The organism is Guptibacillus spartinae (assembly GCF_028610625.1).
Classification (GTDB): Bacteria; Bacillota; Bacilli; order Bacillales; family Guptibacillaceae; genus Guptibacillus; species Guptibacillus spartinae.
Window position 1 is genome coordinate 1 of the sequence record NZ_JAQQWU010000008.1, and the last position, 57,671, is coordinate 57,671.

Sequence of the window (57,671 nt, forward strand, 5' to 3'; positions counted from 1 at the left end):
GACACCAATTACGTTAGAGGGACTTGGGGTGACTGGCAAGTCTTTTTTTTTATGCCCTTATTAAAATAAGTGCAGGACTCTGCATTTTTCTGTTGCAAAGGTCTGCACTTCTATTTTGCAATAAACATTTCTTCTAACAAACCAAAAAATCGTTCTATAAGGCCCCTTCGTTCTGGCATACTAACTGGTCCAGCATTTGTAAATGAACCAACGAATTCTTGCAGTTTTTCTTTAACTATTTGGGATAAATTCGCTTTTGCATTATCAAATAGTAATTCATCCCATACTGCCCAACGGCATTCAGGAAACTTTGTTGATGGAAATCCCCCAATCGAAGAATACTTTAGCCCGTGGATAGTAAACGTAGGCTCGGACATTCGGGGAGATATAGCATTTTTAATACACTGTAATACGTCTGTAGAGGAATAATTTTGATTGTAGCTTAAGTGATAACCTAATATTACTCTTGTAGCTTCATCGATAATCGTTAATAAGTTAATCCTGTTGATAGTTTTAGTTACTTCGTATCCTTCTACAGTGTTTGCAGTGATAGACATAATTAAATCAACTACATGAGCATCAAATTGAACACGTTGGTAAGGTCTAGTGATAATAGTGTTTTTGGATCCTTTACCAGTGCTCGCCATATACCGAGAGTATTTTTCACCATCTCGTTTAGAGGCTGCTATAAGGTTTTGTAAATGTAATTTTTCACAGTACCTTTCTACTGAACGTTTCCCCATGTCTTTAGTAATAAAAGGATATTGATTCAATTTGATACCGATTGATCGACATTCTCTAATAAACAACTTAAATATATTTTTTATTTTAATAACTGGTTCGTGAATTTGATTCTTATTCTGTTTTAAGTAAGCATTATCAATGGTGTTTTTAATTGATGGATAAGTTTCTAATAGTAGTTTGAAGGCGCCTGACATGCCTTTATTATTGTCAGAGTCGGTTGGTAAGGAGGACCTAGAATAATCCTTTATTCTCTTATTAGGAATTAATGCAGAATAACCATAAATTGTACCTGTTAATATGTTTTCTTCTAAGCACCTTTTTACAAAATAACGTACTTCTTTAGGTTGAATGCCTGTTATCTTGTATATATCTTTTCCAGTAGTTCTTCCATCAATATACAACTCCACGGCTTGTTTTCTCATATAAAAGGTTTTTCTTTTTTTACTAGAGAAACTGGTAGTATTGACCTTGGGCCACACTGACAAATCTAGATAAGAACTATATTTGGGATCTTCTAGGGTTCTTTGTCTAGTCATTAACCCACACCTCCGAAAATTTATTTAGAGGAACTTTGTCTATATTTAGCGAAATATAACCATGGTAATATAGAAAAAAAACAGTTAGCCAAATTTCATAAACAGAAGTAGTTGTATAGCTAGTTATAAAATCCTGAATATTAAGCTTTTCATTAACTGCGAGTGTTTTTAAAATCTCTTTATTTAGTGTCTTATTCACCTTCTCAAATGACCTTGTGTAAGGAATAATTTGGCGTTTGTTTTCTAATAATACTCTGTTGGATCTTATTTCTGTATCAGTAATAAGACGATGTTCTTTGGAATTTGTTAAGCACCAAGATTGTTGTGTTCTTATCTGTCTAATAGTTCTCTCATAGTTTCTACTAGAACTATGAAGATCTTTGAAATATTTTATTTCTCCAAAAAACTCTTCTCCATTGTTTTTTTTACACCAAATATCAAATATAGATTGATAACGCTTACGATTGCTCAAATACTCTATTTTCAATGGTTGTTCACAAAAGATCTTAATTTCAGGGTTGATTTCAGTTAATATCCAATTCTCATATTCTAAGTAACTATAAAAATGAACTTCCCTATTAATTTTATAACTTATTCCTGTCCAATAATTGCTACCGTATTTCATACTTCTTTTCATTGGAATAGGTTTATACATTTTACTACCCTCCATTAATTTTTAGTAAGAACTAAAACTATTTTGGGTATTACTAATCTAAAATTGTACAAATAATAAGGAGGATATTAATGGCTAAGGATAATAATTGGAATTATAAATTTGCTGCTAAGTTTATTCTGGAAACAGAAAATAAGACTAGAATATTGCACAAATTAGAGAGGAATCAGTTTGACTATAGGAAATTAACTGATTTAGAAATAATTTGGTGTTATATTAATAGAGAAATCAGCCTGAGTAAAATGAGACCTTTATCAAAGAAATCGAAAGTAGAATATTCAAGTGAGCTTTTGATGTTCAATAAATATATAATTGACAATTTTTTTAATATTCATTCTCCATCACCGAATATAAAGGTTTTATTAAGCATATCTGAAACAAAAATAACTAGTTATATAGGGTATCTAAATAGTGAGGATACTAAGACGGGCATTAAGAGGTTATCTATTAATACAATTGTTAAAAAAACAAATATTATAAGAGGGTTTTTAAAGTTTTTACATTACATTGGTTATATGAATGAAGAATTACATCATATTATATATTCCCCAAGTGTAGAGAGTAAAAAACGAGATATTATATTAAATGAAAAGAAACTTTTAAAAATATTAAAATATTACAAGGGTAATCCGATAGCGAGAGGATTAATTATATTCATTGCAACAACTGGTTTAAACAACAGTGAAATAATCTCGCTTAAAGTTAATGACCTTATTGAAAGAGATGGTAATTATTACATACGGGTAAGAAACACCAAAATACCTAGAGAGATACTTATTCCAAATAAGGTGTATGAGAAGATCATTGAGTACCGATTAAGAAGAAGGCTGAAAACGGTTCTTGATGGAAAAGACTCTTCCCCCTTGTTTACTACTCATAATGGAACAGGATTTGAGAGGAAATTCTTAACAGCATACTTAGTTAGAAAGCTAAATAATACTGATGTATTTTTTCCTCGACGTGTGACTGTTATGGATTTAAGATATTTTTTTGCTAATTTGGCTTATTCCCATGGTTCTAATCTGTTTGCGATACAAAAAAATCTCGGCCATAAAACAGTTCAATCTACTGTGAAATATATTGATAAGTTGCGTGATGAACTTTCATGAGAGGAATTTAAAAAATCACGCCATAGACTGTTCATAGAACTTTCCTAGGCATGATTTTATTAATTAAATATTAGGTCTACCCCAGTGTTCAAATGCTGCCCAATTTCCAGGGTGTTTAAATTCTGATTGAATTAATTCAGTCCTAGATTGATTTAATATTTGAGGTATCTCTTGGAAATTGTTTTTTATTAGGTCCTCTATTATTACCTTAGCACTCTTTGTGACAACATCCCACTTACAAAGTATGAATTTTGCATCAGTAGATAACATGGAGCTAAATATACTATCGCCTTCTATTTGCCCACTAGGGGTTCCACTTCTACATGTGATTAAAATAATATACTCTGCTTTCTTAGTCAAATCTTTAAGTTCATCACCCCACAATGATTCTTTACCCTCACCTTGAATAGTAATAGCTCCATTCCCTTTTACTAACGGGTCGGGTATTCCATGAGCAAAAAAGATAATAACCTTCACAGGATCTTCCATTAGTTTGAGGTCTTCAAACGAACAAATGTTATTAGGAAAATCCTCTTCCATGCTTTTTTTCACAGTAGTTAATGCGTCAAAGTTATTATCAGGTTTACCAAACACTATCTTAAAATCACTGGATTCTACTACTTGCCTCTCTGAATTTATTATTTCATTAATATTTACTACATTAAATATACTTCCTACTTCCTCAATTAACCATGTGTTAGACCAACGAACTAATGTAGGTGTAAAGAAAGTATTGTTGAAATCTGGACAAACTATTACCTTTTTAGTTGGATATTTGTCCAAGTAACTAATAAGTGAACCGTAGTAAACTTTCGACAATTCTTCATTAATTTCATTTATTCTAATTATATCTTTCTCTATTAATGGTTCTTTAGTCAGCAATGATCCTAACTCGTCTTCAAGATTGTTTACATCAGTTAAAATTACATTCTCCCAATTAATAGTGACTTTATTAATATCTACTATAACAGTTAATACTCCATATACAGTTTGAACATATTGATAAAATACAGTTTCCTCTTGGATACTATTTTGGACCGTTTGTATATCAGTTTTTTTATAAGTGGTTAAAGGACGATAATGGGGATGGTGTTCCTTAAGATATCCTTGTAACTTTAAAAATTTCAAACTCAATTCTGCATATTTATCTTTATTTTCTGGTTGAATCCTTATTAACTCTTCATATAATTTTTTATATTCGGTTTCAACTTTGCTTAATTCAGGAGTAATTTCCCCATATTCAGTCCGACTTTCAATAAGAGTCCGTGGAACTAAATAGTCTAACAATAAAAATATTTCCCCTGAACTTACATCTTGTATTCGTGTGGCTTTAACATCTAAAAGAAAGCGAACTATGTTTTGAATCTTAGTTGTCAAAGACGCACGGTCCGTTTTATGATATAAGTCATTTCTTCTCTCTTCTAAGTTGCCTATAGATGCTTCCAATAAAGATTCAACAAGATGTTTATGTTGATTCCACAGTTCCTTGTCTATTGAATAGTTGAAAATAATCTTTGACCATACGAACAAAATTTCTGACTTCATATCTTTTCTATAATTAAGTAGTGGTAATATATTATCAATATTACTAATTATAGTGTTAAAAGCTTCTTCATTTTTTCCGAGTCCTACACAAGCATTTATAAAATTCACAAAATCAACCAACTTATCACTATTACTAAAGTCATCATACATAACCGTTTTTAACATGGTATAGAGAGATTTCCAATCTTTTTGCAAAACAAGAGTTTGTATTTTAACTTTTATGTCTTCTGGATTAACTTGAATTGATATTTGGTTTGTGAATTCACCTATTTTTTTCACATCTAATTCATGTAATAATTCTCTATTTTCGTTAACAATTTTAAAGATGACTTGAGTTGCATCAGAAATTAATACCAATTCATTAATTGTTATTGCTAAGTCTATTCCAACTAGGGTGCAAGCAATTCCTTCAGCGTTATTTCCGATCCTGTATTGAGCATTCCCCCAAGCTATTAAACCCATTGCTTTAGCATAATTTTTTAATTCCATGTCTTCTTCAACCATTGATAACTCCAGTAAAGATAAGGCATGATTATTTGCGTTTTGTGACATTCCGAAATATGAATAGCTAAGTGATGCTTCATACCTTGCCCAATACCTTAATAAGCCATTGAAATTTGTTTCAGTATATTTTAAGTAATCTTGAATAACTTGGTCTAATGTATCTTCGGTAAAATGAGTATTAGTTCTAATTTTACGTATATAGGAAGTAATGTCAGTTTTATTTGAAAAAAGAGTTTTCCCTTCTGAATCTGAATGAAATTCATTATACAATTTAGAGCCTTCTATAGTACATTGGTGTTCTAACCAGTAATCAGACTTTATGGTAAGCTCTTTAAGTAAATAAATTAACCAAGTATCTTTGTTTTGAGTGTTGTTGATGTATGTACGCCACCGTTGATATCCTAATTTATCTTCTGTAAGAGCTAATATAGCTCTTAACAGTTCGAATGTTCTTTGTCTAGCTATTCTCTCAGCATCCTCAGCTTTTTTAAATGGTTTTCTTTTACCAAGTGCAGCACTAACTTTTTGGTAATCCTCCATAATATTCAATATTCTATAGATCATATTAAGCGATTCTTTAGAATAGATCGGCAATTTAGATTCGCTGAAACAGCTATAGGCTCTATACCAACTCATATAATAATCATTTAATAATAAACCTAATCTATATTTTGCTTCATCTCGTATTTCGGGATGTTCTAATATCAGTGCCTCGATATAATCCTCTGCTACTTTTTTATTTTGGGGAAGGTTATTCAATAAATCAGCAATTCTTGCTAGCAGTTCATAATATACGCTGTTGTGTAATGTACTCAGTTTCCTCCAGGCTAATGCTACTTTTTCATACTTTTCTTGGGTATTAAAGTAGTTGGCTGCTTCTTGAATCAAATAATCATAGTTTGGGAAAAGTTCCATCCCCTCTTCAATTAAACAGTCGATATTTAAAATCGATTTTTTTTCATTATTAATCTTAATAAAATTCGAATATAACCTCTTATGATAAGGGTTTATACTATGTAACTCCCTAAGGATTTCCTCTGCTTTTTTATATTCTTCATTTCTAATAAGCATATCTGATAATAACAACTTATTTGAATAATCCAACTCATCATATATCTCCAAGAATAATTTTATTGCACCTGATAGAAATCCTTTTTGTAAATAAGCATGTGCTGTTAAATAGTTTGCTGAGAAACGTGATAATACTCCCTCCATTAATCCATCCTCTATCATCTTAGTGATTTCAGACATAGATTTGGTTTGTAACTGTTCAATCACTTCTTTTTGATATGTAATACTCTCCTCATTATCACCTGGCATTTTGAAGAAAGCTAACTGTATATCTAAATCAATCTTTGAAAATTCTACTTGAATATTATCGAAGGATTCTTCATCAATAGTGCTTATTATGATAATTACCTTTTCATATTTATTGCTAGCAGCTTCAAACAATTTTCCAGCATTTTGAATGAGGTCATCCCACCGTAAGTCCTTATTTAACTTTGCACTAATAATTATATCTTCATATTTTCTTTGATGCTTAGCCTCACCATCATCTTTTAAGAGTACTTCAAAACCGTTGACAATTAATACTTTAGATTGACTGGGTTTAACGTTTTCAATTACTGTTGTTACGTAAGTCAAATCAACACTTTTTGGAATGAAGATATTTGTTTTTTTATTAATATCTGTGTCTTGTTTAGATTCTTCTTTAATATTATCTAATATACTGGATATTTCGCAGTCTTTACCTTTGTAATTAATGATATCTACTAGAAAGTCATTGTCGTACAGATCGATTAATAATTGACCTACAATAGGTTTAACATTAATAGTAGATTCTATTATACTAATAAACTTTTCTTCATTAATTAACTCTTTAAAGGACATATAGTTTTTTCTCCTTTTTCCCCATAAAAACTGAACAAAATTAGCAGTACTTTTGGGAGAAATATAATTGATATAACTACATAATAATATAATCTCTGATTTTACATAACAGTTTTTGTAAATTAGTGGCTTTAAATTTTTCATGGTAATTACTAAGAGGGTGAAATTGTGTGCTAAATATATTAAGAGGGTGTAATTTTGTCGGATTACTGACGACGAAATTACACCCTCTTTTAAAATGGGACTAGGTAACAAACAAGTTTTGTGGAGGGGACTATTATGTCGTTATACAACTCCTCTATTTGTTTCTTATTCATTGTTATTATATTTAGCTGCGGTTTCTTTTGCGATCTTGTAACTCATCAACCGATAACTTTTCCTGATCAAACGCTGCAAATTTACGTTTTAAGTACAGTGATTTGTCAGTATAAATCCAATCAGCGAATTGTTTAATTGATTTTCTACCGGTTATAAATACTCTTATATGTTTACCTGGCCATATAAGGATTAAATCCGTACTTAAGTAGCAATTGCTGGCAATGATTCCATAAATGCTATGGATCCACCTGCAATACTCTGTGTAGCCTTTGTAGTTTATATGGCCATCACCGTCAAGATAACCTCTTATAAAATGATAAATGTATTGCTTTGGTATGTTCGGGAACGTAATATTGTAACTTTTATCTGAAGTAATATGAAACAACGTTTCAGATCATTTTTCATAACTTTGCTGTGGAAAATCAAACTCTACACTCCAGTGTGTGTATTTCGATACAATAGTTGATTTGAACCGATGATAATTTTGATTTCTTCAAGTCTCCTTATAGTAAATAGAATGAGCTCAATTTCATTATGAGAACATATGTTCTTAAGGGCGATTTTGAGCACTTTTATCCAATAAATGTTTTATTAGGTGTAAAAAGCTCGTTTAAGAATGAAATTTTGTTTTAGAATTTAGTTCACCTTGGATTAAAGAAACATCCTGAAAAAACCGCTACCTCTCTTCTATCTCACCGTTTCTATCCTTTTTTCTACTCTTAATGAACCATTATTGTGTTCGCTTTATCCGATGAGTTTTCCAAAATTCTATGCTGTACACATACATAAACAAAACCAACCAAAGGGCTTTAGATCCTTTGGTTGGTTTTATCTATTCTTATAACGATTAATTATAAGATGGAATAAAGCGTTGTATTTGCTATTGTAATTAAAGTAATTAACAACGTATTTAGGAAGGCTCCTACATAGACATTACCTGTTTTTCGATAGAAGTATCGATTGAAAATTGAAGCGATCAACAGTGCTGGTACAAGAGCAATCATAATGATGGAAGATAGTGATTCTGAAGGATAACCAGCTGTGCCTGTGATAAACAACAATCCATAATGGTAAACCAGGTAAAGAATGAGGCCACCTACAAAATGTAGTGCGGCAATCACATATCCTTTGAGTCCCTCGTATTTAGCGCTAGCCGTATTCATATTGACAGAGAGACCGACGATAAAGTAATAGATGAAGAAAAGTGGTGCATATTTTAACGTTGCGATAACATGCTGACTTTCAAATGTTTTAACAGCGAATGTCCAGAGACGGAAATCGGTTTTGAACACCGCATCAACAAAATAAAGTACCCCATAGCCTATCGAAATGGCTATGACTGCTGTTAGAAGTGAAGCAATAATCGTTTTTACACTTACTTTAAGACCATAGTTTTCGATCGTTGCCCCTTCTGGCTTTTTCGAAACGAAGTGGGTACACACCACGATCATCAAGGTCACGATTGCTACATTAATGGCCCAGTAAGCGATTGGGTTTACTGTTGGTGCAGCAAAGTACTCTGTTGTGGTAAGAAAATCGCTTTGTTTTCTTAAATAGATATATTGAATAACACCTAATCCAAGCATTATGATCGAAATTGATTTAACACTACGCTCTGAGTTTTTAACAAATGAGTAAATGATCACGATAGCCGAAATGGCGATTACAACCATACTAAATTGTCTTAAAAGTCTCATTGCATCAACGTTCCCACTATATAATGCAGGGAAAAAGAGTGCTGGGAACAAACCGGCAATTATTACAATTACGAAACTTGTTAGTTTTGCACCAGTTGTTTTTGGTTCTGGTAGCGGAGATGGTACTTTCGAATAAATGCTGTTAAAGAAAGGTAATGTTGATAATAGTGAAATGACAGGACCAAAGAGCATAAAGAAACCAATTAAGGCTACAAACGAAAACCACTCTTTGTACATCCATGTCTGACCATCTTTCCCAATCGTGACTATGTTACTATAATCAGCAAAAGCTTCATCATAAAAGTCTACTGCGTTTTCTGTAGATTGTTTTGAAAAATGATTCCATGGGTGGGTTTCATTTGGTTGGTAAATGATTCGTTTTCCATCATTCACTTCATAAAATTTACCGGCTTGAGGATTGTCTGGATTCCCTAAGAAGCCTTCACCTTCTTCTGTGCCTACATAATTCTTCTTTACGACAGATTTACCAGCCGCAGTAGCTGCCGCATCAAAGAAGAACTCATCATATTGCGCAGCGATTTTACCTGATGTTCTTGGACCATAGGCATTGTTAATGTCTTCACTACTCATTTCAAGTGCCTGTATCCATTGATAATCAGAACCCATCGTAAGATCGGTATAAATTTTTCTAATGCCTGTTGTCTCAAAATCTTTCTCATCTAAAATGACCGCATTTGTTGTAGAAAATCCACCCATTGAGTGGCCAGAAGCTGCAATGATCCCGTTACCATTTTCATCTTTTAAAACAAATTTCTGATCATACATATACTGCACTGCATCATAAATCGCATTTGGCCAAAATGAGAAAAACGGGACCGGCTTTTCCATTGTGTTTGTTGAGTGTCCATGATCGTATTGATCTAAAGCTAAAACGACATATCCTCTCTTCGACATTTCAATTGATTGAGCATCTTGCATTTCCGCAGAGTTAAGATAGCCGTGTGTTGTGACGAGCGTTGGTCTTGGGGTTTGATCAGCACCATCAGGTTTGTACAATAGACCTGAAAGCTCTCCCCTCGGAGTATCAAAGTATATACGTGAAACCTCTACCTCTCCACTAGAATTGTTAAATAGAGAAGCTGCATAACTACCAATCAAAATGAACGACAAAGCAACCACGAACCAAATGAACGTTTTTTTGTTTTTCATCATATCCCCCTGTTGCTAAGTATTTTATAAGAATAATGTTAAGTAACGAATAATCTCTATAAAGACTCGAACCCACTAACAGTAAAAATGACACATCCGCTTATCTAAGTTAACTCTGTATCACCTCCATACTGGTTAGAATGTCGCATATTATTACTTACAATATGCTTTAAGAGTAAAAAAAGAAGACACATTATGGTTACTTTGAATAAACATTCAAAGAATGTAACGTCTCTTCTTCATCTCATGACAACTATTAACTTTATATAGGAGTATACCTTTTATTGAAAGCGCTGTCAAAAATGTGCAATTTATATTTACAGTTCTTTCTCAACTCTTAGGAACAAATGTTCCCAACCCCGTAAAAAGAGCATTTTTCACTTCAAATGACCTTCCTTATCCCTATTTAGTGCATTTATTCAAAAAATATTGAATTAATAATTCTGTTATTTTAGAATGATAGTAAGAATAATTGGTAGGAGGTATTCATAATGGAGCGTTTATATTCCACACAGCCTGTTGAAACGGTTTCTCTTAAAGTTGAATCTTCCCCTGTTTGGGAAGTAATCCTTGGCATTTCGGGTTTTACGCACGCAAAACTTCGACATACGTTTGAACTGAATGGGGACTGGATTGATCAAGAGAGTCGTATGCCTTCCTCACTTATAAAAAACTTAAAATGGATGGAAGAAAACAATACGTGGTATGGACTGATTATGCTACAAAACAAATTATCCGCTCAAACCATTTCAGATTTTTCGAAAGGGCTAAGTGAAATTTCTAAAGCTACTTTTTACGATGTGCTACTACCCTATTTAAATCGTCATACAGAGCCAATTCGTAAGGAAACAGCATTAAATTATGAAAATAGCGAAATATTTGCAGGATATGCAAATTATTTTAGAAATCATGAATTTTTGGAAAGCTATGTTCAGTCTCTTGGACGATATGAGTATAAAACGTTATGTCACTATTTGATTGATACGCTACAAGAATGGGATGCCTTTATTCGTGGAGAACCCGAATGGGATAAATGGTGTACTGCCCTTACCTATGAACAAAATCAACAGAAATCAATGGATCATACATCTCCCGCTCAAGAGATTGAACGCATAACAGGTGGCGTGAAATACACTCCAGAACCATCCATTTGGCACGTAAAGCTCATCCCTCATGTTTCTTATCGGCCTTGGGTTTTAGAGCAGCGAACTGCGGATACTAAGCTCTTTTTCTATCCGATTAGTGAAGCCTATTTCCTTGAGTTAGGGGTTCCTTCTTCTGAATTAGTTCGAGGTCATAAAGCGTTAGGAGAAGAATTACGACTAAAACTACTTTATCAGTTATTACAGCGTTCGATGTCGTTACAGGAGATGAGTGTTAATTTTCAAATTTCCAAGACGACCTTGCATCATCATCTTTCATTGTTAAAATCAGCAAAGTTTATCCGAGTGGAGAAAGGTGTCTATTCTGTACACATGGCCCACCTTAACCGTTTTTCAGAAAAATTATCGAGCTATTTAGAGATTGAGAAATGAAAAAGTATTCACGTGCTTTTCAAGCGCTTTGGATAGGCGAAATGATCTCCTCATTTGGAGGAGCTGCAGGAGGGATTCTTAATGGGTTGGTATTATATGAGGTTACAGGATCACGAGAATGGATGGGTGCTCTCTGGCTTGTTTATTTTATACCTTCTCTTCTACTACAGGGGATTAGTGCACCTTTCTTAAATTTTGTTAGAAAAGAAGTGCTCTTACGTCGCTCACAGCTCTTCCGGTCTAGTGCGTATTTACTCCCGCTCTCTGGTTATCTCATACATATTGAGTGGGCGGTTATTGCCTCTTTAATTGCTTTGCAATGTCTTTTAGGTCTCATCCAACCCATTTATGCGAGTTTATCGTTCGCTCTTTTACCCGATCTATGTGAAGATAAGGATCTTATAGATGCGAATGGACTGTTAGATGGGACTTTACGTCTAATGAGCTTTCTTGCACCAGGTGTCACGTCCCTCTTATTACTCTTTGCATCTATACCTGTTATTTATGGTGTTTCTTCCATACTGTTTCTCATGAGTTATTTATCACTTAGGAATCTTCCTAAGCTCTCAATCTCAAAGAACACTCCTATATGGTCAAAACGATTTTGGTGGAGTGAACTAAAAACGGGGTACCATGCTTTCTTTCGGTACCCCCAATTGATGAAACTTACTTTTCTAACCTCAACGGTGCAATTTGCGGTTGGTGCAACGATGGTGCTTAGTGTACCATTTATACGGGAAGAACTGCATGGTGACGATTGGGAGTATGCCATTTTTGCAGGAGCTTTTCCACTTGGTTATGTGCTAGGGATGATTCTATTAACCAAATTACCGAAATCGAATGTCATGATGTATATCGGTTTAATTGGCGGAGGAATTTCCTTTAGTTTGTTGTTTTTTGTAGATTCCATCCCGTTCGCCTGGAGTTGTGAACTATTTGGGGGAATCCTCTTTCCATTTTTTAATGCACAGAGTTCAGCTGTTTTTCAGCGTGAAGCACCTCGTGAACGTTTAAGTCAGTTAAGCGCTGTAAGACTTCTCTTCTTGAGACTGACGATGCCATTAGGAATACTGTTTGCTTCAATTTTGACTTTAGAACCAAGTGATATGTATGGCGTGTTAGGGCTGATGATTGTCTTACTCGGAGCACTGTTCTTAGTAATATCCATAACGACTTCAGAGGTTACTTTTAAGGATCATCAGTCTACCAATGATTTCAATAAATAACCCGTTATTAAAAGTCACTTCCTCTATTTAGGATAAGTGACTTTTTGCCCTTCTCTTTAATTTGTTTTATACCCTTCATGCCAATTCAGTTGATCCACCTCTAAAAGTAATTTTGTCAAAATTTTAGTTCCATGGATCAAAGCTTCTTTATTAAATTGCATCTTTGGATGATGTAATCCAGGGGTTAAATCACAGCCAAGACCAATCATCGTTGAGGCAATCGTAGGATATTTTTTTGAATAAAAGTGAAAATCCTCCGCGCCAGGTGTTGCACATTCTGTGACGACATTCTCTGCTCCTAAGGATGAACGGATCGCTTTCTTTGCAAGGTTTATTGCAAGCGGATGCTTAACAGCTGCAGGGGTGAATCCTGCTACATCGGAAGTAATCTTCGTATTTGTTAACGCTCCAACATTTTTTAGTACATGGTTTGTTTGCTCAACAAGCTGTGTCATTGTCTCATTGGACTTTGCTCTTAAGTCAAGAGTAAACCGTGCTTTAGATGGAATCGAGTTAGCAGTTTCCCCACCTTGAAGTTCTGTCATTTTCACAGTATAAGAATCAGTAACATCTAAGCGGATTTGTTGAATCGCTTGGATCAGTATCGCAGCAGCTTCTAGTGGATTATTTCCCTTTTCCGGACGAGCTGCATGAGAAGGTCGCCCTTCGATCCACCCCTTAAGACTAGTGGTCGATCCATGCGTAATAACAGGGGATGCTTTTCCAAATGGCATTTCCATCGCTGGACGTAAGTGAATACCTCCAAGAAAGACAACATCCTTCATCGTCTGCTCCTCGATCATTTTTAGCGCCCCTTCAGCCGTTTCTTCTGCTGGTTGAAAAATGAATCGAATTGTGTGTTTCATTGGCTGGTGAATAAGAGCAAGCGCTGCATAAAGAACCATCGTACTATGTGCGTCGTGTCCACAAGAGTGGTTCGGTCGCATATGACCATCTACTTCTTGAAGCAAGGCATCCATGTCTGCTCGTAGCGCAATAACATGAGAGCTTTTTCGATTGAATTCTGCCACAAAACCGTAGTGCTGCTCAAACGTCTGAATCTGATACCCTGCTTGTGATAATTTTTCTGTTAAATAGCAGGAGGTTTTTTCTTCGTGCCAGCTAACTTCAGCAAGTTGATGTAGTTCTTCGTAGGTTTTTAGGATTTTATTTGAATGTGGCTCAACAAGATCCATGGTATTTCTCCCTTCGAGTACAAAAACACCATCGAAAGACGATGGTGGGTTGAAAAACTAAATTAGTCTTTGTTTCTTTCCATTACCGCAAAATAATGTTCCTCAGGATCTGCAAAGTTAAAAACGCGGCCAGAAGGCATCGACACAATTTCCCCAACGGTTATTTTTTGACTCTTAAAACTTTCGTATAAATGGTCTAAATCGTTCGTATAAAACATGATGGAAGGGGTTCCGAGATTTAATTCAGGCTCCATCTTCGCGATAAACGTTTTATCATGAAGAACAAGGCTTGTTGCTCCTTCGAGATTCGGGGCTATCTCAATCCATCTCATTCCCCCGCTATTGTTTTCCTCTGCAATGTGATGAAACCCAACTTTTTCTGTCCAAAATGCTAATGCCTCATCCTGATTATCCACGTATAGCATAATTTGACCGATTTGATTGATCATTTCAACACTCCTTTTCATTTTCATATTCAATCTATCTATTCGACAAATCGATTTGCTGACCTCTTATAAAATGAAAAAAGGAACGGATTTCCGTCCCTTAAACCATTTACTTTGCTTTTTGAATGATTTCATCGATAATCCCATACTCTTTTGCCTCTTGAGCGGTCATGAAGTAATCCCGATCTGTATCTACTGCTACTTTAGCTAGTGATTGATTGGTTTTTTCTGCGATAATTTGATTGATATGCTCTCTTAGTTTAAGAATGCGCTTGGCGGAAATTTCTAAATCAGTTGCTTGGCCGCGCGCTCCACCTAAAGGCTGATGAATCATAATTTCGCTATTTGGTAGGGCATATCGTTTCCCTTTTGTCCCTGCAAGTAACAACATTGCTCCAAAAGAGGCAGCCATCCCGGTACAAATGGTTTTCACATCTGGTGTAATATACTGCATCGTATCGTAGATGGCGAATCCTGCAGAAGTGGATCCACCCGGGCTATTAATATAGAGTGAAATATCTTTGTCAGGTGCATCTGCTGCTAAAAATAGTAGCTGTGCCACGATGCTGTTTGCCATAGCGTCATTTATTTCATCACTGACCATGATGATGCGATCTTTTAGTAATCTTGAATAGATGTCATATGATCGCTCACCTTGACCGGATTGTTCAATAACATAAGGGATGTTCATTTCATTTCCTCCTTAATCGTGTCTATTACGCAGCTAGTGAGAGGACGCAAGAAGGTGAAACATACTTGGTTTTAATGGGTTTGGGAGGTAAATCAAGGATTATTGGAATCAATGGTATTAACTCTCTTGGGTCTTGTTTGTGGAGAGCGGTTGCTATAACATGTAGAATCTTCTTCTCGCTTTCTAAAGACCCGCCATGATCTATACCTAAATAAGACAGTTTGCTTATGTTAATGCGGCTTCTACTTAACAATGCTTTAACCCCGGTATCTGACATATTAAGAAGAATGGCTATTTCGGATATGTTGTATTGAAAAGCTTCTTTCAATATAAAAGTAAGGTACTGTTTTGGGGTTAGGTGTTTTAAAAGTTTCTCTAGCCATTCGGAGCAACAATCATTTTCAATCATTCCCTCATCTTGCAAGTCAATTTCAGAAAATAGCGCTTCTCTGTCACGCTTCCGAATGGTATCAACCCACTGATGATAGGCAACTTTTTTAAGAAGAGCATTATTCCATTTTTCATGAGGGTAGTGTTTGATTGCTTTATAAATCGTCTCTTGAGCAATCTCTTCTCCATCCCACTTGTTTTGGGTCAGGTGGTAACAATAACGATAAAGGTTTGCCATCATGGCTTCCAATTGTTTCTGGCTAAAAGATTCTTTATCGACCTTCGTATGCATCTACATCACTCCTTATGTCCTCTCACTCCTATAACGGATCAGAGTCGGAAAAAGATATGGGAAACGCTATTTATTAAAATATGCGAGAAATGCGTTTTCTTAATCATAAATGTTTTCATTCATACAAGCATGAATTATCTCTTATGGAAGTGCTTGTACTTGAAAAGTACATTTAGGACCCAATGTTTCAATTAGGATAAAAGCTAAAGAAAAGCACCCCCACATGGGAGTGCTTCACTTATCGCAAATCATCTTTTATCGCATTGGTAAATTCAGCGATCGCATCATTATCAATTCCTTGAGAGGATGCCATTTGCTTCAAGGATTCAGGATCTTGGTGTTGATGTTGTTGCTGTTGAGCATGTGATTGAGCCTGATGTGAAGAGTTTTGCTGTGAATGCTGCTGCATTCCACTAAAACCGCCGTTCTGCATACGATTGGTAAGGGCATAGGCAGCCGCTCCGCCTAGTGCACTTAATGCCATAACAGTTGCGGTTTTGCCTTTTCCTTTCTGATTGTTACGCTTTTTATTATTCACTTCATGTCACTTCCTTAGGTAAAAGTTAATAGATGTGTTTCTAACATCGTTATTAGCAACACTGTTTAGTTTAAGTTAACTTTCACCTAATATACTGGTTCGTTTTTCCAAGAGTGCGTTAAAGATCCTTTTACCTTTTTAATTTGGCGAATTGTTGCTTTTTCCCCCTAATTCAAACGGTGAGTAGACCCCTTTATAATCTACAATGGTTACCATACCCCGGTCAGCATGATTATTATCGTGACAGTGGAATAACCATTCTCCTTGATTATTTGCTTTAAAATAAATGGTATATGTTTCACCTGGTTTTACATGAATCAGGTCTTTCACTAGCGGAGAGTCAAGTTTCTTTCCGTTTTTGGTAGATACTTGAAACCGATGTCCATGTAAGTGCATCGGGTGATTCATTCTACCTGAGTTGGTTATTTCAACCTTTACGATATCTCCACTTTCAACCTGAATGGTTGGCGTATTTGGAAATGTTTCATCATTAATCTGAAATGCCATTCCTTCTCCCATATCCATCCCCATGCTTAAATCCATGTTATAACTTACATCTGGATTAGCTGGTACTTTATTAAATATCACATTTTCACTGCCAAAAGTTGTCCCATCTACAACAGATGTATTAGAACTGAGAGGTGTATTCATTGCTGCAGAAACGTCATCTTTCTTTGTAACGACTGGAATTTTCATATCTTCTGCATGGTCAATACTGTTTGATTGTCCAATGACCGCTGGTTCCCCATCTTGTTTAGTGAAAGCAACATCAATCCGTTCGCCGGGCGCAATTTCTACTGCATTCGATGATTCTGTTTTATCAAATACTTCTTCACCATCTGTCTCAATTACTTCTATAGAGTCTTCAGGAAATACCAATTGATGAACTTGGTAACCTGCATTAACAAAACGTAACCTGGCTGTTTCACCTTCATTTAAGACTAAAGGTTCGATAGAAGAACCAGTTTTGCCATTGACTGTGAACGTATCATACATTTGTTTCGTGTCTGCTTCTCCGTCACCTGACATGCTTCCCATCATCATCCCGCCAATATTAGATAAGTTCTGTTTATCTTGATTTATTGCCCATTCATCGAGCATAAAATATTCATCTTTATCGTATTTCTTTTTCTTCTCTTCAACAACAAGAGCCCCATAAAGACCTTTATCAACCTGTAATGAGCTATGTTGATGTGAGTGATACCAGTACGTTCCCGCATCTTCTGCAATAAATTCATAAGTGAACGATTCTCCTGGTTGAACAGCATCCTGTGTAAGTCCAGGTACACCGTCCATTTTATTTGGTAACAATACACCATGCCAGTGAATAGTCACTGGTACATCTAATTCATTTTTTAATTGAACCTTTACGTAATCCCCTTCTGTTACACGTATTTCTTCTCCTGGAACTGTTCCATTATAAGTCCAAGCATCGACTATCTTTTCCTTGCTAATTTTCCATTCTTTTTTTTCAGCAGTTAAATTGAATGTCTTTACTGGGCGTTCATCCACTTCTTGAGCATTCACTTCTAATATGCTAGTTCCATCTTGATTTACACTAGCGGGAAGTGAATTGTCAGTTAGTAATGGCGACTTAAAAACAAGCCATCCTCCTATCATCAATAGAATGGCGATCATAGTTATACCAATTATTTTTTTCTTCATTATTTTTCACCTCGACAGCTAGTGTTATATTGGAACAATGAAAAGGCAGAACTCTTTCAGCCTTTTCATTGTTCACTAATTTTTTGCAATTTTCTTTTTTAAACGGTCATATTCTTCTTCAGAAATTTCTCCTCTAGCTAGCCGTTCTTTTAATGTGTCGAGTGAATTTAAATCACTTGATTTCTTTTCTGGTTTCATCATCCATACGATGATTGCAATAATAGCTATCGCAATTAGGATTCCGAAAAATACGAATCCCCAAAATCCGCCGTTCATACCTCCGCTCATCATAAAAAACGCCTCCTTTTAACATGATTCATGCATTCATATACCCATATAGGTATTTAGGTAATCGGATTTTCTCCTTTTAATTTAATTTGTCTGTGCCGGTATAGTCGCTCCCAAGTAATTGGATAACTAGTTAGAAGCGATGAAAACTGCTTCCAACTTAACGATTATTTATGCTACTAATAACTTTGCATTTATCGCTACGATGACCGTACTTAAAGACATCAATACTGCACCAACTGCTGGACTAAGAACAATACCGATTGAATATAAAATCCCTGCAGCAAGTGGAATAGCCAGTATATTGTAGCCTGCTGCCCAACAAAGATTTTGAATCATTTTCTTATAAGTAGCTTTAGATAATTCAATAGCTGATGTTCGGAAAGGTGATGTTTTTCTTGCGTAGACTGGTCCATATTAACCTCCTTGTTTTCGTATAAGATGGTAGATGTTATTCATCTTAACTTATTGTTCACAATAAATATCCAGATTTGATCGAGATTGTAAAAGAAACAAAAAGATGACCACCATTTAGGCAGTCATAGTTGTTAATAATCATCATTTATAGCGATTCGTTTCTCCACTTGTAACCTACACCCCAGATAGTGACCAAATAATTGTTGATTTGAAAGTCCACATGTCTACACTTATCACGCAAATTTCGAATATGTGAGTCAATCGTGCGTCCTTCTGTGTTTGATTCATATCCCCAAATCAACTGGATCAGATGCTCTCGGCTAAATACTTTTTCGGGATTTTTTAAGAATTGGCCAAGCAACTTAAATTCAATGGGAGTCATGGAAATAGGCGCACCTTTGTATAAGACAAGATGTCTTTCTTCATCCCATGTTAATCCCTTGAAGAAGACTTGATTTTGGTTCACTTGTTTTACTCGACGAGCCAACGCTTCCATTCTAGCGAGGAGAACACGTTCATCAAAGGGTTTCGTGATGTAATCATCTGCGCCTAACTTGAACCCTTTAACGATATCTTCATTGTGTTCTCTTGCTGTTAACATGATAATTGGTATCTCTGATTGATTGCGGATTTCTCGACACGTTGCGAAGCCGTCCATATCAGGCATCATAATATCTAATAAAACGAGATCTATTTTGTATTCCGTTAATCTATGTAATGCGTCTATACCTGTATTTGCTTGATAAATGGTGTATCCATGTGGTTTTAGATAAAGAGAGATTAACTCTACCATCCGTTCTTCATCGTCTACAATTAGCACATTTTTCACGTGATTCAACTCCTAAAAACAATGGTGATCGTTGTTCCTTTTCCTTTTTGACTTTCTGCCTTTATCCTACCTCCATGCTTCTCGATAATTTCTTTAGCAATTGAAAGACCAAGTCCAGAACCGCCGTATCTTCTAGAGCGTGACTTATCAACTCGGTAGAGACGTTCAAAGATGAAAGGCAAATCCTTCTCAGGAATTCCTTCTCCCTCGTCAATAACTTTTATACTCACTTTGTTTTGAGAAGAATGAGCTTGGATGAGTACAGTTTTTCCTTGCTCACTATAATGCAAAGCATTGTCCAAAAGATTTAACATTACTTGAGAAAACCTTATTGCATCAATATCGAGATAGATGTTTTCTTGACAAGAAACAATAAGATGTATCCCTTTCCCTTCAAAAGCAGGCCTTACTTTCTCTCTAACCTGATGAATCAACGAACACAATTCGACTTCCTCTCGATCAATGACAAATCCTTGTTGGTCCATTTTAGCCATATCGAACAAATCTTGAACGAGAGAAGTTAAGTTCTCTGATTCTTCTTTAATAATGGAAAGGTAATTCTTTCTCTCTGTAGAAGATAACTCTTCTCGCTGAGCGATATCTGCGTAACCATTCAGATAAGTTAAAGGTGTTCTTAGTTCATGAGCAATATTCGCTAGAAAATCACTACGATCATTTTTTAGTCGGAGTAAATCGTCTGATAAGCTTTGAATGCCTTTCGCTAATTCTCCTAATTCATCCTTTCGATCGACTTTTAAGGAGACATTATGGTCCCCCGTGCTCATTTGTTGCGTTGCGACTTTCATCTCAATCAATGGACGTGTAATCATTTTTGATAAATAAATAATTGTAATAACGGTTAGGAAGAGAGCGAGTCCACTAATGATCAAAAATTGAGTTGTTAAGTGATCGCGTACTTCGCGAATACTTTTTGTATCGAGGGTCATATAGACATTTCCAACAAGCTTATCATTAACGACAATGGGAGAACCGGTCATCACATAAGGTTCGTTGCTCCAATCGCCTTCCAGGATCTTTCCTGACACCGGGAGTGGGGATGATAAAGAAAGGTTTTTTCTGATCATAGAGGTCAAAGAATTCGAATGAACGAGAATGCTATTCCTTTCATCTGTAATAATGACCTGAGTTTCAGCTTCAGATTCCATTAGCGCAACGTGCTCCATTGTTTCACGATCGAAATGTTTTTCTAGGACATCTCTATGGCTGTTTCCTCGTGCGAGAAGAGCATCCGTTTCAGCCATGATCCGCTCATTTAAAAAGCCGAAGTAAAGTACGATAAATAGTATTCCCTCAAGTAACAAGATGCTTATAAGAAAAAACAGACCTAATTTTGTAGCTAATTTACTTTTTCTCTTAAATCTCATGTCTCTCTCCTTATTCACAGCCATTCTATCAGCATTATATCGAGAAAGTGTGCAGCTTGTCTGCTTTGTTTTAATATAAAATTGAAGACAAAAAAAGAAGCCTGCTAATGATTCAACAGACTTCTTCACAACTGTGAGGTTATGCTGCTAGTTTCTTACACTCTTCTGCACATTTAAAACATGCCTCTGCACAATCTTGACAGTGTTTGTGGTCGTGCTTTTTACATTCGTTTCCACATGTCTCACAAATTGTCGCACACGCTTGTGCAAGTTCAGACACAAATGGGGTTCCCCTCACAAGCGCTTGTTCCAAAAAGCCACAAATATCAGCGCACTCTCTGTCCATACGAATACAATCCGCCATCATTTTGACATCTTCTTCTTTTAAGCAAGCATCATAACAGTGATTGCAAGCCGTCATACATTCGTGAAGTGTTTGAATCATGGAGCCATACTTTTCATGTAACATGATTAAATTCCTCCTTAGAAATGTAATACACTGTCATAGTTTCCTATTTGCTTGATAATAAACGTGAATGCGAAATAAAGTTATCAAATCACAAATTTCATTCATTCTGCACAAATTCTGGACATTTAGAGGGAATTGCTTAAAGTTTTAGTCTCTCATTTCATCTCATTTATTTTATTTTGCTCGATTAAAACGTCCCAGGATTCTCCTGCATCCTTCGTTAGAAACAGACTACCTTCAGTCGTATGAAAAGACATTTCATTTTCACTTTGTGGGTTTACGGTTAAATAATCGATTTCTCCTTTTATTTCATCCGGCATTGAAATCAGAGATTCTTCTCCATTTTTAAGAGAAACAAGTTGGTTTGTTTCTCCTTGTGTAGCGTAAAGAATACGGTCTTTTAGAAAGGTCATTGATGTAATAGCGATTTCTTCAGTGAGGCGTGAAAATGATTGGCCTTGGTCTTTAGAGAGATAAAGGCCTGTAGGAGAAGTCACGGCAACAACATTTTCATCCGTAGGGTGAGCAAATATCCCATTGATTTGATCCGGAGTCCCCTTTAGTTGCACTTGATTCCATTCACTTGCATCCTCACTATAATAAACCCCTATCTCCATTTTGCTGTTTTTCTGTTGATTGACAGCATAAATGCTGTGTGTTTCATAGCCAACCGCTAAATAGTGAAAATCAGATTCACCTTGAAAACCTAGCTGCTCTAACGTCTTTCCTCGGTCCGTACTTTTAATTAAACCAAGCGGATTTGGTAAATCAGATCCTTCACCAGGGTGTCCACTACTATAAAAACCATCAGACACTGCCTGAAAGCCCATATAGTCATTGTTGTTTCCTTTAGCTTCATACCAGGTTCCATCAAGATAGATAAGCGGTCCAACATGAGTCGCCACGAATAATTCATTTTGATTGCCTGGATACCCGATTCCGTGAACATGATTAATTTGCTTCCGTGAAGTCTGTTTATAAAAGCTGAATTCTGATAACAATTCCGTTTCTTTTTCTTTCTTTTCGGTTTCCTTTACTGCTGCATCATTGCTTTCTACTGATTTTGTGTTTTCTTCCTGACAGCCTGCAATGATAAGAATCAGTGTACTAAAAATGATTATCCAATATTTCTTCACAGCATTTCATCCTTTTGTATTGTCTTATTTATAGCTATTGCGAAGCTTCAAAGAAACGTCATTGCTCAATAGGAGATAATTCATCTTCTGTTACCCATTTATGATTTGTTACCTTCTCGCCTCCCGTAGTCGGCATATAATCGATCATATAAACAGTGGTTTGGTTGGCCGAATCAATTGTTGCCTTTGCGCCTTCCATTCCTTTCATATGAGAAGCTTTTAGCGTTACTTCCGTTCCTGGTGCTAAAGGACCGCTATCAGGTTGATCAAGTTCCTCGTGGATGACCCATTTATGATTCTCTACCGGATCTCCTCCATTCGTAGGCATATAGGAAACCACATAGGCAGTAGTCTCAAAAGCACCTGTAATCGTTGCTTCTGCACCTTTCATTCCAGCCATATGATCTGTTTCAATCATTGCTTTACTTCCTTCTGGGTATGTAGGGTCTTCAGCTCTCTTTAATCCTTCAGGTACTTCTGGAGAACCAGAGTGTTCCATCTCTTCCATGTGGCTTTCGGAGTTTGCTGAAGAGTTAGATGTCTTTTGACTGTTTTGAGACTCCTGGTTGATGCCCTCATTATTATTTCCGCATGCAGCAAGAATAAGTGATAGTGATAATCCTAATCCTAAAATAACTTTTTTTGTTTTCATATATACCCTCCTGTTATTGGTTTCATTTACCATTAAAGACTACTTTATCTTGTAATTGTGCACTTATCGTGCAGATATTGTTTGTTCACAGTATTATCAAAAGTTTTCGATCTTTAACACATCACAAAAAACCAGCCGCTCCAGCGGCTGGTTTCTCTTTATGCTTGCTCAGGCGGTTCACCAATGACGCGTACTTCGCGTTCAAGCTCAACATCAAACTTTTCTTTTACCGTTCTTTGAACGTGGTGAATCACATCCAAATAGTCTGTTGCTGTGGCATTATCGATATTTACAATAAATCCTGCATGCTTTTTAGAAACTTCCGCCCCGCCGATTCGTGTCCCTTGAAGCTCAGAGTCCTGAATCAATTTACCTGCAAACAGACCAGGAGGACGCTTGAACACACTACCACAAGAAGGGTATTCAAGCGGCTGTTTCGTTTCACGTTTTTCAGTTAAATCATCCATGATCGCTTTGATTTCATGATAGTCGCCATCTTTTAAAGAAAAAGTTGCTTCTAAAACAAGTAAACCTTTTTCTTCAACGTTACTATGACGATAAGATAAATCAAGTTCATTAGCGGTTAATTTGATTAACTTTCCTTCTTTTGTAACAGCGAGAACACTTTCGAGACAATCGGCTATCTCTCCACCGTAAGCCCCTGCGTTCATATATACTGCTCCTCCAACAGAGCCTGGTATGCCACAAGCAAACTCAAGACCGCTTAATTTGCAATCACGCGCAAATTCAGATGCATCAATAATGCGAGCGCCTGCTTGAGCAATCACTTTTTTGTCTTTTTGATCAATCGACTTTAAAGAGGATAAGTTCAAAACAATGCCACGAATACCGCCATCTTGAATGATGACATTCGACCCTTTACCGAGTATTGTTAAAGGATAGTTTTGTTGATAAGCATATTCTACCGCTGCTCTTGCATCTTCAATCGTGTTAGGGAAAACAAGAACATCTGCACATCCCCCCATCCTTGTATAGGTATGGGCATTTAAAGGCTCATTTATTTTTAATTCCGCTTCTGGCAAAATTGAGCGGAGTTCATTTATTACATTTTGATTATCCATAGGCTACCTCGCTTATAAAACAAGTTCTTTTTGGTGTCATTTCATTCTGTCACATATTCAAACACATTTAAAATAATAACACAACTGCCGTTTGAATATGATCTTTTTGACAAAAGAAGCTACTATTTTCATAAGAATTTTACGCTAAAGATATAGAAAACAAGATTATTTATTGCCGAAAAAGCCTTGATTTACAAAAAATCGGGCGGGATCATTCTTAAAATGTTTCGATGTTTTATTACATGCAGAAGTCTCTTTTTTTGTGCCATTTTCACATTGTTTCTATCGTTATTGCCAATAGACTATAGGCCTATTCTCTTTTTGAAATGGTTTTTTTACTGAAGGGCTCACTCGAATGAGCAAAAAATCGTGAAATCAACAAAATATGCTACATACCCTTTGAAATAGAAAACGGAGAGGGTTATCCTCTCCGTTTAAACGTAGTCTATGCTTTTGTCCGATATGACGTATTGTTTTTCTTTAACGAGTCATCTGAGCCAAACAGAAAATGTTTTTCCATATTTGGAGAGTAAATTGAATTCACTGCTGTTCTCCCGACTGTTTCAGCTACTTCTCTAAGCATGCTTGGGGAAGCACCACAGCATAGTCCAAAATAATTTACGCCGATGCTTTTGGCTTCTTTTGCCCATTCAGCTAGTTCATAACGGTTGCAATAAAGTGGATCGAGAGATGTTGGAAAGGTTGTCTCTGTAGGTAATGTACAGGCACATCCACCATCAGGTAAGTTAAAAAATGTTGGATGTTCTTCTGTGGTGCGATAAGGAATGGGAAGTGCGCCAACATATCCAGTAACAGAATGCCTAATTTTCTCGATGTATGGCTGCATGGTAGCTGGTCCTCGGAAGCAGTTCATACCAACAACTAAAGCGCCTTGTTCTTCTAATAACCGGCAAGCTTCCTCTACGGTGTAGCCGTCTCTTAAAATGTTTTCACTCATTAGTCCAAGTGTAATCACAGCTTCAAGGCCTTGCTTATGAATTTCTTCTAACGCTATTTTCGCTTCTTCATAATAGTAAAAGGTTTCTCCATTGATGAAATCAACGCCTTCTTCTTTACTCCACTTCACCATTTCAGCAAACATGGAACGAATTTGTTCTTTACTGTCTTCATCTTCAGGGTCAAATAAATTTGTGTTTGATATATTGCCTGCCACAAGGGCTTCTTCTTCAGGATGTTCTTTTGCTACCTCTTTTGCAAGACGGATGGCTTGTCGATTGAGGGGTTCGAGTAAGTCTTCTTTTCCGATAATCCTCATTTTTTCTCGATGGCCATTATACGTAAAAGCAAGCACGACGTCTGAACCTGCTAGCATATAGTCACGATAGGTTTGTTTCAAAGCATCAGGGTTATCTAGGGCAACTTCTGGCACGAACGATCCTGCTTGAAGGTAACCTCGTCGTTCTAATTCAAACAGATACCCTTCCCCGCAAATCACTGGGCCATCCTGTAATCGTTCTTGTAGTGTTCTTTTCATGTGTAACAGCTCCTCTTCTGAATAAAATAAAAAACCCTCTTCTTAAACAATAAGAAGAGGGTTTGCTAACAGTATCCTCCTCTTATCTTCCAGATGACATCATCTGTAGGATTTGGCACCAACTTCAACTGTAGTTGAAAGGTTGCCGGGCATCACAGGGCCTATTCCCTCCGCCGCTCTTGATAAGAGTGTTGATTTAATTTTTGAACATGTTTGAAATTATAGACCTGGTAAAATGAAATGTCAATGTTTTATCTGATAATTATGAAATGTCAGGATGATTGTCCGTTTTTTAATCGGTAGATGCGATCTTCTCGTCCAAGTGGCTCCACTGACATTGTTCCAGAAGCTACAAAAGAATCGAGATAAGTGCAAACTGAATAGTAAATTTTCGGTTTCTTTGTCGTGTAACGCTTGTCTTGAACTTTTCCTTCTTTGATCAGGAGCTCACAAATCATCAAGGCACTTTCTGTGCCTTGTTGAATATAGACGTCTATCGCTTCCTGAGTTGGAAAAGAAAGGTCTCCTACAAAAAAAGTTTCTTTTGGTTTCTCGCTTGTTTTTTCTGATGAAGGTTCTTGAAGTTCCTCAGCGAACAAATCAAAGGAGCCTTGTAAATCTTCTTGAGGTAACGTTTGTTTAGGTTGTTGCATGTCTTCTTCTTTCTCTACCGGGATATCTAGAGTCTTTAACGTATTGCTGCCTCTTTGTAGCGCTTCTTTTTCTTCACGGTAACCCCTGATTAAACTGTTTAACCGTTTTTCTTGTCGATCAAGTAACGGGAGTTGTAAAGAAAGTGGCTCTTTTATATCGGTTGGTAGCTTCAAACCTTCAGGGATGTCATATGTAGGAGAGCCATTTTGCTTTTTTAATAAGAGTTCATCCAATTCATAATCAAATTTTGTAAAACCTTGTACAACTTCTCTTACGATGCTAGCGGGTAAGCCAGTGTGTTCTTCGAAATGGTTAATTCCAAAACGACGCACTTCTCCTGTTTTCACATGTCGAACAACATATTGATAGCGTAATGCACGACCACATTCGCATTTTACATCTTCTGAAACAGCACCTGCATCAAGGTAATCGTCTAGTATCCAATCGTCAAGCAACATTCCAATTTCCTCATCAGTAGCTCCGTTTGGAATCATTCTTCCTTTACTTTGAGCAATCACATTCGCAAACGCTGTTTTTTTACCTCGTTTAAGAATATTCATCACATAGAATTGCTGATTTTTTGTGAGCTCTTGATATAATTCATCTCTTTGAGAGTTTGTTAGGGTTGTGGTCATATAAATCCCTCTCTATATAATAGTACCGCCATTATAACAGGAGAGTTGAATAATGGTAACTACAACATCATGATTTTTATAAGAAAACTCGCCAACCCTAAAGGGGTGGCGAGTTTTCTTAAGATTTTATCGATTCCATAGACGTACGGCAGCAATTTCAGCCATATGTTCAAGTGCATTCGAATTTTTTTCTTTCTTCTGTTTCGTAAAGTCCAGTTTATATGTTGCAAAGCCATTTTCTGCTTCACTCAAAAACTGGATGGTTTGAAATTCATTAGCATAATCTTTTGCTTGCAGGGAAGATTCGAACGTCACGTTCAAGTTTTTCTTGTTTATGGTCTCAAAAGTCCAGTTTCCGTCTGCTGAAGGATTAATCGTTTGTTCTGCTAGAATATAGTCAATCAAAATCTGTCTATTTTCATCAGGTGAATCAATGACTACATTAGAACCATCCAAGTGTGGAAAGTGACCTCCACCAGTCGCTCGATAATTATTTGTTGCGACTAAGAACGTCATGTCTTCCGTTACTTTTTGACCATTATAGGTCAAGTCTTTGACGCGATTCGCGTTTGCATTCACAACATTTCCATTTCGATCGTATTTCGCAGGCTCTGTGACATCAATTTGATAGGTCACTCCGTCTATTACGTCAAAATTGTAAGAAGGGAAGTCCAAATTAATCAATGGCTGCTCTTGTGACTCTTTTTTGTCTATTAGATTAAATTGCCCGGCTGACATTTCAATCCAGTCCTTTAGCTCTGACCCGTTTAACAAAACGGCTTTAAGCGTATTGGGGTAAACATATAGATCAGCTACGTTCTTAATCGCAAGATCCCCGGCAGGAATGTCCGTATAATAAGACGAACCTCCACGACCGCCAGCTTTGAAAGGAGCGCCGGCAGATAGTACAGGGATCCCTTCGTATTCAGTTCCTTGAATATGGTTTTCTACATACCATTTCTGAGCGTTTGTCACGATTTGAATAGATGGATCATCTTTTACTAAAGCAAAATAACTTGTTATCGGCGAAGTCGTTTTGCCAACAGCGGTTCGAACATAGTCAATAGTAGCCTCGTGTTCTTCTTTTACTGCATTTAGAATGTTCTCGTCAGCAGTTACAAGAGAAGTCTTCGTCTCTTTGTCATATATAGGACGAGCCACTGATTCAGAAGAATTCACTGTCCATTTTCCATTTTCTTCGGTTAATTGAAGATCTATGATACCCAAATGATCTCCCCAGTACCCCGGTTCCACGGAAGGCACGCCATTGATCGTTCCTTTTGTATTATCTACTCCTTCTACTCCCTCAAAGCTGCTTCCTGGAAAAACTTTATGAGCATGTCCAAAAAGAATCGCATCAATCCCATCTACATTGCTTAAGTAATAAACCGCGTTTTCATCATTTCCTTCAGGTGCAGCCTTTTCGAATCCTGAATGAGGGATCGCAACAATGATATCCGCTCCTTTGGCTTTCATTTCAGGAACGTATTTATTCGCAGTTGCAATGATATCTTTTACGATCACTTTTCCTTCAAGATTAGCTTTATCCCATTGCATTACTTGAGGAGGTACGAATCCAATCACACCAACATTTAGCTGACGTTCTTCACCAGATTCATCTGTCACGGTTTTATTGAGAATTTTATACGGGGTAAAATAGTTTTGATCATTTGTTGGATCATTGTCATGATCATCTATGTAGACGTTTGCATTGATATACGGAAAGTTTGCACCCGACAGACTTGTATGAAGAAAATCAAGTCCGAAGTTAAATTCATGGTTTCCGATGTTACCTGCATCATAGTCAAGAAGGTTCATTGCTTTATACACAGGATGAACCTCACCTTCCTGCAGTGGATCAATTTTTGCAACATAGTCCCCAAGCGGGTTTCCCTGTAGCAAGTCCCCATTATCAAAAAGCAGGCTGTTTTCCACTTCATGTCGTGCATTATTAATTAAAGTAGCTGTTTTTGCTAATCCAAACTCATCTGTTGATTGATCCTTGTAATAATCATAATTAACGATGTTGGTATGAAGATCAGTTGTCTCTAAAATACGTAAATTCACTTTTGCATTTGACGCTTCTGCCGGCGACGGTGTAAATGCGCTGCATGCTAGTCCTATTGCTAAAGATGCGGTAATAATTGGTTTTACGTTCATATGTATCCCCCTTTTATAATAAAAACCTAAAAGCCCAACAATAGTTTACAATGTTTCTGTATTAGTTGTTTGCTTTATAATTAAAAAAATTGTAAATCATTCAAAATAGTGCCATAGAACTGGGTGGATAGACACGATTTTCGAAGGGGAAAAGTGTCCGTTTAAAAAACAATTCCTTTAATAGAGATCGGTCTATCTTCATAAAAAGGAATCAATTAGTCTGATTAATTTCTTTCAGGCATAAAAGTTAATGATCCTCGAGCACCAACCACCACTCTTTTTGCGGCAATTTCTCCACCAACTTCATAAAATAAATACAACTTCTCATCTTTCACTTCGCCTCTTAGATAGGTAGCTGCTGGATAAAGATCCTTTAAGTTCTCAATTGTATAAACTTTGACGCGTTCTCCTGTTTGATCATATACCTCTAGCATCGTAATTTGATCATTTTTCTTTAAAATATAAATATCATTATATCCAGATTTGACGCTTGTATTTTCTCCAGTCACCTCAAAGGGTGTACTTTCACGTTGAAAATCTGTATAGAGTCCTGAACTAATCCAGACGCACAGTAAAACAATAACCATCATAAATCCTTTCATTTGCCCTCTCCTTACACACGATTTGAATGCTTACATGAGCTGTTCTTCTATTAGTGTATGGATTGAAATCGTGTTGGTGTAACCCCCCCTTAAGACATAAAAAAAGACGCCACCATTTTTGGTGAGCGTCTTTTTATTCGTGCTATTTCCCTGCATTTTCTAGTTTCTTCACTTGCTTGCTTCGAAGCTGACCGCAAGCTGCGTCAATGTCTGTTCCGTTCTCATGACGAATCACGCAATTAATGCCGTTCTTCTTAAGCGTATCATAGAACGCAAGAATCGATTCTTTTTCACTACGCTGATACGAATGATCATCCACGGGATTGTATGGAATCAAGTTTACGTAAGAAAGATGACGTTTGTCAGCGAGAAGTTTCGCAAGCTGCTTCGCTTCTTCCACATGATCGTTAACGTCTCTCAACATAATATACTCAAACGTAATTCTACGGTTGGTTTTTTCGAGATAATAATCGATCGCAGGCATCAGTTTTCCAAGTGGATAAGCTTTATTAATTTTCATAATCTTGGTTCGAAGTTCATCATTAGGTGCGTGAAGTGAAATTGCAAGGTTCACTTGAAGATCTTCGTTCGCAAAATCGTAAATTTGCTTCGCAAGTCCACTTGTTGAAACCGTGATATGGCGAGCGCCAATGCAAAGACCTTTTTGAGAATTAACGATACGAAGGAAGTCCATCATATTATCGTAGTTATCAAATGGTTCGCCGATTCCCATTATAACAATGTGACTTACGCGTTCTTCATTAGCCTTCTCATCAAGAGCATGTTGCACGTTCATGATTTGTTCAACAATTTCTCCGCTTGTCAGGTCACGGCTTTTCTTAAGAAGTCCACTTGCACAGAAGGAACAACCGATATTACAACCAACTTGTGTGGTGACACAGACAGATTGACCGTAGTGGAATCGCATAAGTACCGTTTCAATAACGTTTCCGTCTTGTAATTTAAACAAGAACTTGATCGTACCGTCAGATGATTCCTGCTTGATTTCTTGCGTTAACGTCTGGATCGCAAAGTTTTCTTCTAGTAGTTTGATACAGTCTTTGTTTACATTATTCATTTGAGAAAATTCTTTAACACGCTTTTTATAAAGCCAATCCCATACTTGGGAGGCACGGAATTTTTTGTGACCACGTTCAAGCAACCATTCAGTTAGCTGATCAAACGTTAATCCGTATATTGATTCTTTCATTTATAACCCTCTTTTCAATTCTTAGCCATTCATTCTAATACTACTAGAAGTATAACCAAGTCGCAACCGCTTAGTCTATAATCGTAATATCAATTCTAGGAATTAATAGAACTCATATATAGAAAACGACCTTCCTGATTAGGAAAAGTCGCCTGCTCTTTAAAGTAATGGAATAAAAACGAGAATGAGAAGATCGAATAAAATATGGGATAGGAGCGGCACCCAGAAGTTTTTCGTTTTTTCATATAACCACCCCCACGCCATTCCGCCTCCAATTGCGGCCGCAACCAATAAATAGGCATCTGAGTACAGATGGGCTGTCGCATATAAAATGGTTGCAATGAGTATGGTGTCTCCCTTTTTATACCGTTTCAATTGTTGCTGGATATACCCTCTCCAGTAAATCTCTTCCCCTGGAATGACCACCAGAACAAGACTAATAAAATGCCAGGCTTTAACAGGTTCAACAACATTGTAAAACCGCTCCATGTCTTCGAATAATGAGGGATATATCCACTTGATTCCTTCTATTCCAATATACGAAAGCACATAAAGCAATATGGCGCTAATCAGGATATATAACCAGTGGTTAATGGTTATTTTTTGAAATGACAGCGTGCCTGTTTTCACACTGAGGAAAATTAAAATCGCAAGTGTAACTGTAAAAACGGGCCAGAACGTTCCAGGATAGTGAACAAAACTTAAAAATAGCAGGATATGTGCTAATAAAAGTGTGCTAACGATTATGATTTTTTGGTTCATGCGTTCATCATCCTATCTTGTTGGCCATTTTTCTTCATCGTACCCTGAATGTACCGAACGCATGCCAAAATGAACAACCTGGATAGGTTACGATGTGCTAAAAAAGCTAGCAAAGTTAGCTAGCTTTTTTCTTACTTGCTTTGTGTTTTGCATTTTTCTTGAATGACAGCTAGAGCACTTTCTTTGTCCGGCTGATCACTTTGGTGCCAGCGAATTTTTCTTCCAAATTCGTCCGCCTTCGCATATGCATAGATTTTACCTTCGTATTCCGCCACGCTAATTTCCCAATAATACGTCACTTCTGCCCCAGTAGGCTGGGTAACGTCAACAGGATAGAAAAAGTAATCGACTTTTTTTAACATAATATCAGCTCCTTCATTATTGATTCAAAGCTATTTTAACAGATTTTCTTTTCCTAGTTTGTTTTAAAGTGTGAGGTTTGTCACTTAATGTTTAGGTGATTTTAGATAAGCTATATGTGAAAGAGATCACATTAACCTCATAGAAAAGGTGAGAAAAATGAATGGACTCCAACTTTTTGCGGCATTAACGCCGATTCTTGCGGTATTTATCTTGCTTGTCCTACTACGCCTTCCGGCTACTACAGCTATGCCAGGAAGTTTACTACTTACTGCAATCGTAGCTTTTTTTATTTGGAAAATACCAGTTATACAAATTGTGGCAGCTTCTATGGAAGGGCTGATCATTGCTTTATCGATTATCTGGATTGTATTTGGAGCGATTCTGCTTTTAAATACGTTACGAAACAGTGGTGCGATTGATGCGATTCGAGCGGGATTTATGGGCATATCGATGGATCGTCGGGTTCAACTCATTATTATTTCCTGGTTGTTTGGTGCATTTATTGAAGGAGCAGCAGGGTTTGGTACCCCAGCTGCAATTGGTGCTCCGCTTCTAGTTGCTCTTGGATTCCCTCCCCTTTCCGCCGTTACGATGGCGCTTATTGCAGATAGTAGTCCTGTATCATTCGGAGCGGTAGGAACACCTATTATCGTTGGTGTAGATCAGGGGCTTAGACAGGGACCAGCCATTGCAGATCAAGTAGCAACTTCTATTGGTAGTCAGTCAATGGGAGAGTACCTTCAGGCCATTACGCAAAGTGCTGTCATGATTGATCTTTTTGTCGGCACGTTAATTCCTTTAATCTTAGTGATGATGTTAACGCGCTTTTTCGGTGAAAATCATTCTTGGAAAGAGGGGCTCTCTATATGGAAGTTCGCCTTATTTGCTGGGTTTAGCTTTACCGTACCTGCTTTTATCGTAGCTACTTTTCTAGGACCTGAATTCCCATCGATTATTGGTGGGCTTGTTGGTCTTTCCATCGTGATTCCCGCTGCCAAAAGAGGGTTTCTTCTTCCTAATAAGCCATGGGATTTCAATCATGTAGACCAAACGAACTTGAAGCCTCACCATTCTCTCTCATTAGGTTTAGCGTGGATTCCATATTTGCTCGTTGCGGTTTTATTAGTACTTACGAGGTTAGATTTCCTTCCGATAAAAGGATGGCTCCGGTCAGTTAAGATAGGCTGGCAAGACATTCTCGGAACGGAGATCAGTACTTCTTTTGAACCTTTGTACTTACCTGGAACTATTTTCATCGTTGTTATCGTCGTTACCATTTTTCTGCATAAAATGACACGAACAGCTGTTACAAATACGATAATGGATTCCATCAAAACAATGATTGGGACAGTCATTGCGCTTGGAACAGCGGTTCCTATGGTTCGTATTTTCATCAACTCTGGTATGAATGGTTCTGACCTTATGAGCATGCCAATGGAGCTTGCGACACTAGTTGCAAACGCTGTTGGGGACGCATGGCCACTTGTTGCTCCGTTTATCGGTGCGCTCGGCTCATTTATTTCAGGAAGTGCAACCTTTAGCAATATGATGTTCTCCCTTTTTCAATTTAGCGTAGCGGATCAGCTTCAAATGAATGAACAGCTCGTCCTCGCATTTCAAGTATTAGGGGCTAATGCAGGGAATATGATTTGCGTTTTAAACGTTGTGGCAGCTGCTTCTGTTGTTGGGATGATTGGAAAAGAAGGAACGATTATTCGGATGACGATGGGTCCGATGTTGTTTTATGTGGTTGCTTCTGGTGTGCTTGGTTGGATTGCAATTATGGTTTTGTAATATAATAAACAAATGAGCCGACGGCGTATGCCATCGGCTCATTTGTTTATCCAAGATTCTCAACATCCCAGGTTCTTATGGAATAGAATCCTTCGTCAATTTTCTCTTTTTCATTGCAAAGTGTTTCAACTAATTCTTTTGGAAACCGCTGCATGGAAGCGTGATCGATTTCCACTCCATTGTAACCACTATAAACAGGTACAGTAACGATTTGTTTTTCAAATGTATCAAAACAGTGTAAACAGAGGAAACCTACGCTTCTCATTCGATAGGAAAACATGATTCGATAACGAGAATCTTCCATCCTCTTCCCTCCTACTAACCAATTCTAGTAATTAGTATGACCAACTAATCCCGCTGACATACGTGTCGATGAGCGGATTATTTTCTATTACAAGACGCCCCTGATAGAATTGAAATTGGGTTTTTATTGAAGTGAATAATCTATTAAATAGAAAGAAGATGAACGTATGTCTGAACAAACGAAAAAACAATTAAAAGATATTTCATATTCTGTCCTTGATTTAGCACCCGTTAAAGAAATTGGGGCGATATCGGATGCTCTACATCGATCAAGAGACTTAGCTCAACACGTCGAAAAATTAGGCTACAATCGTTTTTGGCTTGCAGAACATCACAATATGCCTTTTATCGCAAGCTCTGCTACGTCAGTCGTCATTGGACATGTCGCTGCGGGAACGTCTACTCTTCGCGTCGGTTCAGGGGGCGTGATGCTTCCGAACCATTCCCCACTTGTTATTGCGGAACAATTTGGAACACTAGAATCACTCTTCCCAGGTCGAATTGATTTAGGGCTAGGACGCGCCCCAGGTACTGACCAGCGAACTGCATTCGCCTTAAGACGAGGACAAGGATCAATGGGACAGGACTTCCCAGATCTACTCGGTGAACTACGATCCTACTTCGATCCTACATTAAGTCAGGGTACTTCTCCTGTTCGAGCCGTTCCTGGTGAAGGGTTAGATATTCCTATTTGGCTACTTGGATCAAGTTTATATAGTGCTCAACTTGCTGGAGAACTAGGTCTACCTTATTCATTTGCTAGTCATTTTTCACCAAAAAATACTATAAGTGCTTTACAAACGTATCGAAGTCACTTTAAGCCTTCAAAAGTATTGGATGAGCCATATGCAATGGTAGGAGTCAATGTCATTGTTGCCGATACAGATGAAGAAGCAAATTTCCTTGCTACGACGCTTCAGCAACAGTTTCTTAACTTAATTCGCAATCACGAAGCACCGATGCAACCGCCAGTTGAAAAATTGAATGCGAGTGAATATGAATTAGCAGCGCTTCATCAACAACTTGCCACCTCTATTGTGGGTGGGCCGGAAACGGTTAAAAGAAAAATGCAAGAGTTCCTTGATGAAACGCAAGCTGATGAAATGATGGTGATTTCATCAATCTATGATCATGAGAAAAGGAAGAAGTCTTATAAACTGCTTTCAGATATAACGAAGGGTTAATTCTTTCAAAAGCCGGATTCGATGAATCCGGCTTTCTGATGAATGAAATGTCAGTGTTTAAAAGTGGATTCGTAGGAAACACGAACATAAAAGGAGTTCGCGTACAGTATTGTTAAGTTTTTCTTTGCAAGGATTTTGATATTGGTTTATAATACCATTCATAACCGAATTCGCATCGTCACTCATATAACCGCAAGAATATGGCTTGCAAGTTTCTACCGAGTCACCGTAAATGGCTCGACTATGAGTGGGCAACCTTCTATGGTCGCTTCTCTTTTTAATGAAAAGCCCGGGGGATATTTTGCTCACTCTTTAGTGGGTAAGATGTTCTGCGGGTTTTTGTATTAATTAGGAGGAATCGCTATGGAAAATTTAAAAAAGAAAATCCTACAAGAAGGCATCGCACTATCTGATCAGGTATTAAAAGTTGATACTTTCCTTAATCATCAAATCGACCCCGTTTTGATGAAAGAAATTGGAGGAGCGTTTGCATCTCGTTTTGCTGAAGCTGGAGTGACGAAAGTGGTGACATTAGAATCTTCAGGGATTGCACCTGCCGTATTCACTGCTCTTGAACTAAACGTACCTCTCATTTTTGCAAGAAAGAAAAAATCCCTTACTCTTCAGGATGATTTATTAACTGCCGAAGTGTATTCATTTACAAAACAAGAAACGAGTTCTATTTCGATTTCTAGTAAGTTTCTATCCGATCAAGATCGTGTTTTAATCATTGACGACTTTCTAGCGAATGGACAAGCTGCAGAAGGCTTATTAAAAGTGGTTGAAGCATCAGGTGCAACCACAGCTGGTATCGGGATTGTCATTGAAAAAGCCTTCCAAGAAGGTGGAAAACGTTTGAGAGAGAAAGGTCATCGTGTTGAGTCGCTTGCTAAGATATCAAGCTTAGAAGTCGGCAAGGTAACATTTGCTGAGGAGGAAGCGATGCATGAATCTATTTAAATATACTTCTCTTGGGATCCAACATGTTCTTGCTATGTACGCAGGAGCGGTAGTTGTTCCACTTATTGTGGGTGGTGCACTTGGCCTAACTGGGACTGATTTAACCTATCTCGTTTCAATCGATATTTTCATGTGTGGTATTGCAACCATTTTACAAGTTTGGAAGAATCGTTTCTTCGGAATAGGTCTTCCTGTCGTGCTGGGTTGCACATTCACCGCTGTTGGACCTATGATTGCGATCGGAGGACAGTACGGGATTACAGCGATATACGGTGCTATTCTTGCAGCAGGACTATTTGTCGTTCTTATTTCTCCTGTATTTAGTAAATTAATTACCTTCTTCCCTCCCGTCGTGACAGGTTCTGTCGTCACAATCATCGGAATTACGCTCATACCGGTGGCAATGGGGAACATGGCTGGTGGAGAAGGCGCAGATGATTTCGGTTCGATCCGTAATCTTACACTTGCGTTAGGTACCTTGCTTTTTATTATTGTGCTTACACGACTTTCAAAAGGTTTCATTCGATCAATTGCTATCTTAATTGGTCTTTTGATTGGAACCATTGTAGCCAGCTTTATGGGGATGGTGGATTTATCTCCAGTTAAAGAAGCTTCGTGGTTTCACTTGATTGAACCTTTGCACTTTGGCCTACCCACTTTCGAACTCACCGCCATTCTTACCATGATCTTAGTCGTTTTAGTTAGTCTCGTTGAATCAACTGGTGTCTACTTTGCGTTAAGTGATATTTGTGACGAAGAACTTTCAGAGAAAGATGTGGAAAAAGGCTATCGTGCAGAAGGTTTAGCCATTGTTTTGGGCGCTTTATTTAACGCATTTCCATATACTACTTATTCACAAAATGTTGGTTTAATCCAACTATCTGGTATTAAAAAGAAACAGGTCATCTATCTTGTTGGAGGGATGCTGGTTGTTTTGGGGCTTGTTCCTAAAATGGGTGCTCTTACAACAATTATTCCTGTACCTGTTCTTGGTGGAGCCATGCTTGTTATGTTCGGAATGGTAATGTCCTATGGCATAAAAATGCTTACGCGTGTTGATTTTAGTTCAGAAGAAAATCTATTCATTATCGCGTGTTCGATTGGGATTGGCTTAGGTGTAACAGCAGCTCCTACTGTGTTTGATCGATTGCCATCAAGCATTCAAATTTTAACAGACAATGGGATTGTCGCAGGAAGTGTGACAGCGATCACGTTAAACCTTATTTTTCATGTGAAGCCAAAAAGAAAAGCGATACAAAATCGCGTAATAGAATCCAAAGCTTCATAACAAAGAAGCACCTGCCGATTCATTTCGACAGGTGCTTTAGTTTATTTAATCGATTTATATGGTTTATTATCAACGCTAATCATTGGGCTTCGAGAACGGTTCGTAGCGATGATATAGATTGCTGCAACTCCAATGAGGGTAGCGATCATCGTGCCAAGATTGAAAATGCCTTTTTCTGATGTCCACACAATGGAATAACCGAGTGCGCCTGCCATAGTTGCATAATAGACAAAGGGGATAAGCGTTTTCCGGATAACGTCCCCTTCCTTCCCTACTAATCCTACAACAGCGGAAGCCGCAACGACGTTATGAACGCAGATCATGTTCCCAGCCGCTCCTCCTACAGCTTGTAGCGCGACAATCCACGGAGCATCTACACCTATTTGAGCCCCTACATCATACTGGAATAAAGAAAACATCATATTACTAACCGTATTACTACCGGCTATGAAGGCACCAATCCCTCCAATAAATGAGGCAAAGAGAGGCCAAAAATCACCTGTTAGAGCTGCCACACCGTTAGCAAGTTCGAGAGGCATTTTATCAAATCCTGCCCCTCCGCCACCGGAATTTAAGAATACTTGAACCATTGGAACGGTGAAAACAAGGGCAGTTGAAGCGGCGATCATCGTTTTACCTGAATGTTTCCATGCTCGTACATAGGCTGTCGGATTCATTTGATGAATGACAAATGTAATCAGTGAGACAAGGATAAAGATCGTACCTGGTAAGTAAAGTGGTTGGAAGCTTGCTGAGATCTCAGTACCGAAAATATTAGGTATTGAAACCGTCCAAGCTTGAAACCAATCAATTAATGGTAGCGCTTTCAATCGGGTTGCTACGAGTAGTAAACCAACTAGAATATATGGGGTCCACGCACGTACCATCGACATATGTCCACTCTTATGAGCTATATCTTTAATTTCAATGCTTCCTGACCAGGAAGGATCCCAGTTTGCTTTATCTTCAAAATCCCAATGCTCCTCTTTAGGTGGCATGAGAAATCCTTTTTTTGCTGCTGTAACAACGATAGCGAGTCCAACTAGTCCGCCTATCATAGATGGAAATTCAGGACCCAGGGTATTTGCAACAATAACGTATGGAATTGTCATAGCGAAAGCAGCAAACAAAGCAAATTTCCAAACTTTAATGCCTTCACGGAAGGATTTGTTTTTACCAAAAAAACGAGTCATAAGTGCGACAACAAATAAAGGGATGAGTGTACCTACGATCGCATGAAGAATGGCGACCCGCCCTCCTACCATCGTAACAAGGGCAAGGAAATTATTTGTGATGTTTGCATCAGTAGCAAGCCCGGATTGAACACCGACAAGAATTGGGGTGCCAACTGCACCAAAAGAAACAGGTGTGCTCTGAATGACCATACCTGCAATAACGGCAGCCATAGCAGGAAATCCAAGCCCAACAAGTAGCGGCACAGCTACGGCTGCAGGTGTACCAAAACCTGCAGAGCCTTCAATAAATGAACCAAACAACCATGCGATGATAATGACTTGAATGCGGCGGTCAGGTGATATCCCAATAAATCCCTCTCGAATTGTTTTAATTCCACCACTTTCTTGTAGTGTATTCAAGAGTAGAATCGCTCCGAAAATAATATACAGTAAAGTAGCGGCAACAACTAATCCATTAATGGATGCTGCTGCTACGGTAGCACCCGGAACTTTCCACACAAATAGAGCTAGTACAACTGCAACGATATAGGAGACCGGCATTGCCTTACTTGCAGGCCATCGTAAACCTACAAGGAAGATTCCTACTGCAGCAATCGGGAGTAACGATAGAACTGCTAATAAACCTGTACTCATAGCTCATCCTCCACTTTTTATATTTGATAACGCAACGTACTTCTCCTTTCTTCCATCAATGCTGCCTATTCTCATAAGTTGTATGTAATCTGTTTGCAAGATAAAAATTCCTTAGGTAACTTTAGTTAAAGAAATGCCTCTGGTTATACGTGAGTGCGAGAAGAGGCATGCTTGAACGTATTCGTTAGAGAACCAATCTCATCGATGGCACATTCAATGCGATCATCGTCTTTTACAAAATGTGCTCCAATAGGACTTCCTGTAAGAATCACGTCTCCAGGGTGTAACGTCATAATTGTTGTGAGATAAGCAAGCATTTCTTTTATGGGCACAATCATCCATTGAGTCGGACTGTTTTGTTTCACTTCACCATTTACCTTTGCTGTTACGTGAATAGCATATGGGTCTAATTCTGTTTCAATGACGGGCCCAAGGGGGGTAAATGTGTCGAATGATTTTCCAAGTGTCCAGTGACCATTTTCATGAAAAAATTGAGGAGCTGTTACATCGTTTCCGACAGTGTAGCCAAAAACATAATCTAGTACGTGCTCTTTTTCAATATTCTTAGCTTCTTTCCCAATGACTACGGCGAGCTCAGATTCAAATTTTACATCGTTCAGTTGATCTGGAATGATAACCTCTTCATTAGGGCCAATGACTGAAGTTGCTGGCTTGAAGAAAAACACTGGCATTTCAGGAATTTCATCAGGGAGTGCTAGTTTGTTTTCAACGTAGTTCGCTCCAATTCCTATGATGTTCTTTGGTGTAATTGGAGCAAGTAGTTTGATGTCATCTAATGAAACCTTCTCGCTAGTATAGGACCAATTTGTAAGAGGGTCACCTTCAATAATCGTGACACTGTTCTTCTCGATGACACCAAAATGAGTCTTATCCTTGTAGGTGAATTTTCCGAATTTCATTTTAATCGCTCCTTTATATTGGTTTAACTACCTTCTTAATATCCATACACTTGCTTGGAGTTGGGAAAAGCTTTCCTTGATTCAATAAATTATCTGGATTAAATACGTCCCTGATGGCGGTTTGAGCTTCAAGTTCATCATCGCTAAAAATAAATCGCATTTCTTCTTTTTTCTCTATTCCAACTCCATGCTCACCCGTAATGGATCCTCCGGCATCTGCACAGGCTTTCAGGCATGCTGTACCCGCAAGTAAAGCCTTTTCTGTTTCTCCCTCAATCCGAGAATCAAACAGGATAAGTGGATGTAAATTGCCATCTCCTGCATGAAAAATATTAGCTATGCGAAGGTTGTACTTCTTGTTGATAGCCCTGATTTCTTCAAGTACTTCAGGAAGCTTACTTCTTGGAATAACACCGTCCTGAACAAGATAATCTGGCGAAATGGCTCCCATTGCTCCAAAACCTGTCTTGCGGTTTGCCCACCAGCGACCGCGTTCCTCCTCATCACGTGCGACTTTGACGTCACGTACATGATGATTCTCACAAACTGACAAGATCTGTTCAATTTGTTCAGCGATTCCTTCAGCGACCCCATCTACTTCTATTAATAGTAGGGCTTCAATATCAGGGGGGTGTCCAACGGGAAAAGCCCCTGCTTCCACCCCTTCAATCGCGGTTTGATCCATCATTTCGAGCGCAGCAGGGATAATACCTGCTGAAATAATGTCAGAAACGGCCTGACTTCCATCTTCTACTCGATTAAAATAAGCCAGGACCGTTTTCTTTGATTCAGGGTTTTTAAGAATGCGGACAATGATTTTTGTCACAATCCCTAATGTGCCTTCTGAGCCTGTTAGAATGCCAAGAACATCGTATCCTGGGGTATCAAGAACGCCGTTTGGACTGATTTCTATCACTTCTCCATCTGGAAGCACTACCTCGAGACCAAGAATATGATTCGTCGTCACTCCGTATTTCAGACAGTGTGCCCCACCAGCATTCTCCGCTACATTTCCACCAATGGTACAAACGTATTGACTAGAAGGATCGGGTGCATAGTAATATCCTTTATGAGAAATAGAGTTTGTTAGTTTTAAATTTACAAATCCAGGTTGAACAACTGCCTTTCTGTTTTCATAATCGACACTTAAAAGGTTTTTTATTTTGACTAGGCTAATGATCACTTCATTGTTTAGGGGAATCGCTCCTCCACTCAGTCCCGTACCTGCACCACGAGCAAGAAAAGGGATGGTATGATCAGCACAATATTTAACAGCGGCAGCTACTTCTTCTGTATTTTTCGGGAAAATCACAGCTTTAGGCATCGCTTTATGAATCGTAAAACCATCACAATCGTAGGATAATAGATCTTCTTTATGATGAAGAATGGATTTAGCGCCTACAATTTTTGAAAGAGCAAGAATGTCAGGATCGATTTTCTCTTTCTTCTTTCTCGCTAATAACACCAGCTTTCACTCCCTTCTTTGCATCTGCTTGATAGGCCCAATCAAGCAACTGAACAGTGTGTACAATTTTTCCGCCACGGCCGTATTTTTGAACCCCAATTGCCATTTGAAGCATACATCCCGGATTCCCCATCGAAATCATTTCAACGTCGTTGGGTATATTTTCCATCTTTCTTTCTAGTACAGCGGAAGCCATTTCTGGATTTGTAATATTATAGATTCCGGCACTGCCACAACAGGTATCGGCATTTGGCTGTTCAACATAGTCAACGCCTGGAATATCTTTTAATAATTGTCGTGGTTCGTGTCGAACACCTTGCCCATGAGCAAGATGACAGGCATCGTGATAGGTAATCCGTTTGTTGATTGCGCTTTGTGGCTTCTCATATCCTGTATCGTAGAGATACTTTGAAATGTCCTCTACCTTTTTAGAAAACGCTTCTGCTCTTGCTTTCCATTCTGGATCATGTCGGAATAGCTCCGGATACTCCTTCAATGCACAACCGCATCCTGCAGCGTTAACGACGACTTTCTGGGCATCTTGAAAGGCTTCAATATTTTGTTTCGCAAGTTTCTTTCCGGTTTCTCGGTCGCCTGCATGAATGTGCAAGGCACCGCAACACGTTTGGTTTTTAGGAAGCACCACATCATTTCCGTTATGGATAAGAACGTTAATGGTTGATTGGTTAATGTCACTAAACATCACATCCATGATACAACCCTTCAGCATCGCAACTTGTGCTTTCGGCGTCCCTTTCGCAGGAATGACATCCACATTTTTATACCTTTGGTGAGTCGATCGGTGTATTTCAGGCATAATACTTTCCATTTCGACAAGATGATTAGGCATCATACGAAGCACTCCAGTCGATCGAACCGCTTTTTGGAGACCGCTCTTTTGATAGAATTTTAATAATCCGCCTGCTGCTTGAAGACGACTTTGATGTGGAAATATCCCTTTTAAGAAGAAGCTACTGACTACTCGCTTAACACCTTTTAACGGCATGGCCTGTCTTACCTGACCACGTGCTTCTTCAATCAAACCACCAACATCCACGTCTGCTGGGCATGCGGTTGTACATGCTCGGCAATCGAGGCATTGAAAGACGGGATCCATAAATTGTTCATTTACCTCTAGCTTACCTTCTGCAACCGATTTAATGAGGTGAACCCGTCCTCGCGGTGAGTGTTGTTCCTGACCTGTTTCTAAATAGGTTGGACATGACTCAAGACACATCCCACAATGAACACAGTCTGCCCACTTCTCCTCATCTGGATGATCCTCCCACAGGTAATTACTTAAACTGTTAGATGAACAAGGAGGTGAGTTCTTCAATAGCTCTTTTTCTTTTAAACTCATCCTATATTCCTCCTATGAAACGCTGTTCATTCAGCGTGTTTTTTGGATCAATCTTTTGTTTAATTCCTCTCATTAAAGTGAGAGGACCTTTAAGTTGTCCCCAGACATTTACCTGTTTTCTAAGTGCTAAAGGAAGGTGTTTTACGATTCCGTATCCACCATGCTCTTCAGAAAATGTTTGGATAGACCGTATGGATTGAACGACATTTTCAGGTAATCCAGAGATCATAAGCGTACTAAGTCCATGTCCTGCTCCAGCGTGCACAAAAATTTCGACGTTACCTTCAAAATTCAATCGATCACATTCCTGCAGGAGTGGGAATACTCCCATATTGGTGGTTCCGATTTTTAAAACACCAGAAGTCGTATCTTGAAAATCGTTTTGACTGTTTGGTGTTAACTCATTAAATGTTATCCAGAAGTCTTCAGTATGATTGATCACTTCCATTATGGCTTCTGTTGGTTTGTTTTCATCAATCCATGCTTCTTGAAAAAGGACTGCTTTTTTTACATCTTCAAGTGCAATGATTAAATGATACTCCTCTATTTGAAACAAGTTTTTGGATAGCTTTGGATTCAAGAGTTCAAGAGAAACTGGTTCGATCATAGAATCCTGTATATGTGTAAGGAATGCTTTCAAATCATGAAGGGCTTCGTCTTGCACACGTAACGTGACAACGCTTGAATATTTTGGAAGCGGACGTAGCTTTAATGTGATTTCTGTAATAACCCCAAGTGTTCCCATGGCGCCAATAAACAATTTGTTCATATCGTAGCCAGCCACATTTTTCACTACTTTTCCGCCTGTACGAATGACTTTACCATCAGGATAAACAACGCGCATTCCGATAACGTGATCCCGTGCAGCCCCATATTTCAAGCGTCTCGGACCACTATCATTGGCACTTACGACTCCACCGATTGTCGAAGCTGAGGAGTGAGCTGGGTCTAATGGGACCATTTGATTGTACTGCTTCAAGAAGTGTTGAAGAGTCTGCATGGTCGTACCAGGTTTAACGGTTACGGTCATATCTCCAGCTGTATGTTCAACAATACCGGTTAATTTTTTTAGAGAAAGAGTAAAGTCGTAATCAGACTTTATCCCGCCGTATCCGAGTTTAGTACCGCCGCTTACAATAGAGAGTTTCTGTCCGTCTTTGTTTGCTTCCTTTACAATCATTGCCACTTCTTCTTCCGACTCTGGATAAACGATATGAGACGTCATATTGCCAAATCGGTTTGCCACTTTGGTTAATGAACCTTCTACCAGTATTTCGTCCAAATTCTCCCCTCCCTTCAAATTGTTTCAATAAATTCAGAGCGAATCGAGAACCCTTTTCTCATATGTTTTTTTACGTAGGATAAGTGAAGAAGCATGGCTTCGTTAGCACCAGAAGCGTCTTCGCAAACAATCATATCCATGATCAGTTCATGCTGATGGTGGATGTCATGAATGAGTTCAGGTTTTGAAGCAATTAAGCAATGAAAATCAGCCATTGATTTAGCCATTGTGGAGGAGATTGATTCAAGTAATTCTTGTAAAATGCTATTTCCTGAAGCTTTAGCAATTGCCATATGAAACTCACAATCATGATAGCCACTTTCATCATAATGACATTCGCTCATGTGATTGAGCGTTTTTCTCATGGCAATCAGATCCTGCTCTTTGCGATTTACTGCAGCCAGCTTAACAATACTCGTTTCTAGAATTTCTCTAACTTGAAAGAGAGATTCCAGCTCCTTCTGATGTGGCATCAACATATGTTGAAAATAACGTTTAGGATTGAAGCCTGTCACAAATGTCCCCTCACCCTGTCTCGTTTCCACCAATCCTCTTCCTTTTAGCGTTGTCAGGGCGTCACGTACAGCTGAACGGCCGACATCAAGAAAATCGCAAAGTTCCCTCACAGAAGGTAGCTTATCGCCCTCTTTGTAACTCCCTTCTTTAATTAGCTTTATGATTTGTTCTTCTACTTTCTCAGATATTTTTTGAGAAGAAATACGTTTAAATTCCAAAATAAGAACCACCTTTCAGAGATCACATATCTGACAAGTTAAAATATAATTTTAGATTTTTCAGTTAATTTAACGTAAAAAGAGTGCAAAAGTAGCCGATGGCCACTTTTGCAAGATCAATTACTTATTGGCATATAATTTTGCTTTTGCTTCTTGTCGACGTTTATGCAAAATAGGCTCTGTATATCCGCTTGGCTGCTCCAATCCTTTGAAAACCAGCTCGCAAGCTGCTTGAAATGCAACCGAACCATCAAAATTATCAGCCATTGCTCGATAATCTGGGTCACTTGCATTTTGTTCGTCTACAACCTTTGCCATTCGTTTCATCGTTTCGACTACCTGTTCTTCAGTACAAATGCCGTGATGTAGCCAATTCGCCATATGTTGACTTGAGATTCGAAGGGTTGCGCGATCTTCCATCAGTTCAATATTACGAATATCAGGAACTTTAGAACAACCTACTCCGTGTTCTACCCAACGAACGACGTATCCAAGGATACCTTGCGCATTATTATCAAGCTCTTCTTGAATTTCTTCTTTACTCCAATTTCGATCTTTTAATGGTACCTGTAGGATATCATCTTGATAGGTTAAAGTGGTTTTGGCTAATTCACTTTGAATAGAAGGAACATTCGCTTCATGGTAGTGAAGTGCATGAAGCGTAGCTGCAGTTGGTGAAGGTACCCAAGCTGTATTAGCTCCTGCTTGTAATTGGCTTCCTTTCTGAGCTAACATATCTGCCATCAAGTCTGGCATCGCCCACATGCCTTTCCCGATTTGTCCTACACCGGAAAAGCCAGTTTTCAATCCTTGTTGTACATTTGATTTTTCATAGCTTTGCAACCAAGTAGCGTTCTTCATTTCATTTTTACGAATAACCGGTCCTGCTTCCATGGAGGTATGAATTTCATCTCCTGTACGGTCTAGGAAACCAGTATTAATAAAGACAACGCGCTCTTTCACTTCTTGAATGCAATTTCGTAAGTTAAGGGTTGTGCGACGTTCTTCATCCATTACACCTATTTTCATTGTGTTTCGCTCTAATCCTAGTAAATCTTCTGTTCGATTAAATAATTCATTGGCAAAGGCTACTTCTTCTGAACCGTGCATTTTAGGTTTTACAATGTAAATGGAACCTTTAGAAGAATTTTGAAATTTGCTATTCTTGAGAACATCATGCTTTGCGATAAGCCCTGTGATGACTGTATCCAGTATACCCTCTGGTACTTCGTTACCTGATTGGTCAAGTACGGCATTTGTTGTCATTAAGTGACCAACATTACGGGCAAACATGAGCGAACGGCCACGAAGTGAGAATTCTTTTCCGTCAGGTGAAAGATATTCACGGTCAGGATTCAGTTTTCGTGAAATCGTCTTTTTTCCTTTTGAAAAGGATGCAACGATGTCACCTTTAATTAAGCCGAGGAAATTCCGATAGACAAGTACTTTATCCTCCGCATCTACTGCAGCAACTGAATCTTCAAAATCCATAATCGTAGTAATAGCGGATTCTACATAGACATCTTTAATACCAGCTGGGTCAGTTTTACCGATAGGATTCGATGGATCAATTTGAATTTCAAGGTGAATGTCGTTGTTTTTCAATAGAATAGCAACAGGATTACTTTCACTACCTTGATACCCAACGAATTGATCCTGATTTAATAAAACGCTTTCATTACTGTTCGAAAAATGTACTTTAAGCATCCCTTGCTCAATCGAAAACTGCTTTATATCAGAATAGCTTTGTTCTTTTAAAGGCACTGCTGAATCAAGAAAACGTTTTGCGTAAGCAATGACTTTCTCTCCACGAACTGGATTATAGCTACCAATTTTGTCTGCTCCGTTTTCTTCACTAATTGCGTCTGTTCCATATAAAGCGTCATAAAGGCTTCCCCATCTTGCGTTCGCAGCGTTAATGGCATAACGTCCATTGTTTACTGGTACAACGAGTTGGGGTCCAGCCTGTACAGCTATTTCCTCGTCTACATTTTGAGTTGTTATTGTAAAGTCGTCCGTTTCCTTTTCAAGATAATTTAGTTGTGTTAAAAATGTTTTGTATTCTTGGAATTTGTACTCAGGATTGGCTTGATGCCATTCGTTTATTTTTTGTTGAAGTTCATCACGAATTGTAAGTAGCCTTTTATTTTTAGGAGAGAGGTCTTTCACAATATCACCGAAACCATTCCAGAATTGATCACTAGAAACGTCTGTTCCTGGAATAACTTCGGAATTAATAAAGTGATAGAGTTCAGTGGCAACTTGTAAAAAGCCGATCTTCGTATACTTTTCCATCGTATTTCCTCCTTATAAAGATAACAGGACCTTTCTGTGGTACTGTCCTTTTGTTAGGTATTATCTTATACTAAAAATAGTTATTAATATAATACATATTTGGCATATTGAGTATGCTCTAAGGTTATAATTCAGAATTTTCCACAAAATACAATGATAGGAGTGAAGCGGTTTGGAGATTCGTCATCTTGAATATTTTTCAGAAGTGGCAAGGCAGCTAAGTTTCACTAAAGCAGCAGCGACACTTCATGTGTCACAACCTTCAATCAGCAAAGCTATTAAAAATCTTGAAACAGAGCTTGGCATTCCGCTTTTCTATCGGTCAAAGCAATTAGAATTGACTGATGCTGGTAAGGCGGTTTTGGTTAATGCTCAGCATGTCCTTCGTGCTTGTAAAAATCTAACTGCAGAGCTCTCTGATATAACAGAATTAAAGAAGGGCGAAATCAAAATTGGGGTCCCCCCTATCATCGGTGCTGCTTTTTTTTCAAAGATCATCAGCCAGTTTAAGTCACTCTATCCTACAGTGGAAATCTTACTTACCGAAGTAGGATCCAAAATGATAAAACAAGGTGTGGATGATGGTTCTCTCGATATTGGATTGATTTGTAACACGCCTTTAAAAAATAGTAGTTTTGAAGCAGTACAGGTTATTAAAGATCCTCTCATGTTAATCGTTCATCATGAGCATCCATTAGCAGGAGTCGATGAAATCCGCTTATCTGATCTCGCATCTGAATCCTTTATTATGTATCGAGACGATTTCACTTTATATGATCGCATTTTAGATGAATGCGCGAAGAATGATTTTTATCCTAACATCGTATGTCAAAGCTCTCAGAAAGATTTTATGATTGAGATGGTAGAAGCGAGACTCGGAATTGCGCTACTTCCTAGTAAAATAGCACGTTCAATCAAAAATGATTCAATCAAATCCATTCCACTTATCCAGTCGAACATTAACTTAGAACTAGGAATGATTTGGAAAAAAGATAAATACTTGTCTTTTGCAGTAAAGAAGTTTATTGATCTGGCTAATTCAAAGGTTGAAAAATGAGTGAATTAGCATCCGTTTTTTTGTGTAAAGCATTCTAGTAATCCTCCACACTATGCTTAAATTCCTTAATGAAGTGGAAGAAATATGAGTAGATTAGTTCTTAAGGAAGGTGGACATGAACTCATGGAACAACAGGGAAAGCAAGATGCAGATGCGCGAAATCAAAATAAAGATGAATATGTAGATATTCAAATGGGAAAACACGATCTATTTTTTAAAAAAGGGTATGACATTCTTTACACAGTCAATGAATGGCTTTTAGGTATTTGGTTTTTAGTTGGAAGTATTTTCTTCTATTATGAAACAATGAAAACATGGGGGGTAACATTATTTGTACTGGGTAGTGTTCAGATGCTTATACGTCCAACGATTCGACTTGTCCATCGCTTTCATTTAAGGAAACATTATGAAAGAGAGTATGAAGAAAAACAAATGTGATGATAGAAAAGAACCGGATGAGGGTTTCATCCGGTTCTTTTCTATTCTTCTTTTATTTCCCAATCATGTTCAAAAGCCACGCACCCCTTCAATGTTTGTGCAACCGGGCACCCTCGTTCAAATACTTTTAGTGCTCTTTCTGCTGCATCCCGTTTACCTACTGGAATAGATAAAGTATAATGACAGCGAATTTTTGTGATTTTAAGAACGCCCTCTGGCGCTTCGATGATTCCTTCAAATTTCCCTGAGACCTTATTTGGATAGGTTGGTATTTGGCGCGCATCCAGCGCACCAGATAATGTACCGGTTAGTCAGCCACCAGCAGCTGCTACAATATGGTCTAGTGTAGAAGGATATTCTTCTTCAGGAGAAGCATTGTAGAACTCTCTTACGCCGCCATGCACTCCATATTGGACTGGCTCTTCAAAATGAGCGATATAGGCTCGTCTGTTTTTGCCTTTATCCTGCTCAATTCGGATATTGGCTATTTCAATTGGCTTTTCCATCGTTAAAACTCCTTCCCTTAATTAATAAGCACCTCTAATGAGTTCATGAACTTCTTGTTGATAGAATGCTTTAAGCTTCTCCATCTCTTCGTTTGTAAAGTCAGGAACTTCTACCGCTTTAAGGTTTTGTTTTACCTGGTTAACATTTTTAAAGCCAGGAATAACACAAGAAACTTCCTTATGTTCAAGAATCCATTTTAATGCAGCAGTAGTCATGCTCTCTCGATCTCGAGCAATCCAATCAATTTCATTACTTAATTCAACACCCTTCTCAAATTCAATGCCTCCAAAAGTTTCCCCCACATTAAAGGCTCCTCCATTTCGATTAAAGTGACGATGGTCGTCTTCTTCAAACGTCGAGTTTTTCTTAAACTTCCCAGTTAATATCCCACTTGCAAGCGGTACCCGAGTAAGAATTCCAACCCCTTGTTCATGCGCTTTCGGAAAAAGCTCGTCTAAAGGTTTTTGTCTAAAAAGGTTAAATATCACTTGCAATGTGCTTACACCCGGATACTCAAGGCATAATAACCCTTCTTCTACAGTTTCAACACTTACACCGTAATAACGAATCTTCCCTTCAGCTTTTAACTTATCTAATACTTGAAATACAGCTCCATCTTTTATTATTTCCATTGGCGGACAGTGAATTTGAAACAAATCGATCTGATCTCTTTCTAATCGTTTTAAGCTCGCTTCACAATAGGAACGTACACTTTCTTCAGAGTAAGTAGCCGGATCGTGAATATCTCCTGCACGGCAAAATTTCGTTGCAATATGGATCTTATCTTCCTGTCCTTTTGTTGCTTTCGCAAGAAGTTTTTCACTATGACCATCACCGTATACATCGGCCGTATCAAAGAAGTTAACGCCAGCATCGATCGCGTATTGAAGTGATTCAAGAGCTTGGGCGTCATTGGTTTTTCCCCACGCCCCGCCTATAGCCCATGTTCCAAAACTTACTTCACTTACCATTAAGTCGGTCTTTCCTAACTGTCTATACTTCATGTTTTCCCTCCGTTAACAAAACTTGTCATTACATGCTAGTTTCCCTGTAGTTAACGAAATAAACCGGTTTCACCTATCGATTTTGTGCTTCTTTCCCGTAAATAATTTGTTTCATATGAAAAAGCATCTCATCAACAGCTGATTTAGCCACGTCAACTTCTCCTATCATATTAATGAAACTATGAACAAGTTTTTCATAATGAAGGTGGGTAACCGTTACACCATTTTGCTTTAATTTATTCGCATAATCTTTTCCCTCACTTCTTAACGGATCATATTCCACAGTAACGATTAATGCTTGAGGAAGTTTTGCTGCAATTTTATCATCTACTTGTAAAGGAGAAGCAAAGGACTCCTTCCCATCTATGGAGGTTGTCAGGTAATGGTCCCAAAACCATTTCATTTTCTCAGCGGTTAAATTAAATTGGTAATCTTCTAGATAAGAAGGAGAATCAAAGGCATAATTTGTAACTGGATTAATCAAAAATTGATGATGAATCGCTACTTTTTGATGAAGGGCAATACAAGCAGCAGCGGCTAAATTCCCGCCTGAAGATTCACCGCCGATGGACAGTCTATTGATGTCTCCTCCATAGGATGAAATCTGTTCAACCGTCCAGAGCACTGCGTCAATTGTATCCATCAATGCAGCAGGATATTTGTGTTCAGGCGCAAGGCGATACCCTACAGAAACTACGATACATCTACACTTCTCTGCTATGTATTGACAAAATGATTCACAGCTATCAAGCGATCCAAAAACCCACCCACCTCCATGCATGTAGATGAATACAGGAAGATTACGTAAACCTTCTGGTTGATAAATACGAATGGGTATTTCATGACTGCCGATTCTTCTTTCAACTGAGCATATTTGATTTGAAGGAATAGGTGTAAAGTATGCACGAGCTTCGTCATAGTAATAACGTGACATTACTGGTGTTAAAGCATCAAGAGAAGGATGTTGCAATTCCTTCATTCTTGCAGCGATTCGCTTAAGTAGCTTTTCTGATTGTAAATCAAGTTTACGATGATCCATGTTTGACTGCCTCATTAAATACGTCCCACTCATGATCGGGAGATTTTAATAGATGAAAGGAAGAAGTGATGTTGGATTCACGTATGATTTGATGAAAATCGTTCCGATTCGCAATCACGAGTTTTGCTCTTTTTTCATTGATTTGAATGTCTTTTATCACCTTTCCCCCCAGTTTTTTAAGTATTGGAATGACGATTCTATTTCGATGATCTGGCTCTCCAATTATTCTATTTGCACCAAATTTTTCAAACAAAAATAAAGTCATTGCTTTAATAATGGCTTCCCCGTCGTCTTTGTTTAATAGTCGTCTCGGTCCTATAAGCAAATGCATACCTAAATCTCTCGGTCCACTTGAATAATAGCTTCTAATTGGATCCTGTCTAACATCGTAACCAATGACGTAACAAACAGGTTCTTTATTTAGGTAGCCCATAAAAACACGCTTATGTGGTGAAGAAATCGATTTTTTAACCCAGACTTTAATTTCCTCAAGTGGCAAATTTAATTTCCAAAATGGATAAATGTGTTTCTGATGCATCCATTCGTGTAAGATAGGAACATCTTCTTCATTGACCGGTCGAAAAGAAAGGGTTCGACCGGATTCTTCGGTGATCGTGCATTCATACGCCATTCTACCTATCTCCTTAAAAAGGACGGGGGGCACCCCCGTCACTCTGTTAGTTTGTTACTTCTTTATAATAAGAGAGTGCATTGTTTACTTTACCGAATTCTGAAGCGTGGGGCCGATCATTTCCAGATGAATAACCTTCTTGAACCATGCGATTTCGATTGAGACATAGCTTTGTAAATGATGGTTGAAAGAAATCAAACAGCTTAAACCGCTCTTCTAAGTGAGGAAATCTAGCTTGATAGGAATGAATCGTTTCCGCGAGAATCTTCCAAAATTCATCTTCACGCATCATTTCATTATGCTCTAGAATGTTTGTTAAATAGCGCAAATGGCAAATAAACAATCCTGTGAAAATAAACTGCGTAAGACCTTCTGGTGGTTCACTGCGAAGAACCGCTCTCAATTCTGGTGACAATCCTCTTAACTCCTCGAATGGTTGATCACTAATATTAACGTCATCAACGAAATCTTTTACAGTTAGTCGGGACGGTTTATACTCTTTTAATACGAGAATGGTATTTTGTCCATGCGGCGAGAAGACTGTGCCATACTGGTACAAATAATGCAGTAGCGGTTTCATCGTGACATCAAGAAATTGCGTGATCCATTCTTGCGTCGAAATTCCTGATTTTTCAATCATACTTTGAATATAGGCTTTACCATCATGGTCTTCGTATAGCAATGCAGCTAATGTAATGGCTTGTTCTCCTTCTTCGAGGTATGTATAGATGCTTTCACGAAATATAACCCCAAGCATTTCGTTGTATTGATACGGTGCTTGTTCAAGCCTTTGATAATAAGGATGATCAACGTTAATACTAGCAATTTCACCTGGTAAGATAACGTTACATTCCTCTCTTAAGAAGGAGTCGTTTTCATAGATTCCTTTTATAAATTCGGTGATTTGCGGTGCAATAAGCGTTCGTTCCGTAGGTAAGCCCCGATAGACGAGTGTATTTAAAATACTCATTGGCAACTTTACATGATGCTTGTCTTGGTGAGATTGATTGACAAACGTCCGAATGGATTGCTGAGGAAGGTAAGCGTCACTAGATTCCCCAAGCGGTACAATCGTTTGATTCGCAATTTCTTCTGCGAAATTCTGAATCAAGACATTTTTCCACTGCCACTCATGAACTGGCATGAATAGAAAGTTGGTGGGGTCTAGCCTTTTGGATAGTAAAAGCTCCTTGAATTTTTGAAGGTCACGAACACTTAACTCAGCGTTTATGAGCTCATCAAAGGTTAGATCTTTAACAGATTGAAAAGAGCTTATTTCACGACTAACCCCGACCCAGGAAAGTTTTACTTCATTCTGATGTTCAGGCGCAAAGTCCAAGTAATCATCGTAGCCAAATCCAATCCTTCCTTTGTTATAGGTGATCCAAGGGTGACCAGTCATATAGCCTTCTAATCTAGCATAGTCTTCGTCAACTAAATCATCTGAGGAAACGCGCTTTGATAACAGATGAGCATCTGCAATAAGGGTTTGATTGATTTCTTTTATTAAGTGAGCTGTCGTTTCAGCCGACATGCCGATTAGTGGTTGAATATCAAGAAGGAAAGCGATGGCTCCACCCTTCTCTTCCTTACCGTCAGAAAAGAGACGAATCGATCTCCAGTCAACGGCAAAGCTATCAAAAAGACGAGTCGTTGCACGGAACTGATAGGTTTTCTTGGTAGAAACAAGTAGCTCAAAAAGGCTATGGTTTTCTTGTTCTTGAATGATTTCAGGTGTAATCATGTCCTCGTACATAAACTCTGAAAGCATTTTTGCGAGAAGTTTATGATTCACTCGTTCCCAGCTTTCTTTTGATAAAATATGATCTAAGTCTTTATCAGAATACATACGTTCACCACTTTCTAATTAGATATTAATGCAGGATTTTTGACAACACCAAAAGATTGGAAGACATTTTTTGACTGAACGGGATACACTTCTTTCTTAGCGATCTGATTAATAATAACGGCGTTTCGATGAGCGCCAAGCCCAAGATCTGGTGCCCCAACCCCATGAGTGTGAAGTTCACCGTTTTGGACAAAAATCTCATTTTCACTGTTATGTTTCGTACTCAAACGATAATCTTCTGTAATTTCAAGACGATTTTTTAGATCTTTATTTAATAGGGATTCCGGTAAAAAACTTGGCATGTTCTGTGTGTAGCCAGTACCTAGAATGATGACTTCAGATTCGAAATCAAACGATTCCTTTGTCACGGTATGATTACCTTGCACGTGGCATACCTCTCCATTCATCTCCAGCTGGTTTATTTCGCTCATTGCTTGTAGATGAGCCGGCTGTTGATTTCCAATTGATTGCTCATATAAGACATCATAGATTTCAGAAATCGTTTCAGCGCTAATTCCTTTATAAAGCAATGCTTGATCTTTCAGTAGCCCATCTTTCTTTTCTTGTGAAAGTCTGTAAAAGAAATCCGTGTAATCTGGTGAAAAATATTCAAGACCGAGTTTTGAGTATTCCATTGGGAAAAAGCCGTTTGATCTTGTATACCAGCTTAATTCATAATGGTGCTTTTCCTGCTCTTTGGCTAAGTCTAAAAAGATCTCAGCTGCACTCTGACCTGAGCCGACGACAGCAATCGATTTCCCTTGTACAGCTCGCTCTTTCTTCTCCATGTAATCTGATGAATGAAAAACCGTTTCACTGAGCTTAGATTTGAATGGTTTAGGAACGGAAGGTATTGAACCTATCCCCATGACGAGATGTTTTGTTAGAAACGTTTCAATTTTTAATGTCCTAACATGCTGAACTTGAACAAGATAAACGGATGCTCCTTCTTCTGATTGATGTAATGAAACATCCATCACCTCATAACCAAATCGGCATGAATCAAGTTGCTTAGATACCCACTGACAGTAGTGATTGTATTCTTTTCTAGGGATATGAAACTTTTCTAAAAAGTAAAAGTGGTACAAGCGTTTATGAATTTGTAAGTAGTTTAGAAAGGTGAATTTGTTTTTTACGTCCGCCATGCTGACCAGATCAGCGAAAAATGGTACTTGTAAAGTGGTTCCATCAATCAGCATTCCAGGATGCCAATCAAACGCTTCTTTCCGATCAAACAGAAGGACGTCTATCTCATCAAGGGCGTCTGTTAGGGCAGCAAAACCAAGGTTAAATGGTCCAATCCCTATACCAATGGCATCATATACGTGTTCACTCATTCCCCCACTTCCTTTCAAACTGATCACGTTCACAAATCATGAATAACCCTGTTTTATCAGGTAGCTTAATCGGTTTTTGTGGTCGAAAGCCACATTTTTCAAAGACATGAATCATTTTCTTATTTCGAATGTCTGGTTCAGCAATCACTCTTTTTGTCCGCTTTTCCTTCAGTTGTAAAGACACCATCTCGCGAAGAAGTGGAAGGGCGTATCCCTTACCAAGGAAGTCTGTTTCTCCAATTAAGAGATGGATACCCTGGTCATAAGGTTTATTTTCATACATGCCTTCCATGATATCGCCTTCTACCCAGTAAGCTTCCCAGTAGCTGATCGGTTTGTTGTTTACAAAACCGAGATAAAGGGTTTGATGCTTGTCTTTTAATGCTTTCAGCAAATGACGTTTATAGGCTTCCAACGGTATATTTAATTGCCAGTATGGGAAAACATGTGCTTTGTTCATCCACCGATGAATCATATGTACATCGCGTTCAAAGCTCACTTCAGAAAAAGAGATGGTTTTATATTCTTGATCTATTTCAACCTGCTTATGAGCCATTTTTTACTGCAACCTCCTGTGCAATTGGATTAGTCACCATTGTATAAACCGATTGTGTCTCCAGTGACCCCACCAGCTCATCCATGTCATAGAAGCGAGTTAATAAATTCGCTTTGCACGGTAAAACTGGCTCTTCTAGTAAACTTTTCACAAGAGGTGATGACGCCTCATACCGTAGAAGACGTTCTCTTAAGAGATCTATTAGGTGTTGTTCGCTAACCAATCCGTTCACGCCAAATGCATTGATCAAGCCGAATAAATGATTGAAAAAGAAATAATAGCGAAAACGTTCACTTGCTACTTCATCAGTACAAATGGTATCGCTTTTTTCATTTAAATCTGGAAGAAGTTTTGAGAGCTTATCAGCCATAGATTCGCTGAAGTAATATCCCTGATTGTCTCGGTAATAGAAGGTTGATGGATAGCCTTCCGATAGTTTAATAACGGAATTCTGCTGATGGGCTTCTAAAGCAATGCCATAGTTGCGATAAAGCCATAGCATCGGATCAAGACAGAGAGACAAATAGCGATCAAACCATTCTAAACTTACTTTTTCAATTGCACGTCCTTCTCTTCTCGCAATTGAAGTGATAATCGTATGTAGACGAGCTTTCCCTCCATACGCATGATCCTGGCAAAGTGCAGCGACTAAGCTCGTGTTTTCGCTTTTTTTATAGAAAGGATTCTCGCGTATGACAACCGCAAAACCATGTTCAAGATTTGGAATGGCGACATTCAAATAAGCGGGATCACGAATGATTTTAAACTTTGGGTGGTTTCTCTTTAGTTCTTTTCCTAACGTTGTATTCAGTAGTTTAGATACTTCTACGCCTCGATCAAGCTCTTTTTGCTGATTGACTCGAAGTGAGTTTGTTATTTTAACAGGAACCGAAAACTTCAGCATATAGTTAGATTGACGACTGTAAAGCGTTCTAAATGAAGAAGTAGCCGTGTACATCTTCCCCACTGGGCCGAGATAATCAAGTTTTCCTTTTTGAATATAGTGAACTACCTGTTTGTTTTTTAAGAGAACGTTGACTTGAAGGGGATGGACAGGAATCAAAACCCATTTCTCAAATTGATGGAGCCATTCTTGATTAACGGATTCATCCGCTCTTAACTCCTCTCTTATCAGTTCACTGGCGGATAATGATAAGCTTGAGTCTTCTAAAATGATGGAAGGATGAACACTAAAATAGTGAAGTTGAAATTCACCATTCAGTTCAGGTGAGTACAGACGATCTTCTTCTAGTGATAATCCTTGTTTGCTTTTAGGTGTTGGGTGTAGCAGATGCCCAAGTAAGAGAGACTGTTCTGCTTCAATGTAATCAAACGACTCATCCGATAAACGGTTTTTGTCCTTGTATCTTTCCTCAATATACGATTTCATGTTTTGACAGCTTAATAGGATCCTCATAATCAATTCATCTTCTGCATCTAATCGTTTCTGATCGATCAGGAGTTCTTTTACAATTAACGTGCTTAATGTAAGATAATCAAGCGAGTTAAATGCGCCATTTTTGATGCGATAAACC

At 38.2% G+C, this 57,671-nt stretch carries 50 protein-coding genes, 1 pseudogene and 2 riboswitches (1 of these 53 running past the window's edge); of the genes and pseudogenes, 9 read left to right on the plus strand and 42 right to left on the minus strand.

Annotated features, from left to right (window positions below):
• Window positions 1-110: 110 nt before the first annotated feature.
• Window positions 111-1,280, minus strand: a complete 1,170-nt coding sequence (locus PQ511_RS14335; protein WP_273852580.1) for a TnsB C-terminal domain-containing protein — start codon at window positions 1,278-1,280, stop codon at window positions 111-113.
• The gene (locus PQ511_RS14340) at window positions 1,273-1,935 is read right to left on the minus strand and encodes a TnsA endonuclease N-terminal domain-containing protein (RefSeq protein WP_273852581.1); all 663 of its coding nucleotides are present in this window, start codon (window positions 1,933-1,935) and stop codon (window positions 1,273-1,275) included. Before PQ511_RS14340 ends, PQ511_RS14335 begins: the two co-directional genes overlap by 8 nt.
• 89 nt (window positions 1,936-2,024) lie before the next feature.
• Between PQ511_RS14340 and PQ511_RS14345 the strand changes: the two genes are divergently transcribed.
• Window positions 2,025-3,062: a tyrosine-type recombinase/integrase gene (locus PQ511_RS14345; RefSeq protein ID WP_273852582.1), complete on the plus strand. Its 1,038-nt coding sequence runs from the start codon at window positions 2,025-2,027 to the stop codon at window positions 3,060-3,062.
• 63 nt (window positions 3,063-3,125) lie between these two features.
• Here the strand turns inward: PQ511_RS14345 and PQ511_RS14350 are convergent, their stop codons facing one another.
• Window positions 3,126-7,001 (minus strand): tetratricopeptide repeat protein, encoded by a 3,876-nt coding sequence (locus PQ511_RS14350; protein WP_273852583.1) that lies wholly within the window; start codon window positions 6,999-7,001, stop codon window positions 3,126-3,128.
• Between the two features lie 1,169 nt (window positions 7,002-8,170).
• Entirely contained in the window at window positions 8,171-10,186 is a 2,016-nt protein-coding gene (locus tag PQ511_RS14355; RefSeq protein ID WP_273852584.1) for an alpha/beta fold hydrolase, read from the minus strand.
• A gap of 491 nt (window positions 10,187-10,677) precedes the next feature.
• Here PQ511_RS14355 and PQ511_RS14360 point away from each other — a divergent pair, with 491 nt between their 5' ends.
• Both PQ511_RS14360 and PQ511_RS14365 read left to right on the plus strand, forming a co-directional pair.
• On the plus strand, window positions 10,678-11,721 hold the full coding sequence (locus tag PQ511_RS14360; protein WP_273852585.1) for an ArsR family transcriptional regulator: 1,044 nt from the start codon (window positions 10,678-10,680) through the stop codon (window positions 11,719-11,721).
• Window positions 11,718-12,947 (plus strand): MFS transporter, encoded by a 1,230-nt coding sequence (locus tag PQ511_RS14365; RefSeq protein WP_273852586.1) that lies wholly within the window; start codon window positions 11,718-11,720, stop codon window positions 12,945-12,947. The genes PQ511_RS14360 and PQ511_RS14365 overlap by 4 nt, the downstream gene beginning before the upstream one ends.
• A gap of 56 nt (window positions 12,948-13,003) precedes the next feature.
• Here the strand turns inward: PQ511_RS14365 and PQ511_RS14370 are convergent, their stop codons facing one another.
• The 21 genes and pseudogenes from PQ511_RS14370 to PQ511_RS14470 form a co-directional block, all read right to left on the minus strand.
• The gene (locus PQ511_RS14370; RefSeq protein ID WP_273852587.1) at window positions 13,004-14,143 is read right to left on the minus strand and encodes an amidohydrolase; all 1,140 of its coding nucleotides are present in this window, start codon (window positions 14,141-14,143) and stop codon (window positions 13,004-13,006) included.
• A 62-nt stretch (window positions 14,144-14,205) separates the two neighbouring features.
• Window positions 14,206-14,592 carry a VOC family protein gene (locus tag PQ511_RS14375; RefSeq protein ID WP_273852588.1) on the minus strand — a complete coding sequence of 129 codons (387 nt, stop codon included), beginning with the start codon at window positions 14,590-14,592 and terminating at the stop codon, window positions 14,206-14,208.
• A 106-nt stretch (window positions 14,593-14,698) separates the two neighbouring features.
• Window positions 14,699-15,280 carry an ATP-dependent Clp endopeptidase proteolytic subunit ClpP gene (gene clpP, locus PQ511_RS14380; RefSeq protein WP_273852589.1) on the minus strand — a complete coding sequence of 194 codons (582 nt, stop codon included), beginning with the start codon at window positions 15,278-15,280 and terminating at the stop codon, window positions 14,699-14,701.
• Between the two features lie 25 nt (window positions 15,281-15,305).
• Window positions 15,306-15,962: a sigma factor-like helix-turn-helix DNA-binding protein gene (locus tag PQ511_RS14385; protein WP_273852590.1), complete on the minus strand. Its 657-nt coding sequence runs from the start codon at window positions 15,960-15,962 to the stop codon at window positions 15,306-15,308.
• A 238-nt stretch (window positions 15,963-16,200) separates the two neighbouring features.
• Window positions 16,201-16,500 carry a hypothetical protein gene (locus tag PQ511_RS14390; protein WP_273852591.1) on the minus strand — a complete coding sequence of 100 codons (300 nt, stop codon included), beginning with the start codon at window positions 16,498-16,500 and terminating at the stop codon, window positions 16,201-16,203.
• 138 nt (window positions 16,501-16,638) lie between these two features.
• Entirely contained in the window at window positions 16,639-18,165 is a 1,527-nt protein-coding gene (locus PQ511_RS14395) for a multicopper oxidase family protein (RefSeq protein ID WP_273852592.1), read from the minus strand.
• Between the two features lie 75 nt (window positions 18,166-18,240).
• Window positions 18,241-18,456: an SHOCT domain-containing protein gene (locus tag PQ511_RS14400; protein WP_273852594.1), complete on the minus strand. Its 216-nt coding sequence runs from the start codon at window positions 18,454-18,456 to the stop codon at window positions 18,241-18,243.
• Between the two features lie 168 nt (window positions 18,457-18,624).
• Window positions 18,625-18,828 (minus strand): annotated as a pseudogene (locus PQ511_RS14405) (heavy metal translocating P-type ATPase); the annotation flags it as partial.
• 187 nt (window positions 18,829-19,015) lie between these two features.
• A complete protein-coding gene (locus PQ511_RS14410) occupies window positions 19,016-19,699 on the minus strand; it encodes a response regulator transcription factor (protein ID WP_273852595.1) in 684 nt (227 codons plus the stop codon).
• Window positions 19,700-19,704: 5 nt separating this feature from the next.
• Window positions 19,705-21,084: a HAMP domain-containing sensor histidine kinase gene (locus PQ511_RS14415; RefSeq protein WP_273852596.1), complete on the minus strand. Its 1,380-nt coding sequence runs from the start codon at window positions 21,082-21,084 to the stop codon at window positions 19,705-19,707.
• A 139-nt stretch (window positions 21,085-21,223) separates the two neighbouring features.
• A complete protein-coding gene (locus PQ511_RS14420; protein WP_273852597.1) occupies window positions 21,224-21,553 on the minus strand; it encodes a four-helix bundle copper-binding protein in 330 nt (109 codons plus the stop codon).
• A 155-nt stretch (window positions 21,554-21,708) separates the two neighbouring features.
• Window positions 21,709-22,689, minus strand: a complete 981-nt coding sequence (locus tag PQ511_RS14425) for a F510_1955 family glycosylhydrolase (protein WP_273852598.1) — start codon at window positions 22,687-22,689, stop codon at window positions 21,709-21,711.
• Between the two features lie 58 nt (window positions 22,690-22,747).
• Window positions 22,748-23,341: a YdhK family protein gene (locus PQ511_RS14430; protein ID WP_273852599.1), complete on the minus strand. Its 594-nt coding sequence runs from the start codon at window positions 23,339-23,341 to the stop codon at window positions 22,748-22,750.
• A gap of 158 nt (window positions 23,342-23,499) precedes the next feature.
• Entirely contained in the window at window positions 23,500-24,423 is a 924-nt protein-coding gene (murB, locus tag PQ511_RS14435; protein ID WP_273852600.1) for a UDP-N-acetylmuramate dehydrogenase, read from the minus strand.
• A 445-nt stretch (window positions 24,424-24,868) separates the two neighbouring features.
• Complete coding sequence (locus tag PQ511_RS14440; protein ID WP_273852601.1) at window positions 24,869-25,918, minus strand: homocysteine S-methyltransferase family protein; 1,050 nt, start codon at window positions 25,916-25,918, stop codon at window positions 24,869-24,871.
• 79 nt (window positions 25,919-25,997) lie between these two features.
• Window positions 25,998-26,107, minus strand: a riboswitch (SAM riboswitch).
• 83 nt (window positions 26,108-26,190) lie between these two features.
• Window positions 26,191-27,207 carry a DUF3895 domain-containing protein gene (locus PQ511_RS14445; protein WP_273852602.1) on the minus strand — a complete coding sequence of 339 codons (1,017 nt, stop codon included), beginning with the start codon at window positions 27,205-27,207 and terminating at the stop codon, window positions 26,191-26,193.
• 126 nt (window positions 27,208-27,333) lie between these two features.
• Window positions 27,334-29,367, minus strand: coding sequence for a bifunctional 2',3'-cyclic-nucleotide 2'-phosphodiesterase/3'-nucleotidase (locus PQ511_RS14450; RefSeq protein ID WP_273852603.1), 2,034 nt, complete (start codon window positions 29,365-29,367; stop codon window positions 27,334-27,336).
• Window positions 29,368-29,591: 224 nt separating this feature from the next.
• A complete protein-coding gene (locus PQ511_RS14455; RefSeq protein WP_273852604.1) occupies window positions 29,592-29,969 on the minus strand; it encodes a hypothetical protein in 378 nt (125 codons plus the stop codon).
• A 142-nt stretch (window positions 29,970-30,111) separates the two neighbouring features.
• A complete protein-coding gene (gene rlmN / locus PQ511_RS14460) occupies window positions 30,112-31,179 on the minus strand; it encodes a dual-specificity RNA methyltransferase RlmN (RefSeq protein ID WP_273852605.1) in 1,068 nt (355 codons plus the stop codon).
• Between the two features lie 159 nt (window positions 31,180-31,338).
• Window positions 31,339-31,941 carry a CPBP family intramembrane glutamic endopeptidase gene (locus tag PQ511_RS14465; protein WP_273852606.1) on the minus strand — a complete coding sequence of 201 codons (603 nt, stop codon included), beginning with the start codon at window positions 31,939-31,941 and terminating at the stop codon, window positions 31,339-31,341.
• 131 nt (window positions 31,942-32,072) lie between these two features.
• Complete coding sequence (locus tag PQ511_RS14470) at window positions 32,073-32,303, minus strand: hypothetical protein (protein WP_159782655.1); 231 nt, start codon at window positions 32,301-32,303, stop codon at window positions 32,073-32,075.
• Window positions 32,304-32,460: 157 nt separating this feature from the next.
• Between PQ511_RS14470 and PQ511_RS14475 the strand changes: the two genes are divergently transcribed.
• Window positions 32,461-34,098 (plus strand): L-lactate permease, encoded by a 1,638-nt coding sequence (locus tag PQ511_RS14475; RefSeq protein ID WP_273852607.1) that lies wholly within the window; start codon window positions 32,461-32,463, stop codon window positions 34,096-34,098.
• Between the two features lie 46 nt (window positions 34,099-34,144).
• On the opposite strand, the gene PQ511_RS14480 is transcribed toward PQ511_RS14475, so the two are convergent.
• Window positions 34,145-34,402 carry a hypothetical protein gene (locus tag PQ511_RS14480; RefSeq protein ID WP_273852608.1) on the minus strand — a complete coding sequence of 86 codons (258 nt, stop codon included), beginning with the start codon at window positions 34,400-34,402 and terminating at the stop codon, window positions 34,145-34,147.
• Window positions 34,403-34,568: 166 nt separating this feature from the next.
• On the opposite strand from PQ511_RS14480, the gene PQ511_RS14485 reads away from it, so the two are divergent.
• The 3 genes from PQ511_RS14485 (at window position 34,569) to PQ511_RS14495 (ending at window position 37,833) form a co-directional block, all read left to right on the plus strand.
• A complete protein-coding gene (locus PQ511_RS14485) occupies window positions 34,569-35,585 on the plus strand; it encodes an LLM class flavin-dependent oxidoreductase (protein ID WP_273852609.1) in 1,017 nt (338 codons plus the stop codon).
• A 162-nt stretch (window positions 35,586-35,747) separates the two neighbouring features.
• Window positions 35,748-35,849: riboswitch (purine riboswitch) on the plus strand.
• A gap of 99 nt (window positions 35,850-35,948) precedes the next feature.
• A complete protein-coding gene (locus PQ511_RS14490; protein ID WP_273852610.1) occupies window positions 35,949-36,545 on the plus strand; it encodes a xanthine phosphoribosyltransferase in 597 nt (198 codons plus the stop codon).
• Window positions 36,532-37,833: a nucleobase:cation symporter-2 family protein gene (locus tag PQ511_RS14495; RefSeq protein ID WP_273852611.1), complete on the plus strand. Its 1,302-nt coding sequence runs from the start codon at window positions 36,532-36,534 to the stop codon at window positions 37,831-37,833. Before PQ511_RS14490 ends, PQ511_RS14495 begins: the two co-directional genes overlap by 14 nt.
• Window positions 37,834-37,874: 41 nt before the next feature.
• On the opposite strand, the gene PQ511_RS14500 is transcribed toward PQ511_RS14495, so the two are convergent.
• The 7 genes from PQ511_RS14500 to PQ511_RS14530 form a co-directional block, all read right to left on the minus strand.
• On the minus strand, window positions 37,875-39,662 hold the full coding sequence (locus PQ511_RS14500; RefSeq protein WP_273852612.1) for an L-lactate permease: 1,788 nt from the start codon (window positions 39,660-39,662) through the stop codon (window positions 37,875-37,877).
• 143 nt (window positions 39,663-39,805) lie between these two features.
• Window positions 39,806-40,582, minus strand: coding sequence for a fumarylacetoacetate hydrolase family protein (locus tag PQ511_RS14505; RefSeq protein WP_273852613.1), 777 nt, complete (start codon window positions 40,580-40,582; stop codon window positions 39,806-39,808).
• 13 nt (window positions 40,583-40,595) lie between these two features.
• Window positions 40,596-42,047: an FAD-linked oxidase C-terminal domain-containing protein gene (locus tag PQ511_RS14510; protein WP_273852614.1), complete on the minus strand. Its 1,452-nt coding sequence runs from the start codon at window positions 42,045-42,047 to the stop codon at window positions 40,596-40,598.
• Window positions 42,007-43,407, minus strand: a complete 1,401-nt coding sequence (locus PQ511_RS14515; protein ID WP_273852615.1) for a (Fe-S)-binding protein — start codon at window positions 43,405-43,407, stop codon at window positions 42,007-42,009. The genes PQ511_RS14510 and PQ511_RS14515 overlap by 41 nt, the downstream gene beginning before the upstream one ends.
• Window position 43,408: 1 nt before the next feature.
• The gene (locus tag PQ511_RS14520) at window positions 43,409-44,689 is read right to left on the minus strand and encodes an FAD-binding oxidoreductase (protein WP_273852616.1); all 1,281 of its coding nucleotides are present in this window, start codon (window positions 44,687-44,689) and stop codon (window positions 43,409-43,411) included.
• A 14-nt stretch (window positions 44,690-44,703) separates the two neighbouring features.
• Window positions 44,704-45,423, minus strand: coding sequence for a FadR/GntR family transcriptional regulator (locus tag PQ511_RS14525; protein ID WP_224593892.1), 720 nt, complete (start codon window positions 45,421-45,423; stop codon window positions 44,704-44,706).
• 120 nt (window positions 45,424-45,543) lie between these two features.
• Window positions 45,544-47,718: a malate synthase G gene (locus PQ511_RS14530; RefSeq protein WP_273852617.1), complete on the minus strand. Its 2,175-nt coding sequence runs from the start codon at window positions 47,716-47,718 to the stop codon at window positions 45,544-45,546.
• Between the two features lie 172 nt (window positions 47,719-47,890).
• Between PQ511_RS14530 and PQ511_RS14535 the strand changes: the two genes are divergently transcribed.
• On the plus strand, window positions 47,891-48,775 hold the full coding sequence (locus PQ511_RS14535; RefSeq protein WP_273852618.1) for a LysR family transcriptional regulator: 885 nt from the start codon (window positions 47,891-47,893) through the stop codon (window positions 48,773-48,775).
• Window positions 48,776-48,859: 84 nt separating this feature from the next.
• Window positions 48,860-49,213, plus strand: coding sequence for a YrhK family protein (locus tag PQ511_RS14540; RefSeq protein WP_273852619.1), 354 nt, complete (start codon window positions 48,860-48,862; stop codon window positions 49,211-49,213).
• Window positions 49,214-49,254: 41 nt separating this feature from the next.
• Here PQ511_RS14540 and PQ511_RS23760 read toward each other — a convergent pair whose 3' ends face one another.
• From PQ511_RS23760 to PQ511_RS14580, 9 genes are all read right to left on the minus strand, one after another.
• Complete coding sequence (locus tag PQ511_RS23760) at window positions 49,255-49,500, minus strand: OsmC family protein (protein WP_420541716.1); 246 nt, start codon at window positions 49,498-49,500, stop codon at window positions 49,255-49,257.
• A 24-nt stretch (window positions 49,501-49,524) separates the two neighbouring features.
• On the minus strand, window positions 49,525-49,719 hold the full coding sequence (locus PQ511_RS14545) for a hypothetical protein (protein WP_273852620.1): 195 nt from the start codon (window positions 49,717-49,719) through the stop codon (window positions 49,525-49,527).
• 21 nt (window positions 49,720-49,740) lie between these two features.
• The gene (locus tag PQ511_RS14550; RefSeq protein ID WP_273852621.1) at window positions 49,741-50,724 is read right to left on the minus strand and encodes an aldo/keto reductase; all 984 of its coding nucleotides are present in this window, start codon (window positions 50,722-50,724) and stop codon (window positions 49,741-49,743) included.
• 73 nt (window positions 50,725-50,797) lie between these two features.
• Window positions 50,798-51,763 (minus strand): alpha/beta hydrolase, encoded by a 966-nt coding sequence (locus tag PQ511_RS14555; RefSeq protein ID WP_273852622.1) that lies wholly within the window; start codon window positions 51,761-51,763, stop codon window positions 50,798-50,800.
• Window positions 51,750-52,394 (minus strand): GNAT family N-acetyltransferase, encoded by a 645-nt coding sequence (locus PQ511_RS14560; RefSeq protein ID WP_273852623.1) that lies wholly within the window; start codon window positions 52,392-52,394, stop codon window positions 51,750-51,752. Before PQ511_RS14560 ends, PQ511_RS14555 begins: the two co-directional genes overlap by 14 nt.
• Before the next feature lie 46 nt (window positions 52,395-52,440).
• Window positions 52,441-54,243, minus strand: a complete 1,803-nt coding sequence (locus PQ511_RS14565) for an IucA/IucC family protein (protein ID WP_273852624.1) — start codon at window positions 54,241-54,243, stop codon at window positions 52,441-52,443.
• A gap of 14 nt (window positions 54,244-54,257) precedes the next feature.
• Window positions 54,258-55,580: a lysine N(6)-hydroxylase/L-ornithine N(5)-oxygenase family protein gene (locus PQ511_RS14570; RefSeq protein WP_273852625.1), complete on the minus strand. Its 1,323-nt coding sequence runs from the start codon at window positions 55,578-55,580 to the stop codon at window positions 54,258-54,260.
• Window positions 55,573-56,136: a GNAT family N-acetyltransferase gene (locus PQ511_RS14575; protein WP_273852627.1), complete on the minus strand. Its 564-nt coding sequence runs from the start codon at window positions 56,134-56,136 to the stop codon at window positions 55,573-55,575. The genes PQ511_RS14570 and PQ511_RS14575 overlap by 8 nt, the downstream gene beginning before the upstream one ends.
• On the minus strand, window positions 56,126-57,671 hold the 3' portion of the coding sequence (locus tag PQ511_RS14580) for an IucA/IucC family protein (RefSeq protein ID WP_273852745.1). The gene runs 188 nt beyond the window's last position; the window shows 1,546 of its 1,734 coding nt (coding positions 189-1,734); the start codon falls outside the window, past its right edge; it ends in the stop codon at window positions 56,126-56,128. The genes PQ511_RS14575 and PQ511_RS14580 overlap by 11 nt, the downstream gene beginning before the upstream one ends.

Bases quoted from the DNA above. Each gene is read 5' to 3' on its own strand.
- PQ511_RS14335 (WP_273852580.1), bottom strand. From the start codon at position 1,280: ATGACTAGACAAAGAACCCTAGAAGATCCCAAATATAGTTCTTATCTA.
- PQ511_RS14340 (WP_273852581.1), bottom strand. From the start codon at position 1,935: ATGTATAAACCTATTCCAATGAAAAGAAGTATGAAATACGGTAGCAAT.
- PQ511_RS14345 (WP_273852582.1), top strand. From the start codon at position 2,025: ATGGCTAAGGATAATAATTGGAATTATAAATTTGCTGCTAAGTTTATT.
- PQ511_RS14350 (WP_273852583.1), bottom strand. From the start codon at position 7,001: ATGTCCTTTAAAGAGTTAATTAATGAAGAAAAGTTTATTAGTATAATA.
- PQ511_RS14355 (WP_273852584.1), bottom strand. From the start codon at position 10,186: ATGAAAAACAAAAAAACGTTCATTTGGTTCGTGGTTGCTTTGTCGTTC.
- PQ511_RS14360 (WP_273852585.1), top strand. From the start codon at position 10,678: ATGGAGCGTTTATATTCCACACAGCCTGTTGAAACGGTTTCTCTTAAA.
- PQ511_RS14365 (WP_273852586.1), top strand. From the start codon at position 11,718: ATGAAAAAGTATTCACGTGCTTTTCAAGCGCTTTGGATAGGCGAAATG.
- PQ511_RS14370 (WP_273852587.1), bottom strand. From the start codon at position 14,143: ATGGATCTTGTTGAGCCACATTCAAATAAAATCCTAAAAACCTACGAA.
- PQ511_RS14375 (WP_273852588.1), bottom strand. From the start codon at position 14,592: ATGATCAATCAAATCGGTCAAATTATGCTATACGTGGATAATCAGGAT.
- clpP (WP_273852589.1), bottom strand. From the start codon at position 15,280: ATGAACATCCCTTATGTTATTGAACAATCCGGTCAAGGTGAGCGATCA.
- PQ511_RS14385 (WP_273852590.1), bottom strand. From the start codon at position 15,962: ATGCATACGAAGGTCGATAAAGAATCTTTTAGCCAGAAACAATTGGAA.
- PQ511_RS14395 (WP_273852592.1), bottom strand. From the start codon at position 18,165: ATGAAGAAAAAAATAATTGGTATAACTATGATCGCCATTCTATTGATG.
- PQ511_RS14400 (WP_273852594.1), bottom strand. From the start codon at position 18,456: ATGATGAGCGGAGGTATGAACGGCGGATTTTGGGGATTCGTATTTTTC.
- PQ511_RS14415 (WP_273852596.1), bottom strand. From the start codon at position 21,084: ATGAGATTTAAGAGAAAAAGTAAATTAGCTACAAAATTAGGTCTGTTT.
- PQ511_RS14420 (WP_273852597.1), bottom strand. From the start codon at position 21,553: ATGTTACATGAAAAGTATGGCTCCATGATTCAAACACTTCACGAATGT.
- PQ511_RS14430 (WP_273852599.1), bottom strand. From the start codon at position 23,341: ATGAAAACAAAAAAAGTTATTTTAGGATTAGGATTATCACTATCACTT.
- murB (WP_273852600.1), bottom strand. From the start codon at position 24,423: ATGGATAATCAAAATGTAATAAATGAACTCCGCTCAATTTTGCCAGAA.
- PQ511_RS14440 (WP_273852601.1), bottom strand. From the start codon at position 25,918: ATGAAAAGAACACTACAAGAACGATTACAGGATGGCCCAGTGATTTGC.
- PQ511_RS14445 (WP_273852602.1), bottom strand. From the start codon at position 27,207: ATGACCACAACCCTAACAAACTCTCAAAGAGATGAATTATATCAAGAG.
- PQ511_RS14450 (WP_273852603.1), bottom strand. From the start codon at position 29,367: ATGAACGTAAAACCAATTATTACCGCATCTTTAGCAATAGGACTAGCA.
- PQ511_RS14455 (WP_273852604.1), bottom strand. From the start codon at position 29,969: ATGAAAGGATTTATGATGGTTATTGTTTTACTGTGCGTCTGGATTAGT.
- rlmN (WP_273852605.1), bottom strand. From the start codon at position 31,179: ATGAAAGAATCAATATACGGATTAACGTTTGATCAGCTAACTGAATGG.
- PQ511_RS14465 (WP_273852606.1), bottom strand. From the start codon at position 31,941: ATGAACCAAAAAATCATAATCGTTAGCACACTTTTATTAGCACATATC.
- PQ511_RS14470 (WP_159782655.1), bottom strand. From the start codon at position 32,303: ATGTTAAAAAAAGTCGATTACTTTTTCTATCCTGTTGACGTTACCCAG.
- PQ511_RS14475 (WP_273852607.1), top strand. From the start codon at position 32,461: ATGAATGGACTCCAACTTTTTGCGGCATTAACGCCGATTCTTGCGGTA.
- PQ511_RS14480 (WP_273852608.1), bottom strand. From the start codon at position 34,402: ATGGAAGATTCTCGTTATCGAATCATGTTTTCCTATCGAATGAGAAGC.
- PQ511_RS14485 (WP_273852609.1), top strand. From the start codon at position 34,569: ATGTCTGAACAAACGAAAAAACAATTAAAAGATATTTCATATTCTGTC.
- PQ511_RS14490 (WP_273852610.1), top strand. From the start codon at position 35,949: ATGGAAAATTTAAAAAAGAAAATCCTACAAGAAGGCATCGCACTATCT.
- PQ511_RS14495 (WP_273852611.1), top strand. From the start codon at position 36,532: ATGAATCTATTTAAATATACTTCTCTTGGGATCCAACATGTTCTTGCT.
- PQ511_RS14500 (WP_273852612.1), bottom strand. From the start codon at position 39,662: ATGAGTACAGGTTTATTAGCAGTTCTATCGTTACTCCCGATTGCTGCA.
- PQ511_RS14505 (WP_273852613.1), bottom strand. From the start codon at position 40,582: ATGAAATTCGGAAAATTCACCTACAAGGATAAGACTCATTTTGGTGTC.
- PQ511_RS14515 (WP_273852615.1), bottom strand. From the start codon at position 43,407: ATGAGTTTAAAAGAAAAAGAGCTATTGAAGAACTCACCTCCTTGTTCA.
- PQ511_RS14530 (WP_273852617.1), bottom strand. From the start codon at position 47,718: ATGGAAAAGTATACGAAGATCGGCTTTTTACAAGTTGCCACTGAACTC.
- PQ511_RS14540 (WP_273852619.1), top strand. From the start codon at position 48,860: ATGAGTAGATTAGTTCTTAAGGAAGGTGGACATGAACTCATGGAACAA.
- PQ511_RS14545 (WP_273852620.1), bottom strand. From the start codon at position 49,719: ATGGAAAAGCCAATTGAAATAGCCAATATCCGAATTGAGCAGGATAAA.
- PQ511_RS14550 (WP_273852621.1), bottom strand. From the start codon at position 50,724: ATGAAGTATAGACAGTTAGGAAAGACCGACTTAATGGTAAGTGAAGTA.
- PQ511_RS14555 (WP_273852622.1), bottom strand. From the start codon at position 51,763: ATGGATCATCGTAAACTTGATTTACAATCAGAAAAGCTACTTAAGCGA.
- PQ511_RS14560 (WP_273852623.1), bottom strand. From the start codon at position 52,394: ATGGCGTATGAATGCACGATCACCGAAGAATCCGGTCGAACCCTTTCT.
- PQ511_RS14565 (WP_273852624.1), bottom strand. From the start codon at position 54,243: ATGTATTCTGATAAAGACTTAGATCATATTTTATCAAAAGAAAGCTGG.
- PQ511_RS14570 (WP_273852625.1), bottom strand. From the start codon at position 55,580: ATGAGTGAACACGTATATGATGCCATTGGTATAGGGATTGGACCATTT.
- PQ511_RS14575 (WP_273852627.1), bottom strand. From the start codon at position 56,136: ATGGCTCATAAGCAGGTTGAAATAGATCAAGAATATAAAACCATCTCT.